Source organism: Neisseria sp. P0022.S010 (assembly GCF_051956635.1).
Genome location: NZ_JBQCXF010000005.1, coordinates 1 through 47384 on the forward strand (window position 1 = coordinate 1; position 47384 = coordinate 47384).

The window sequence follows — 47384 nt, forward strand, 5'->3', positions numbered from 1 at the left end:
TAATTAGTCTATACTAAATTTTACCAGTATTTATAATTATTGATAATAATCAAAACTAATTAAAATAGACATGTTTATTCATAATAATTACCGTAGAAAAGATATATCATGACACCTTTCGTAATGTGATATCAATAAAGGATAAGCGGTGAAACAACAATTTTTATGTAACAAAAATAAAATGTTATGCGCCATTTTGGCTGTTTTCTCAGGCCAGTCATTTGCGGAAGAGCTTCCTCAAGTAGATATACCTGAAGTCAAAGTTGTCGGCAATGCGCCTTCAAGTAACTGGCGTTTGCAGCCTGGCGCAAAAGACTATCTAACAGATGGAGAAGTTTTAACTACAAACGATTTAAAAACAAAACGCGCCGTATCGCTCGGACAGACTGTGGAACAAGTCTCCGGCGTTCAAAACAATGCTTACGGCCCCAATACCGGCGTACCGCAAATCCGCAGCTTGAGCGGCTCGCGCGTATATGTCAGTGAAAATGGTTTGGGTATTTCGGATGCTGCTTCTGTCAGCCCCGATTTACCGCTGATGGTTAATCCGTTTATGGCGGAAAAGATTACCGTTTTAAAATCATCGGCAGCAGTCTTGTATGGCGGCAATGCGATTGGCGGCGCAGTTGATGTCGATACCGGCGTGATCGCCACAGAAGTGCCTGAAAAAGATTTAAACGGCAAAGTCGAAGTCAGCGGCGGCTACAATACGCCGCGTGTCACAGCGTTCAAATTAAACGGCAAGGTCGGCAATGTAGCTTGGCATTTGTCGGGGGCGGACACTAATGCCAATGATTACCGTATTCCGGGAGATTCCAAACCTGCTGCCTGCTACGATCATGCCAATATTTATAGCTCTCGCCTGATGTGGGCATGTCAGGTTACGCCCGACATTACCGAAACCTTAAACAAAGGCTATTACCGTTATGTCACAAAAGACATTCCGGCTTTCATTGAACTATGGAAACGCTATAACGACGGCTCGGAACCTGACGAATCTGAATTGTACAAATTAAACAAACCGTTTTGGGGCGATTGGGTAGAAAATCCGCTTTATGACGGCAGTCCAAACTTTAGAAATAAAGTCATCAATGCCATGAAAGATGATATGCCTGTTGAAAAAGGCCGTCTGAAAAACAGCCATCTGAGCAATCAAAACTTTGCTTTCGGCCTAAGCCATATCGGTGAACGCAGCTATGCAGGCGTATCCGTCAGCCGCTTCTTGAGCAAATCCGGTATTGCAGGCTTTGGCTATTACAATTTTGCCGAATCAGGCCACCACCACGGCGGTACCCACAAAGCACCGGCACGCGAATACGCTTCCGTACGCGCTCAACAAACCCGTTGGCAGGCAGAAGCCATGTACCGTCCATTGACGCCATGGATTGAAAACATCAAATTCCAAGCCGCCTATACGCAAAACCCAACATCCGAATACTTGGGAGACACCAAAATGCAAACTTTGGACAGCAAAACTTTCCAAAGCCGTTTGGAGTTCAACCACAAAGCAGGTTCTTGGCTGAAAGGTACATTGGGCGCAGATTGGAAACAGCGCAGCACCGAATCTTCAGGCATCAACGGCAAACGCACCGGAAACTATGCCTACCTGCCCGATACAGACAGCAAAGAATACGGCATTTTCGCTTTGGAAAACTTTAAGTGGAAAAACTGGAATGCGTCTTTGGGTTGGCGACATGGCGAAGTCCGTCACTCGGTCGACATCGGCGATTACAAACCTGGACGCAACAGCTCGACCGTTAAAGGATTGGAAGAGAGAGGCCGTCTGAAATACAGCTTAAACCACTATCATGCAGGCTTAGGCGTAGATTTGTTTGACTTCTTAAAACTGGGCGCACGATATAGCCGTTCACAACGTGCCCCTGAAGTCAACGAGTTGTATGCAGGTGGCGATCACTATGCCCTGATGGCTTCAGAATCACACTGGGGAGTAGACGTACTGCGTCCGGAAACAGCAGGCACTTGGGAGGTAAACGGCGAAATCGGTTGGAAAGACGGCCGCTTCCGTGCAAGCTGGTATAAAACCCAATTTAAAGACTACACCTTCCTCGTAGATGCCGCACATGACGGCGGCCAACGCCTACCAACCAAATACTGGCGCTCCGGCGACACCCAGCTTCACGGCGTGGAATTGGAGGTAAACCAATGGTTTGACCTGAATAAATACGGCACATTGGAAGCCCGCCTGTTTGGCGACTTCGTACACAACCGCGCTGATTTGGACGACGAGCGCAACAGCACATTAGGCAATGGCAACCGTGTCCGCAACAACGGCTATTACATGCCCAATATGCCCGTATCCCGCTACGGCGCAGGCCTGACATGGAATAAAGGCAACTGGCAACTGGGCACCAGCCTGACACGCTACCGCCCAGCCAAACATACAGGCCACATGGCTGCCCACTACAAAGAGCCTGTTTTGGGCGGCTATACCATGTGGGATATGTACATGAGCCATACCACCAAACACGGAAAATCGACAGCCGAATGGTTCCTCGATGCACGCAACCTTGCCAACCGTACCGCAAGACCGCAAAACTCCATGCTCAAATATATCGCACCATTGCCGGGCCGCTCCGTCCGCGCTGGTGTAAGGCTGACGTTCTAAGTTGAAAATAAAACAAACCGGATTCCCAGTTGATGGAAATCCGGTTTTCTTTTTTGATTATTTGATTTTCAGACGGCCTGATTACAAGCCTTTTACCTGTTAAGAAGAAACCACAAAATCCACTGTATGCGCTTCACTGTAATCAGGGATTTCCAGCTTTTCTATCATGCGGTGCAACACATCATTCGGCACAGAATGTTCGCGGTTACGGTTTTGCGATAGTAATTGCGTGTAAGGCACTTCCAAATAAATGAGATGCACGCGTGCACCGTAATCGGCAAACATCGGCAGCCATTTGCTGCGCAGATCGCGGTTAAGATTGGTCGCATTAAAGACAAATGACGTACGGGCTCGCAGGTATTCTTTTGCCTGCTCTTTACCCAAACGCACTGCTTCGGCAGTATGTTTGGAATCTGCGGGATCAAGTTTGCGCTCACGGCGAATCTCATCCAGCGACAGCATGGGTAAATGGGCAAGATGTTGCCTGATGTAACTGTCTTTGCCGCTACCTGCTATGGCGCACATGGCGTATACATCAAAGGTCCGATCATCAAATGGCTGATAATCCGGCATTTCGCTACGGCCGTTAAGATAGAGATAGCGTCCGTAGTCGCTGGCAAAAGTACGCGCCTTGCCCCAACAAGCATTTTCTTCACAGAGTTCACGAAACAAATCAATGCGCAGCAAAATATCCTGTTGATCGCAGCATATACGGCCTAAAACATCGGCTTTAGCAAGCATGGCAAGATACGCAGTGTTAACCTGCAAACTGGCTGCTATGACGGCTCGCTCAGGATTAGGCTTGTTAATCGCCCATAAGGGCAATCCGTGCAAACGTACAAGTTTAGCGATTGCTTCTCTTACGGCAAACGGAGCGGCAAGTTCGGTATACAGTAAAGTACGGGCGGTATGCTCGCCTTTTTTTGCGTGATGCGGCGAAACGATACGCTCTTTGCCGTTTTCTATTTCACGCTTGGTCGTACTGCGTTTTTCCACATCATGCAGCATGGCGGCAGCAAACAGAATATGTTGCTCCTGTTCATCAAGCGCTTGAAACTCGGGCAGTTTCAAAAGGGCTTCGCACACCATTTTGGTATGCGTAAATACATCGCCTTCGGCATGCCACTCAGGGTCTTGCGGAACATCCTTCATATCGGCAAACCAGCTGAAACGACGTTCTAATGCTTGCCAATCAGGAAGTTGACCGGGTATGTAATATGGGAATGTCCACATAATTGTCTTTCTTATTATTGGATAATTGGACTTCAGGCCGTCTGAAACTGCCAGCTTTGCCAATGGTATTTGTCGTAATCAATAAGACGGGCAGGCTTCCAAGTTTTCGTCCAATGAACATCGGTTTTAACGTGTTTGGCTCGTACCAATTTGAAAAGGTTGTCGAATTCATTGGATTGAACAGATAGGTTGCCGTTGTTGGTGGCAAAATCAGCGGCGTTACGGATAACAAAACCTTCGCTGCATGCTGCTCCTGTATTCGGATCGTAGCCGCCAAGTTTGCCGGCAGTTTGTACGCTCTCCGTCCACGACTCTCCCAAATTAGCGGCCAGCCATTGCGCTAAAGCAATATCTTCATTGGCGTATTTTTGAGTGAAATCTGCAAGAGGCTGCATAATGGGAATTTCTGGCACAGTCGGAAAATCAAACAGCTGCGCATAAAATTTAACCTCTTCCCATGAAAGCCAATGTCCGCCACGACGGACGGCGAATAGATAAAAATAGCTTTCCAATTGAGAATAGGCAATCGAATGAATGCCGTACATATTCTCGCCAAAAAGTTCGAGATCGCCCAAATCATCTTTGATTTGCTGCCATCGTTGCAGCAAAGGTTTATCCCACGGATGCTGGGTAGGCGCAGTATGGCTACGGGCATAGAGGCCGTGTGCGGCAAAACAGTTGTTTTGTCCATCTAATTTTTCGGTTAAAACCAACTTCGGCAGCTCGGCAAAATATGAAAGAAAGCCACGCGGCATAAAACGGTCGTCAGAGGTTGTGCCGAGGCTGATGGGCGCGTGCAGGCTGCGGGCGTATTTTTGAGGTTCGGTTGTCGTCATAATATTTTTTCCTTTTTATTTATTTTTTTAATTTTCTTTTCAAGCGTTCCCAGCGACTGGTTACATTTTCCCCACCACATTTTCTTGTTTGGAAACCAAGAGTTGGTCAACTTTTAGATTCTCAGTATCGATGATTTCAAACTTATAACCGGCATAAACCAGGAAATCCGTGCGCTTCGGGATTTTGCGCAGGGAATACATCATAAAGCCGGCGATGGTTTCGTAGTTTTCCGAATCGGGAAACTCTTCGATATCCAGCGCACGCATAACATCGGCGAGCGGGGTCGCGCCGTCCACTAACCATGTATCTTCGGTACGGCGGATGATTTGCGGCTCTTCTTCGGTATTAACCAGCTCACCCATCACAATGCTCATCACATCTTTCAGCGTTACCACACCAACTACCAGCGCGTATTCGTTCACCACTACGGCAAAGTCTTCGCCGGAAGTCTTGAAGGTCTCCAATACATCATAAAGCGACAGTGTGTCGGGGATGAACAATGCTTTACGCAACACGCGTTTGTCAGTCAAGCGGACATCTTTTTCTTTTAAAAACAAGGTAAGCAGCGTATGTGATTCGATGTAGCCGATGACGCGTTCCAAATCGCCGTCGCATACGAGGAATTTGTTGTGCGGTTTGTCGGACATCATTTCCAACACGGTATCGCTGTTGTCGTTTTTATCAAAATAGACAATGTATTCGCGCGTGCTCATGGTGGAAGTAACCGTGCGCTCTTGCATATCGAAAATGTTTTCAATCAGATAGTGTTCTTGTTCTTTCAACACACCAGCCTGCGCACCGGCATCGACGACGGCGTAAATGTCTTCCGAGGTCAGTTGCTCCTGACGGACGGTGGAAATTTTGAAGAGCTTGAATATTGCGTTTGCCAATCCGTCAAAAATCAAAATAAACGGCTTTAAGATAAAAATTAAAAACATCATTGGCCGCACAATGCGTACCGCCACCGCTTCAGGGTGGGTCATCGCTACGCGCTTGGGCATCAGGTCGGCAATCAGGATAAAGCTGCCTGTTACCAACGTAAATGTCAGCAGCGACGCAGCCGTACTGCCCCAACTGCCAGCGTTTGCCAACAAGCCGTCAAAATAGGGGCGCACCGCCGCCTCTCCGACGATACCGGCAAGAATGGCGACGGCGTTCAAACCGATTTGGACGACGGTAATAAAACTGCCCGGTTGCTGCTGCATATTGAGCACATCCAGCGCGCGTGTATCGCCGCCGTCTTTAGCCATGACTTGCAATTTGATTTTGCGCGCCGAAGCCAGCGCGAGTTCGGAACAGGATACAAACGCGCTAATGACAATCAGCAGGCACAATAATAGTAAGGCTTCGAGAATATTCATAAAAAATTATGTGTGGTATAGGTTGGAAACATTCAGACATCAAAGGCCGTCTGAAAAATTTAATTTATTCCGTGATTAATGTTATGTGTATTTATCGCTTCAACCATCTAAAGCATCTTCATCCAAGGATTTCAGCCATTTCAGCTTTTCGCCAATTTTGATTTCCAATCCGCGCGGGACGGGTTGGTAGAAGTCGGGTTCGTCCAAGCCGTCGGGCATATAGCTTTCACCGGCGGCGTAGGCGTTTGGTTCGTCGTGGGCATAGCGGTATTCGCGTCCGTAACCCAATTCTTTCATCAACTTGGTCGGCGCATTGCGCAGGTGGACGGGCACTTCGTCGCTGGCGTTTTCTTTGACGAAACGGCGCATTTGGTTGTATGCCTTATAGCCTGCATTGGATTTGGCGGCGGCGGCAAGGTACAACACGGCTTGCGCCAAAGCAAGCTCTCCTTCCGGCGAGCCTAAGCGCTCATAAGTTGCGGCGGCATCATTGGCAATCGTTAAGGCACGCGGATCGGCCAAGCCGATATCTTCCCATGCCATGCGGACAATGCGGCGGGCGAGATAGCGCGGGTCGGTGCCGCCGTCGAGCATACGGCAAAACCAATACAGCGCGGCATTCGGATGCGAACCACGCACGGATTTGTGCAATGCGGAAATTTGATTGTAGAAACTCTCGCCACCCTTATCAAAACGGCGGATTTGCGCACCCAAACTATCGGCGAGGAATTCGGCGGTTAAGGTTTTCAGACGGCGTGTATCGGCAGCACGTAAAAGTTGTTCCAATAAATTCAACAATCTGCGCGCATCGCCATCTGCGGTATTCACAAGCAATTCTTGCGCATCGGCTTCAATCGTAAAATCTTGGTATTCGGGCAAGGCCAACACTTTGGCAATCAGCTTTTTTAGGTCGTCTGAAGACAAAGATTGCAAGACATAAACCTGCGCCCTGCTGAGCAATGCCGGATTGACTTCAAATGACGGGTTTTCCGTGGTAGCGCCAATAAAGGTTAATAAGCCGCTTTCGACATAAGGCAAAAATGCGTCCTGTTGCGCTTTGTTGAAGCGGTGTACCTCGTCAACAAACAAAATCGTTGCTCGCCCTTGTTGCAGGGCAATTTCAGCCTTTTCAATAGCCTCGCGTATGTCTTTCACACCTGAAAATACGGCGGAAACAGGCAGAAACTGCGCATTGAAACTCTGCGCCAAAATCCGTGCCAGCGTGGTTTTGCCTACGCCTGGTGGCCCCCACAGCAACATAGAATGCGGCTTTCCACCTTCCACCGCCACGCGCAAAGGTTTGCCCTCGCCGATTAAGTGCTGCTGCCCGATGACTTCGTCTAAAGAATGCGGGCGCAGGCGTTCAGCTAAAGGGGCTTCGGGTTGGCGTGCAAAAAGGTCGGACATAGCGGCTTTCGTGCTGATTGATTGAAAAGAAAACTCGCTAGCATTATACGGTAGTTTCGCAAACACACATATCTGGCCGCATTACGGTATAATACATGCTATTTTGAGAACTCTTCAGGCGTTTCAGACGGCCTTGTTTACAGGAAACATCATGACTTCAAAAGCTCTTTTGGCAGCTGTTACATCAGCTTTCTTATTGGGTGCATGCGCTACCGGTGGCGACTCTTTCGGCGGTTTGGGCAGCGGTACGGGTATCGGCAGCAGCGTAGTGAAAATGGCGGTAGACAGCCAATGCCGTACCGAATTGAACAAACGTAACGAATGGCGCGTCATTGCTTTGGCCATGAGCACGGAAAAACAAGCCGAATGGGAAAATAAAATCTGCGGCTGCGCCAGCGAAGAAGCGCCAAACCAATTGACTGCAACCGAAATGATGCAGGTATTGAGTCCGGCAACTCGCGAGCAGGCCATTGCTTCCGTTACCGCAAAAACGGTTACCGCCTGCTTCAAACGACTCTACAAATAATCATTCAGACGGCCTTTTTTCACATCAATGCCGTCTGAATTCGTTTTGACTTTCTATTTGAATTTTAAATACATAGAGAAGAAACCATGAAATACATCAGCACCCGCGGTGCGACCGCACGCAAGCAATTTAGCGAAGTTTTATTGATGGGTTTGGCTCCTGACGGCGGTTTGATGCTGCCTGAGCAATACCCTCAAATCGACCGTGCTACTTTAGACCAATGGCGCACACTCAACTACCCCAAGCTGGCGTTTGAAGTCATGAGCCTGTTTGCCACCGACATCCCTGCTGATGATTTACGCGACATCATCAACCGCACCTACACCGAAGAAGTATTCGGTACCAAAGCCATTACTCCGGTGCGCACACTTTCAGACGGCATCAAAATCCAAGCCCTCTCCAACGGCCCGACTTTGGCATTCAAAGACATGGCCATGCAATTCTTGGGCAATGCGTTTGAATATGTATTGAACAAAGAAGGCAAAGAACTCAATATCTTAGGCGCCACCAGCGGCGATACCGGCTCTGCCGCCGAATACGCCCTGCGCGGTAAAAAAGGCGTCAACGTCTTCATGCTGTCTCCGGAAGGCAAAATGAGCGCATTCCAACGCGCGCAAATGTTCAGCCTGCAAGATGCCAACATCCACAACATCGCCGTTGAAGGCATGTTTGACGACTGCCAAGACATCGTCAAAGCAGTACAAAACGATGCCGAATTCAAAGCCAAATACCATATCGGCACAGTCAACTCCATCAACTGGGGCCGTATCGTCGCCCAAGTCGTGTACTACTTTGCCGGTTATTTCAACGCCACGTCAAACAATGACGAAAAAGTCAGCTTCTGCGTACCAAGCGGCAACTTCGGCAATGTCTGCGCCGGCCATATCGCCCGTCAAATGGGCCTGCCCATCCACCGCTTGATTGTTGCCACCAACGAAAACGACGTATTGGACGAATTTTTCAAAACCGGCGCATACCGTCCGCGCAACAGCGAACACACCCACGTTACTTCCAGCCCGTCCATGGACATTTCCAAGGCCTCCAACTTCGAGCGTTTTGTGTTTGACCTAATGGACCGCGATGCGGACGAAATCCAAACCTTATGGGCGGAAGTAGCCTCCGGCAAAGGTTTCAATTTGGAATTTGCCTTAAACAAAGTACATCAACAATATGGCTTTGTTTCCGGCAAATCAACCCATGCCAACCGCCTTGCCACCATCAAACAGGTTTACGAGCAAGATCATGAATTGATTGATCCGCATACAGCCGATGGCGTCAAAGTTGCCCGTGAAGTCCGCGAAGCCGGCGAAACCATCATCTGCCTCGAAACCGCACTGGCCGCCAAATTTGAAGCCACCATCCATGAAGCGGTCGGCGAAGTTTCCATCCCCCGCCCTGCCGCATTGGAAGGCTTGGAAAATCTGCCGCAACGGGTCCGTGTTGTCCCTAATAATGCGACGGCAGTGAAAGACATCATTAAGGAAGCTCTGGCTTAATCGGCTGTCTTTGATGACTGAAGAGGCCGTCTGAAACTTTTTCAGACGGCCACAACTGGTATTTGAGAAGTAGGCAGCGTTATTGCCAACCCCACCGCATTACAGTCGTTATCATATAAAATCAAGGCGTTAAAACAATACCAACTCCTTTTGACTTTCAATTGCAAACATTGTAATGACAGATATTTTCGTTTAGAATTGCATGTTTGCTCTAAATTTGGATTGATATGCAGACAACACAAGCCACATCCAACTGGGAGCTATACAAGCGCTTGCTTGGATATTTGAAAAGCTATTGGAAGATGTTTATCGTCTCCGTAGTGGCCATGCTGATTGTCGCCGGTACGATGCCGGCTTTCGGTTACTTGCTCAAACCTTTGATCAATGAAGGTTTTGTCGATAAAAACATGAAAAGCATGTCATGGTTGCCGCTGGCAATTGTGGCGCTATTTTTCGTTCGCGGCCTGTTTAACTTCATCAACGAATATTGCACGACGTATCTGTCCAGCCACTTGGTGCAGCGCTTGCGCGGTGAAATGTTCAACAAAATGATGCACCTGCCGACTTCGTATTTCAGCAGCAATACCGGCGGCCGTTTGATGTCTCGTATCTTGAACGACGTCAATCAAATTACCGATGCAGGGTTTAACGTCATTACCGTGATTGCCAAAGACGGCGTGAGCGTAGTCGGCCTGTTGGGCTTGCTGACTTATCTGAACTGGCGTTTGACCCTGATTACTTTTATCATCTTGCCGGTTGTTGCTGTATGTATCCAAACAGTCAGCAAACGCCTGCGCAAACTGTCTGCCAACAACCAAATTTATCTTGGCCAGCTGATGCAGGTCTTGGGCGAAAGCATTAATGGCGAACGCGTTGTAAAAATCTACGGCGGCCAAGATTATGAAAACCGCCGCTTCGACCGTATTGCCAATGATGTTCGCCGCAACCTGCTCAAACAGGTTTCCGCCAGCTCTGCCGGTACCGGCATTACGCAATTAATGGCTTCGGTTGCACTGGCTGCGATTATTTACGCAGCCGCCCGCCAAGCAGGGCTTTCCGGCTTTAGTGCAGGCGATTTTATGTCGTTTTTGTCCAGCATGATCATGATGTTTGACCCCATCAAACGCATGACCGGCGTGATGCAATCCCTGCAGCGCGGTTTGGCGGCGGCTGAAAGCGTCTTCACCTTTTTGGACCAGCCCGAAGAAAGCAACGAAGGCAAACAAACCCTCAGCCCAAACCCTGGCGATATCGAATTTTGCGATGTTGTACACCGTTATCCCGAAGCCGAACGCAACAGTTTGAACCATATCAACCTGCTTGTCCCACAAGGCAAAGTGACTGCATTGGTCGGCGCATCGGGTTGCGGCAAAACCACCTTGGCCAATATGTTGCCGCGCTTCCTTAATCCCAATGAAGGCGAAGTTTTGATCGGCGGCATCAACATCAATGAATATACGCTCGAAAGCTTGCGCAGCCGCATGGCATTCGTCAGCCAAAACGTTGTCCTGTTTAATGGTACGATTGCTGAAAACATTGCCTATGCACAAGCTGACAAATTCAGCGAAGAAGAAATTATTAATGCCGCAAAAGCAGCCAATGCTTGGGAATTTATCCAAAAAATGCCACAAGGCCTGCACACTGAAGTTGGCGAAAACGGTTTAAAACTGTCCGGCGGCCAACGTCAACGCCTCGCCATCGCGCGTGCGCTTTTGAAAAACGCGCCGATTTTAATTTTGGACGAAGCCACCAGCGCATTGGATAATGAATCCGAACGTTTGGTACAAACCGCATTGGAAAACCTGATGCAAAACCGTACCACTTTGGTGATTGCCCACCGACTTTCTACCATCGAAAAAGCCGACAACATCGTTGTCATGCATGAAGGCAATGTCGTCGAACAAGGCACACACCAAGAATTAATCAGCGCAGGCGGACGCTATGCCGACCTGCACAGCCTCAGCGAAAAATCAGCCGTACCGGCGAGCAAGTAGCTGAAGCCGTATTCCACTCTTTTTATTAACCTCGGCCGCCCCGACTTATCCTTTTCAGACGGCCTTATCCGACAGGAAATATCAATGGCAGCATTCAATACCCAGAAAGTCTTGTCCGTACATCACTGGACCGACGCTTACTTCACTTTCACCTGCACCCGTGACGAATCTTTGCGCTTTGAAAACGGCCAATTCGTCATGGTCGGCCTGATGGTTGACGGCAAACCGCTGATGCGCGCATACAGCGTGGCTTCTGCCAACTGGGAAGAGCATCTGGAATTTTTCAGCATTAAAGTACAAGACGGCCCCTTGACCAGCCGCCTGCAACACCTTAAAGTCGGCGATGATGTCCTCATCAGTAAAAAACCGACCGGTACTCTGGTTGCCGGCGATTTGAATCCGGGCAAACACCTCTACCTCTTGAGCACCGGTACCGGCATCGCCCCTTTCTTGAGCATTACCAAAGACCCTGAAATTTACGAGCAATTCGAAAAAATCATCTTGGTTCACGGCGTGCGCTACAAAAAAGACTTGGCATACTACGACCGCTTTACCAAAGAATTGCCCGAACACGAATACCTGGGCGATTTGGTTAAAGAAAAATTGATTTACTACCCGATTGTTTCACGCGAAGACTATGTACACCATGGCCGTCTGACCGATTTGATGCGCAGCGGCAAACTCTTTGAAGACATCGGCCTGCCTAAAATCAATCCGCAAGACGACCGCGCCATGTTGTGCGGCAGCCCTGCCATGTTGAAAGACACCTGCAACGTCTTGGACGAATTCGGCCTGACCGTTTCTCCGAAAACTGGTGTCCGCGGCGACTACCTGATTGAGCGCGCATTCGTCGATCAATAACGTATCCCCGGCAACAGGCCGTCTGAAACCCTTCTTTCAGACGGCCTAAAACCTTAATAATTTATCTCACATTATGCCTACTCTACTCATTATCCGTCCGTCCAACCGTCCGCAACAAGATATCCAAACCTGCCATGCAGCCGGTTGGCAGGCTCAAGTATTGAGTCCGATTGAAATAGAGGCAGACCGTTCGGCACTAAACAAACTTCCCGAACAATTCAAGCAAGCCGATGTCGTGTTTTGGGTCAGCCCGACCGCTATTGAAACCGCAGCGCCGCACCTGAACTTTTCAGACGGCCCCAAAGCACACATTACCGTCGGCCAAACCAGTCAACATACTTTGGCGCAATTCTCCCCCTATCCCGTATTCTCCCCCGAAGACGGCAACGACAGCGAAGCCGTCTTGAGAATGCCTATTTGGAAAAACCTGCCGCCCAACGCCCGAGTTCTCATTATTCGAGGTCATGGCGGCCGCGATTATTTGGCAGACAAATTAAGCGCACTGGGTTTTCAAATCGACTTCGCCGAAATCTATTTCAGACGGCCACACGCCATCGATTGGCAGCACTTTAAAACTGAAGACATCGCCGCCGCCTACGTTACATCCGGCGAACTTGCACGCGAATTTTTCCATCAGATTCCGCCGCAATTTTCCCGATTCTTCGAATCCTTGCTATACTTTACCCACCACCCGCGCATTGCCGATGCACTTCGCATCGTCGGCGCCAAACATGTAGAAACCGTCACTTCTTTATCCGCTGCACTTTCATCCATGCCACAAAGGAGCCAAGCAGTGACCCAAGTCGAAGACAATAAAGATACCCGACAAGTTGCCAATACGGCAGCGCCGGCGCCTGAACGTTCTGAAAACACCAGGCCGTCTGAACCAATCAAACCTACCCAACCTCAGCGAGTGGAGGCGAGCATGCCCGAGTCCAACAATCTCCCACAAAACAACGCCCCTGTTATCATCAAACAATCCGGCGGCAAAGCCTTGGCCGCAGGTGCAACCGTCTTGGCACTGCTTGGCTTGGGCGCGAGCGGATTCCTGTTTGTACAGGGTCAAAATGTTTTAAAAAACCAAGAGCTCGAATTCAATCAAAAAATCGACAAAGCTGCGTTGGGCGAGTCTGAAAATGCCAGCCTTTTAAAAGACAACCTCAACCGCCAAACCGCTATTCAGGCCGAGTTAGACCGCTTGAACAACGGTCAAAAAAGCAATAGCGATCAAATTCTGCAAACGCAAAAAGCTTATCAAGAGCTGCTCAAAGGCCGTGTCAACTGGCTGGTTGACGAAGCCGAATCCATGTTGAACACAGCTTCGCAACAATTGATGCTGTCAGGCAACCTCCAAGGCGCGGTCAGCGTATTGGAACACATCGACAGCCGCCTGAGCCGTTTTGACCAGCCCGAGCTTATCCCCGTCAAACAAGCCATCAGCAATGATTTGGCCGCGCTGAAAAACCGTCCTTATGTCGATATTTCCGCTACCGCCCTGCGTATCGACCGTTTGGAAACCGCCATTTCCGGCCTGCCTTTGGTCTTGGACGGCGTATTGAAACCGGGTGCCGCGCCTGTCGAAACCGCCCATTCAGGAACTTGGTGGGAAAACACATGGGAAAAATCCCTCAATGCCCTCAAAGGCTTGGTTGAAGTCCGTCATCTGGACAGCAACGACGCCATGTTGATTTCACCCGAACAAACCTACTTCATCCGCGAAAACCTGCGCCTGCGCCTTTTGGATGCGCGCATTGCCCTGTTGCAACACAACGGCGAAGTGTATCAAAGCGATTTGAACAACGTTGAAGCAACCGTAAAACAATACTTCGACAGCAAATCCCCTGCTACCCAGTCATGGCTGAAAGAGTTGGCCGAACTCAAAGCCCTTGATGTCCGCATGATTTCAGACGACAGCCTGAAAGCCAGCTTGAGTGCCGTTCGCGCTTATCAAGAAGGTTCGCGTACACAAATGACAGCCGAAGAAACTGCACAAACCGAAGCCGCCGAGAAAACCGCTTCCGCTCCGGCGGCGGCAGCTACCGAGCAAGCCACAACTGCCGCACCGGCCGCCGCTTCTGCCCCTCAATCTCTGGAAGCACCTGCCTTGCCGTCTGAAAACAAAAAAGAACCGGCTGCCGAAGCTGCCAAACCACAAAACCAAACCAAGCCTGCTGCCAAAATTAAAGGAGAGCAAGCATGAAAACCGTCGTTTGGATTGTCATTCTGTTTGCTGCCGCCGTCGGTTTAGCGTTGGCTTCCGGCATTTATACAGGCAATGTGTATGTCGTGGTTGAGCAAACCATGCTGCGCATCAATCTGCATGCCTTTGTTTTAGGCCTGCTGTTGAGCGTATTCGTCTTGTATTTCCTGATTAAATTCGTGTTCGGCCTCTTGAACCTTCCGGCGCGTATGCAACGCTTCGGCATTGCCCGCAAAGGCCGTCAGGCTTCTGCCTCTTTGAACAGCGCAGGTCTGGCATATTTTGAAGGCCGTTTTGAAAAAGCCGAACAAGAAGCCGCCAAAGTCTTGCAAAACAAAGAAGCAGGCGATAACCGCACCCTGGCTTTGATGTTGGGCGCGCACGCGGCCGACCAAATGGAAAACTTCGAACTGCGCGACCGCTACCTGCACGAAATCGAACACCTTCCGCAAAAACAACAGCTTTCCCGTCATCTTTTGCTGGCCGAATCTGCACTGGGCCGCCGCGATTATCCGACCGCCGCACAAAATCTTGAAGCCGCAGCCAAAATCAACGGCAACTTAAGCCGCCTGGTGCGCCTGCAATTGCGTTATGCCTTTGATCACGGCGATGCTTCAGATGTCTTGGCAAAAGCGGAAAAACTGGTCAAAGCCGGCGCCATCAACGATTACGAAGCAGAACAGTATCAAAACTGGGCATATCGCCGCCTCTTGAGCGAAGTAACCGATGCAGGCCGTCTGAAAGCCTGTTTGAAACAGATTCCCGAAAACGTGAAATCTGGCGAATTGTGCGTTGCGATTGCCGAGAAATACGAGCGTTTGGGCTTGTATGCCGAAGCGGTCAAATGGGTAAAAACCCATTATCCGCAAAACCGCCAGCCCGAGCTTTTGGAAGCTTTTGTCGAATCCGTGCGTTTCTTGAGCGAACGAGAGCAACAAAAAGCCATCGACTTGGCAGACTCTTGGCTGCAGGAACAACCCGACAATGCACCGCTGTTGATGTATCTTGGCCAACTGGCTTACGGACGCAAACTTTGGGGCAAAGCCCAAGGCTACCTCGAAGCCAGCATCGCCCTGCAACCCAGCGTATCCGCACATTTGGTCCTAGCGCGCGTGTTTGATGAAACCGACCAACCGCAAAAAGCGCAAGAACAACGCAATCTGGTTTTGGAAAGCGTGGCCGAAGAAGAACATCCGGCAGCCCTTCCTCAACCAAATTGATGTGCTGATTTTGTATTAAGCGACAGTATGAAATCTACAACAGAACCAACCATTTAATCATTTCAGACGGCCTCAATACATATCTAAGGCCGTCTGAACTTTGTCCAACACACCAAATCAGAAAGCCTATTTATCATGACTGCTCTGAAAAACGACACTTTCCTCCGCGCCCTGCTCAAACAGCCTGTCGAATACACACCCATCTGGATGATGCGCCAAGCCGGACGCTATCTGCCTGAATACAAAGCCACGCGCGCATGCGCAGGCAGCTTTCTCGATTTGTGCAAAAACACCGAGCTGGCAACCGAAGTTACCATCCAGCCTTTAGAACGTTTTGATCTGGACGCAGCAATTCTGTTTTCCGATATTCTGACCGTTCCCGATGCCATGGGTTTGGGCCTGTATTTTGCCGAAGGCGAAGGCCCAAAATTTGAACGCGCTTTGCAACACGAAGCCGACATTGCAAAACTGCAGGTTCCCGACATGGAAAAACTGCAATACGTCTTTGATGCCGTAACTTCTATCCGTAAAGCACTGGACGGCCGAGTTCCGCTGATCGGCTTCTCCGGCAGCCCGTTCACACTCGCCTGCTACATGGTTGAAGGCGGCAGCAGCAAAGAATTCCGCACCATCAAAACCATGATGTATTCGCGTCCTGATTTGCTGCATAAAATCCTCGACACCAATGCTCAAGCCGTTACCGCTTATCTCAACGCCCAAATCGATGCCGGCGCACAAGCCGTACAAATTTTCGACACTTGGGGCGGCGTGTTGAGCGATGCAGCGTTTAAAGAGTTCAGCCTGAAGTACATCCGACAAATCGTTGCCGGACTCAAACGCGAAAGCGAAGGCCGCCGCGTGCCTGTTATCGTATTTGCGAAAGGCGGCGGCTTATGGCTGGAAAGCATGGCAGAAATCGGCGCAGACGCATTAGGCTTGGACTGGACCTGTAACATCGGCGAAGCCCGCCGTCGCGTCGGCGAACAAGTTGCCCTGCAAGGCAATTTTGATCCGTTCGCCCTCTTTGGCACACCGGAATCTATCCGCACCGAAGTCGCACGCATCCTTGCCGACTACGGCAATGGCAGCGGCCATGTATTCAACCTCGGGCACGGCATCAACCAACACGCCAATCCGGAACACGCCAAAATCTTGGTCGATACCGTACACGAATTGTCCCGTCAGTATCACGCTTGATTGAGCGCGTAACGTAAAAGGCCGTCTGAAACCGTATTTGTTGTTTCAGACGGCCTCTTAGCTCAAACCCTGAGAACCGCATGCGTGCGTTCCACATACATCCTACTTGTTGAGTTTAGATTTCATATGGGCTACGGATTGCTCATGATTCATGGTTATTCTCCTTTTCTAGTTTGCAACAAGTTGAGGTTATCTAAAACAAGATTTAATTCAGTCATAAGCTTCTCATGATGAATAAACATGGTTTTCTATAACTTATTCTATTAATTATGTATTCAATAAACTCAAATCATCATTTGTTGGAATGGTAAGGTGATTTTCATTATTTCTAAATTCCCCATTAACATATTCTGAGAATGCACATGTTTTGCAGCAATAAACTAATCTATTAGTCTCTATTTCCTTCCATAAATCAAAACCATAGGTGCCATGGCAAATATTACATTCCATATCTGGTTCTTGAATAATAAATAAATTCTCTAAAAAATTTTGTAGCGATTGATAAATATATGATTTATTTCTTTGCATGGAAATATCTATTTGCCGTTTAAGAGATTTTAAATCGTAAAAACTAATTAGTGATTTTTTTATTGGATAATTAGGGATATCTAAAATTTCTATATTCATAAATTTAGAAATATTTGAATGGTGATCTAAAAATTCTTTCTCTAAACTAGGATAATCATGTAACCATTTAAGAATTAAAGTTGCGAGTAAGATATGATCTACATTATTACCTATACCCTCTATTTTTTCTTTTAAAGAAAGTATTATTTTTTTTTGCATAATTACTGCCCTTTCACTGGATATGTTGTGATTAAATTTCCCATTTTGTCAGTAAATATCTTAATATATCTAGTTGGTGTTCCTCCTTCCTTCAAACTAGTTATACCAATATTCTTACCAGTATCGACTACACGGACAAACTGACCGCCAGGGATGGCTGTTACTGGAGAGGATATCGTATTTCTACTTTGTAAAATAACTTTTAATTCATTTGGAGTTATTGAAAAAATAGAACGGCTATTTTCAACTGGCCTATAAAATGGCCGTCTATTAGAGTTAGCATAGGTAGTGTCGCCGCCACTCAAGCTGATAAATAAAGGTCGTCTGAAACAGTTTCCTAGTTTTCAGCCAACCCACATTGCATAATGAGGAGAATATCTTAAATAACCAAGCATCCTCAATCATAATTTAGAGAAATTATTTTTTCAGAGTCTAATTCTGTTAATATAATTAACTTATTAATTTTATCTATTTTCCATTCTGATATTATATCGGTAGATACTAAATTCTCTCTTGTTAAGTTTTTATCTGTAATAATTGCACCCAACTCATGAATAATACAAATTTTTTGATTCTCCAATAAATAAATATCAAAAACTATTCCATCTATATTTATCATATTAACTTCTAATTTTTGTATAGAAATACAAAAAACGACTGAATCAAATCCGATAAAAATATTTTTATCACCAAATATTAATACTTTTGGGGAAATACTTATACAGGAAACAGCTAATCCAATACCTATATTGAATTCTTTGTGAAAAGAAAGAATAAAACATCGATAAATCTCCTTTCCTTCCTCTCTTAGAATAATATATTTTTGATAAGTATTTAGTAAATAGTCCTCTAACTCTCTTATGGAATTATAAGGATATTTCGTTAATTTCATTATTTGAGACCTTTACAAAATTCCCAAAAATCCCCTAAATTCCGACCCAAGACATTTAGGGGATTTCTCATGAGTACCTTCTTCCAACAAATTGCACAGGCCATGATTGCCAAACACATCGATCGTTTCCCACTATTGAAATTAGAGCAGGTCATTGATTGGCAGTTGACCAAGGCAGCAACTGCTTATTCAGTATACACGTTTCCGTTGCTATGTTAACCGTGTTGCACGAGCTGACAACCTTCGACTCTACAGCATTCTTTCCCCTCGTACTGATCGACCTGCCCACAGGTGCAGCATTGACTGTATTGTTTAGTGGTTTAACACCTCAAAACCGACGAAAAACAAGACCTAAAGGCCGTCTGAAAGCAAAAACACGATTATCGTGTAAATTTGTTTTCAGACGGTTTTTCTATATACTTAATATCTGAAGCTTATCAGCTGACACCTTCAAACTTAAAAACACATCCACTCCCGCTACCGAATATGAATTTTTTAAAAGACATCACCTGGACCGAAATTTTCATCTTCGCCCACACCTGCGCCGCACTCGTCTGTATGCTGCGCGTGTTGTACAAACAAAAAAACATCGGCTCAACCTTTGCCTGGCTGATTATCCTATTCCTTTTCCCCGTATTCGGAACCATCGCCTACATCCTTATCGGCGAGCCTCGTCTCGGCACCGCCCGCGCCAAACGTACCGGCGAAATGAACCGCTTCTACCGCAACTTTGCCGCCACCCATCTAGCCGATATCTATCTCGACATTGCCGACCAAGTCAAATCACGTTACCACGGCATCAGTAAAGTTGCCGAAAAAGGAACGGGGCTGGGTGCCACCAAAGGCAACGCCATGAGTCTGCTCTCCACCACCGATGCCATCATCGACAGCATGCTCGCAGACATACGCGCCGCAACCCACTCCTGCCTGCTGGCTTTTTACATTATCGAGCCAAAAGGCCGCATCGAAGAAATTTTAAATGAAATTCTTGCCGCCGCAGATCGAGGCGTTGACTGCGCCATTCTGGCCGATGCCGTCGGCAGCAGGAGTTTTTTTGAAAGCGATTGGGTAGAGATACTGCGCCAAGCAGGCGTTGAAGTACATACCTCATTACCTGTCGGTATTTGGCGTACATTATTCACGCGCACCGACCTGCGCAACCACCGCAAAATCCTCGTTATCGACAGCAAAATCGGTTACACCGGCAGCTTCAACCTCGTCGACCCGCGCTATTTCAAACAAAACTCCGGGGTCGGAGAATGGGTCGATGTCATGATGCGCTGTACAGGGCCTATGGTTTTGGAACTGTCTGCCGTCTTCTTCGCCGACCTCGCCGTCGAAACCGATGAAAACCTCCAAAACGTACAAACATACCTCAATCAAGCCCAAAGCCTGCTGCCCCAAATCCTTCCTGAAAAAATGCAGCAAGGCGATATTGTTGCCCAAATCATTCCATCCGCTCCCGAGCAAGGCAGCTTTGTCATCTACGAAACCATCATCAGCGCCATCTATGCCGCCACCAAACAAATCACGATTACCACTCCCTACTTTGTCCCCGACGAGCCGCTTCTCATGGCATTAACCGTTGCCGCCAAACGCGGCGTCAAAGTGACCCTGATACTGCCAGCCAAAGTCGATTCACTGATGGTACGCTACGCCTCACGCGCCTACTACCCTATGTTGCTGGAAGCCGGGGTCAAAATTGCCATGTTTGAAGGTGGGCTCTTACATGCCAAAACCATGACCATTGACGAAGACTACTCCCTCTTCGGCACGGTCAACATGGACATGCGCAGCTTCTTCCTCAACCTCGAAATCAGCCTCGCCATCTACGATCGCGATACCACCAAACAAATCTGCCACCTACAGCGCAGCTACCTTAAAAGCAGCAGCTACATTGCCATCAAATCATGGCAACAACGCTCCAAACTCCGCGGCCTTGTGGAAAATGCCGTCCGTCTAATGAGCCCTTTGTTGTAAAACATAAATATTTAGGCCGTCTGAAAAATATTTTTCAGACGGCCTTTTAAATAAAACACTGATAGATAAAATTCTTTATTGACGGATATTCAAGCTATCCTTTCTCTCCCTCTCGGAAAAAGTAAGACTCAACCCATTTCCCAACCAAAGAATCTTTACCAAATTTAACTAAAATATAAACTAATTGATTTTTATAAAAATCCTATTAATTTGAGACTGGAATAAAACAGAATATATTTATTAATATCCATTAAGAATTTGATAATCATTATTATAACAATTAGAATAAGCAGTCAATTTTTTACTTAGGAAAAATCATGAATAAGGTCTACTCTCCTGTATTCCGCCTTAGTATCATTACACTCGCATTATCAACAAGCTTCGCTCATGCCGAAAATTTGCAACCCGCAGAAACTGCCGAGCTGAATGAAATTAAGGTCACCGGTACTGCCGTACCGACTCGTGTAACCCGCAACCAGCTCGACCGCGAAACTTCGACCGATTTGAAACAAGTCATGAAAGATCAAATCGGTATGGATGTCGGCGGCGGCAACGGCGTAGCGCAGTTTTACAGCATCCGCGGCGTTGGTGAAGACAAAATTAACCTAGAAGTCGACAACACCAGCCAATCCACAAAAATCTTCCACCACCAAAGCCGCTTCCAGCTTGATCCTGCTTTGGTGAAAAGCATCAACGTCGAAAAAGGCACGGGTGCGGCGAGCGCGGGTTTGGGTGCGGTCGGCGGTACCATCCGCGTAACAACGGTTGACGCAAAAGACCTGCTGACCGACGGCAAACCTTTCGGTTTCAAACTGGGCGCAGGCTTGAGCAGCAATAAAGGCTCAACCGGCAGCGCAGCGGTTTACGGCTATCAAAACGGCTTCGATGCCCTGTTTGCAGGCAACTTCCTCAACAACCGTGACTACAAAGATGGCAACGGCAATGTCAACCTCGGCAGTCGTCTGAAACAGCACAGCTACCTCGCCAAACTCGGCTACGATTTCAACGACGACCACGGCATCCGCCTAACCTACCGTCAGGAATACCAAAAAGGCAACCGCACCGACAAAGCCGAGTTCCAAAACGTTGACAGCTACATCGGCGTGGACGGCACTTATCAAAAAGAACAAACCTACAATCTGGAATACCGCGGCCGCAATGTCGGCTTCATCGACAAAATCGATGCCAACGTCTTCCAAATCAATACCGACGACACCAAACCGCCCAAAGGCGCCCCTTCTCCAAAAGCCCAAGCTTCCGGCACTGCGCAAGGCGGCGTTCCTATCGGCAAACTTGAGTTAAGCAAAATCAAAGCGACCGGCGCTAACCTGAACCTCGCCAGCTCTTTCGGCGACGGACACATGGTGAAATACGGCGTCAACTACCGCCACGAAACCTCAGAGCCTTCCGACAAAGGCGCGTGGCTGAAGATTCTCGGCCTGTATGACCGCGACAAAGAGAAAAAAGCCGAATACGGCGTGTACGCGGAAGGCATTTGGAACCTGCACCCCGTTACCCTGACCACCGGCCTGCGTTACGACCATTTCAAATACAACGCCGCCAGCAAACAAAGCGCGTCGCACGGCCAGCTCAACCCCAGCATCAGCGCGATTTGGGACATCAACGACAACTTCTCCCTCTTGGCAAACCTCAATCAGGCAAGCCGTGCGCCCCGCCTGAACGAAGCCCTGTTGGCTAACGAACGCGCAGGTGCCGCCGCCGATTTGGACAGCAACCTCAAAGCCGAAACCGCCCGCCGCGCCGAATTGGGCTTCAAATGGCGCAACGACAACTTCAACGTCAGCGGCAGCGTGTTCCACCAACGCATCAAAGACCTCATCGTCTATCGTTGGGCAAAAATCAACAACAACACCGCCTCCATCACCGAACGCGGCAAGATTTATAACGGCGGCACGCTCAAAACCTACGGCTACGAACTTGACGCATCCTACCGCTGGGGTGGTCTGACCGCGCGCGCCGGCGTGTCCTACGTCAAACCCCGTCTGAATGGCGAAATGTACTACGGCGAAAGCCCGATTCAAGCAGAAGACCACGAAAGCTCGTTCACCTTCTGGAACACCGGCCGCCAATGGCTGACCGGTCTGTCTTATCAGTTTGAAAACCCCAAACTCGAAATCGGCTGGCGCGGCCGCTACGCCCAAAGCGTGAAATACACCGACGTCGCCCGAGGACAAGGCACGATACACGGCAAGAAAGCCGGTTACGGCGTACACGACATCTACGCCAACTGGCAGCCGCTGAAAAAAGACAACCTGAACGTCAACTTCGCCGTCAACAATATCGGTAACAAGCAATACCGTTCACACAGCCAACGCTTCCCTGACGGCAACGGACGCGTGCCCTTCTACGAACGCGGCCGCGAGTTTGCCTTGGGCGTGAACTATCGTTTCTGATAATACGAACGACGTTATAAAGAAACCAAAAGGCCGTCTGAAATTCAATTTTCAGACGGCCTTTTATAATTCGTAGACAATTTGATTTTAAAGTATCTCCTCTCCCTTGCTAGTTACACAACGGATTATCCAGTCTTCAAATCTTCTCCATTGGGCTTCTTTTCCAAATCGGTCATGATTTGATTCCTTCTGAAAACTGACTACCAATTCTTCCAATATAAATAAAATATTATATAGATCATCTCCAGTGCCGTCTGAAAATATCAGGCTGTATTTTTACATTTAACCATACCGTTGGAGATTGATTCTATTTGTGCGTTTAAAAAATACAATGCAAATATTCATTACACTTTTACTGTAAACCATTTGACAAAGTCATCTTTAAAGCTATAATATTTCTCATATATGATTTTTATTATATGTGTTTATTTATAGACAATCCATTCTTAAACAAGGAGCAATAAAATGAAACGAAACTTGGGTACTTTGGATCGCGTAATCCGTATTGTTATCGGTGTAGCACTAATCGCTGCAGCCGCTACCGGACAAATTGGCTGGTGGGGTTGGCTGGGCATCATCCCCCTGGGTACAGCACTGATTGGCAACTGCGCGCTGTACAGTTTATTGGGCATCAACACCTGCCGCATCAACAAAAAATAACGAAGGCAAAACATGAGTACGGTCGGACAACTCCCGCGAATTACGCCTTCCGAAGCAATGGCAAAAATCCGTGAGGGCGCGTTGGCAGTCGATATCCGAAGCCAAGCCGAATATCGGGGCGGACATATTGGCGGTGCATTATCCCTTCCGCCTGAACAGCAGCGAGACAAACTGCCCGATGATACGGCCCCATGCCTAATTTTTTATTGCCTGAGCGGTAAACGTACAACACGGTCAGAAACAATATTGTCAGCACTTAGCCAAGGTCGCGAATGCTATATTCTAGAAGGCGGCTTACTGGCATGGAAATCAGTAGGACTTCCTATTGTTGCCGACCAGTCGGCACCGGACATCATGCGGCAGGTGCAAACCATAGCGGGCAGTTTGATTCTGTTGGGCGTGCTGGCAGGTTGGCTGGTATCGCCTTGGTTTTATCTGATAGACGTGATGGTCGGCGCAGGCCTGTTAACGGCCGGACTAACCGGATTCTGCGGCATGGCACGCCTGCTGGCCAAAATGCCATGGAACCATTAAGCAAAGGCCGTCTGAAAGTTGCTGCTGAGGCCATTATGACTGATAATTCGACCTCCTCATTTGCCGACAAGCGTGAAAAATGACCACTGCCGACAATCAACCGCCCTACGAAGAAGCCAGCGCTTTTCTCAAACTTCTGGCAAATCCCAACCGCCTCGCCGTATTGTGCAAACTACATGAAAGGCCGCACAATGTAACCGAATTGGCTGAATCATCCGGACTGCCGCAAGCGGCAATGTCCAGCCAATTAGCCCTGTTGCGCGAAGCCGGTTTGGTATCATTTGAAGTAAACCATCGGGAACGGCAATATTACATTGCCGACCCGAGGGTAACCGAGATGATACAGTTGCTGTATTCCTTTTTCTGTGCAGAAAAATCTTGAAATGTTGCCGAAATAAAATAGTCAAAAAATCTATCCATTTATAATTTTAAAGGCCGTCTGAAAATTTTCAGACGGCCTTTTCCTAACCTCTCTACTTAACCATCACCCTATCTTTCAAAGTCTTCAATACATTCTTCACCGTATTAATCCGCACTTCGATATTTTCCATCTCTGCGGTAAATCGCAGCTTATCGGCTCCGGCAAGGCGGTATTTTTTGTCATTCTGAATCAATAGGATGATTTCAGTTGGATCGACATTGTTGTTTTTGCCAAAGGTTACCGTTACCGCTTCGCTGGTTGCATCAATAGCATCTATACCCAATTCTTTTGCCGTAAGCCGTAAGTGGTGGCTTTCGATGAGGGTTTTGACGGGTTGTTCGGGCAGGCCGAAGCGGTCGACCAGTTCTTCGTGTATGGCGTTGATTTGCTGTACGGTTTCGCAGACGGCGAGGCGTTTGTAGAGGACGAGGCGCTCGTGAATGTCGGGGCAGTAGTCTTCAGGCAGTAATGCCGGGCTGTGCAGTTTGATTTCGGTGGTGATGCCCAGCGGTGCGTCGAGGTCGGGCTGGCGGCCTTTTTTGAGGTCGCGCACAGCTTGTTTGAGCATTTCGGTGTAGAGCGTGAAGCCGACCTGTATCATTTCGCCGGATTGTCCTTCGCCAAGGATTTCGCCTGCGCCACGGATTTCCAAATCCTGCATGGCTAGGGTGAAACCTGCACCGAGTTCGTCTGCCGCCGCGATGGCGTCGAGGCGTTTTTCTGCGTCTTTGGTGATGTATTCGGGCGTGAGCAGGTAGGCGTAGGCTTGGTGGTGGCTGCGGCCGACACGCCCGCGAAGCTGGTGCAGTTGCGCCAGTCCGAATTTGTCGGCGCGGTTGATGATGATGGTATTGGCGTTGGGGATGTCGATGCCGGTTTCAATGATGGTGGAACAGAGCAACACGTTGAATCTTTGCTGCAAAAAGTCGCGCATCACTTGCTCCAACTCGCGCTCGCGCAGTTGCCCGTGCGCCACGCCGATGCGGGCTTCGGGCAGCAGGGTTTCCAGCCGCTCGCGCATGTTTTCGATGGTATCCACTTCATTGTGCAGGAAAAACACTTGTCCACCGCGTTTGAGTTCGCGCAATACGGCTTCGCGCACGCTGCCTTCGCTGAAGGGTTTGACAAAGGTTTTGACGGCGAGGCGGCGGCTCGGTGCAGTGGTAATCAGTGAAAAGTCACGCAGGCCTTCGAGCGCCATGCTGAGGGTGCGCGGAATCGGCGTGGCAGTCATGGTAAGGATGTCGACATTGGCGCGCAGGCGTTTGAGCTGCTCTTTTTGGCGCACGCCGAAGCGGTGTTCTTCATCGATAATCACTAAGCCTAAGTTTTTGAATTTTATATCGTCCTGCACCAGTTTGTGCGTACCGATAACGATATCGACCGTGCCGTCCGCCATACCTTCCAGCGCGGCTTTGGTGGCTTTGCTGTTGTTGAAACGCGAAAGGCTGGCGACTTTCACGGGGAAATCGGCGAAGCGGTCGGCGAAATTTTGTGCGTGCTGCTCGACCAAAAGCGTGGTCGGGGCGAGTACAGCGACCTGTTTGCCGCCCATCACCGCCACAAACGCGGCGCGCAGGGCGACTTCGGTTTTGCCGAAGCCGACATCGCCGCACACAAGACGGTCCATCGGTTTCGCCTGCGTCAAGTCTTTAATCACGGCGGCTATGGCGGCGGCCTGGTCTTCGGTTTCTTCGTAGCCGAAGCCGTCGGCAAACGCCTGATAGTCCAACTCGTTGATTTCAAACTTGTGTCCTGATTGGGCGGCGCGTTGGGCGTAGAGGTTGAGCAACTCGGCGGCGGTGTCGCGCGCTTTTTCGGCGGCTTTACGCTTCGCCTTGTTCCACGCGCCGCTGCCGAGCTTGTGCAGAGCGACGTTTTCATACGCCTGACCGGAGTAGCGGCTGATTAAATGAAGCTGCGAAACAGGCACATAAAGCTGCGCTTCGCCTGCGTATTCAAGCAACATCATTTCGTTGGTTTCATCGCCCAAGTCCATTGTGACCAAGCCCATATATCGGCCGATGCCGTGTTCCTCGTGCACGACGGGGTCGCCGATGTTGATTTCGGCAAGGTCGCGCAACAGGCCGTCTGAAACGGCGGCGTGTTTCTTGCGATGATGTTTGCGCGAACGGGCAACGTATTGATAAAGATCGGATTCGGTAATGACCGCGATGTTTTGATCTTCTAATTTAAACCCGTAAGCCAACGGCGCAACCGTAATCATCAGCGGCTCGTGCGCCAATAAAAAGCCCTGCCAGTCGGACACGCTTTTGGCTTTCAAACCGTTTTGCTGCAAGAAACCGAGCATGGTTTCGCGTCGCCCCAAACTTTCGGCACACAGCAAAATCCGTCCTTCAAAGGTCGTCTGAAAATCCTTCAATGCCTGCAAAGGCTCGTCGGATTGGCGGTTCACGGCAAGATCGGGCAAGGTGTGTTCTTTTCCGGAAACATCGGGCAGCACTTGTCCGTAGTTTTTCAGACGGCCTGCGAACACATCGGCAGAGAGATACAAATGCTGTGGAAGCAAAGGCGGATAGGTTTCATCGCCCTGCGCCATGGCGTAACGCGATTTGACGTCGCTCCAAAAGCGGTTTGCCTCGGCGTGAACGTCGCCCAAAGAGACAAACAGCGCATCCTCGCCGATATAGTCAAACAGCGTTTCCAGCTCGTTTTCAAAAAACAGCGGCAGATAATATTCCACGCCCGCGCCGAAATGGCCGTTGCTGACGGCTTTGTACACAGCGGCATCGTTCGGATTGCCATCGACTTCCTCGCGGAAGCGGCTGCGGAAAATCTTTTGCGCCTCGCTGTCGGTGGGAAATTCGTGCGCCGGCAGCAGTCGGATTTCGGAAACGGGGGAGATGGTGCGCTGCGTGTCGGTGTCAAAGGTTTTGATGCTGTCGATTTCATCGTCGAACAAATCGATGCGGTAAGGCATTTCGCTGCCCATCGGAAACAAATCGACAATCCCGCCGCGCACGGCAAACTCGCCCGCAGCGACAACATGGGAAACATGGTTGTAGCCCGCATCCACCAAATCGGTTTTCAGACGGCCTATATCCAAAGTCTGCCCCGTTTTCAGCCAAAACGTGCGCCCCGCCAAAAACGGCACGGGCGGCAGTTTCTGCATTGCCGTGGCAACCGGCACGAACAACACGTCCGCCGCGCCGCTCTTAATCCGCCACAATGCCGACAAGCGCTCCGACACCAAATCCTGATGCGGAGAAAAACGCTCGTAAGGCAGCGTTTCCCAGTCCGGCAGGAACACCGCCGTATCGTGCGGACGGAAAAACAGCCAGGCCGTCTGAAGGCGTAGCGCCTGTTCCGCATCCTGGGTCAAGACAACCTTGAGCTGTTTATGCGGCAGATAACGCGCCAAAGCCAAGGGCAGCGAGCCTTGCGAAAGATTGAGCCAACGGGATTTTTCACGGGGTTTAGGAATCGGATAGGTCATGACAAAACAGTGTGCAATAAGTCAATACAAGCACCGCAGGCCGTCTGAAAAATTTTCAGACGGCCTTTAGCAATCAAATAGATTTTCAATTTTACTGGATACAGGTTTAAAAGAATACAAGGCCTTACATTCAAACCGCCACACCGGCCAATTTTCCAATAAACCCGGTTATCGCCAAAGCCGCCACGCCCCACAGGCACACGCGTATAACCGCAGGAACAACAGGTGCGCCGCCCAGTTTGGCGGAAACATAGCCCAGTAATGCCAGTCCGCACAAAGTGGAGACGGCCAATGCAGGGACAATGGCACCAGAAGCTGTCAATGCAACCAGTAAAGGCAAAATTGCGCCGGCACAAAATGAAGCGGCAGAAGCCAGCGCGGCCTGCATGGGACGGGCTGCCGAGGTTTCGGTGATGCCGATTTCGTCGCGCGCGTGGGCGGCAAGTGCATCGTGTTCCATCAAGGCTTGAGCGACTTCGGCAGCAAGCGCGCCGGACAAACCGCGGCGGCGGTAAATTTCAGTCAGCTCCTCCAACTCTGCATCAGGATTGTTTGCCAATTCGTAGCATTCTTTGTGCAAATCGGCTTTTTCCGTATCCGATTGGCTGGATACGGAAACGTACTCCCCCGCCGCCATCGATACTGCGCCCCCGATCAGCGCCGAAACACCGGTCAACAGCAGGGTTTGGAAATCGGGCGCGGCGGCGGCTACGCCTGTCAATAGCGAGGCAGTGGAAATCAACCCGTCATTGGCCCCCAATACGCTTGCCCGAAGCCAGTTGTTACGGTCGCTGAAATGGCGTTCGCTGTGGTGTGAATACATATATGCTCCAATAAATTGGCAGTGTCCAGATGATGATAACATTGTATTGTTTTTTGAAATCCATGTCAGTTCAACCCTAAAACCCAAACATTCACAAATCTTACGGCCATCATTCCAAACCATAAAAACCAACACTCCTCTTTGGATTTTTTCAGACGGCCTTAACGCTTTTACAAGCAAATTTATTGTTCCAAGTCATGGCATTATCACAAGGCAGTTTTGTGCTGCTTGGTTTATTCGTTTAAAGATGCTATCTTTATAAATCTTTCCACTCCTCAATCCATTGAAAGGATGTATCATGGCCGAAGAAAACAAAATCAAAGTAAACGATTTGCCTGAAGATAAAAAAGAGCAAACCGAAGAAACCGAGCTGCCCGTTATCAACAACGAAGAAAAACGCGGCGGTCACAGCGAAGGCGGTTGCTGCGGCGCATGCGGCGGCTAATCTTCCCGATAAAGCCTCAAGGCCGTCTGAAAAGTCTTACTTTTCAGACGGCCTTTTCCTTTCTAAACACTTACAGGTAAATCAATGAAAGGATGCGGGAGAAGAATTTAAACCCAACCGCGTTTGTGCTACATTCACATCTTTACAAACCACAACAATCTGCCCCCGCAGACACACAAGGAAGAAAAAAATGTTTTGGTATATCGTCAGCTTTTTCGCCATTATCGTTTCCCTACTCGCCCTCTGGGTCAACGCCAGCGCGTTCGGTATGCAGGACGACGGCACGCCGCAATCCGAATATGAAAAAATGTTGGGACTGGGTGCGAAATTGAAAGATAAAGAGACAGCCGCGAAAGAGCGCGAAGCGGCACGTTTTCACCCTGACGATTAAGCCTTACCGACTGGACAATCTTGCCGAACTGGGCTAATGTTCCAAACGCATAACGCACACCAACACAACTATACGAGAAGGTAAGAGAAATGACTGTACGAATCGAACACGATTTATTGGGCGACCGCGAAATCCCCGCTGATGTTTATTGGGGTGTCCACACGCTGCGCGCCATTGAAAACTTTAAAATTTCCACGCAAAAAATTTCCGACGTACCGCAATTTGTCCGCAGCATGGTGATGGTTAAAAAAGCCACCGCGCAAGCCAACGGCGCATTGGGTGCCATCAAGCCGGAAATTGCGGCCGCCATTGAAAAAGCCTGCGACGAAGTATTGGTCAAAGGCCACTGCCTCGACCAATTCCCGTCCGATGTTTATCAAGGCGGCGCCGGTACTTCGGTCAACATGAACACCAACGAAGTCATTGCCAACCTTGCGCTGGAAGTGTTGGGATACGAAAAAGGCCGCTACGACATCGTCAATCCGATGGACCATGTCAATGCCAGCCAATCCACCAACGACGCCTATCCTACCGGCTTCCGCCTTGCCGTGTATTACAGCATCGGCGAATTGCTCGACAAACTGGCCATCCTGAAAAACGCCTTTGCCGCCAAAGCCGAAGAGTTTAAAGACGTTTTGAAAATGGGCCGCACCCAGCTTCAAGACGCCGTACCGATGACGGCCGGACAAGAATTCCAATCTTTCCAAGTGTTGCTGGAAGAAGAAATCCTCAACCTCGACCGCACCCGATCCCTGCTGCTTGAAGTCAATCTCGGCGCCACCGCCATCGGTACAGGCGTGAATACGCCTAAAGGCTATGCGGCTTTGGTTGTTGAGAAACTTTCCGAAGTCAGCGGCCTGCCTTGCAAACTGACTGAAAACCTGATCGAAGCAACCTCCGACTGCGGCGCATATGTGATGGTACACGGCGCATTGAAACGCACAGCCGTCAAACTGTCCAAAATCTGTAACGACTTGCGCCTGCTCTCTTCCGGCCCGCGCGCCGGTTTGAAAGAAATCAACCTGCCTGAATTGCAGGCCGGTTCTTCCATCATGCCGGCCAAAGTCAATCCGGTAATTCCTGAAGTCGTCAACCAAGTGTGCTTCAAAGTCATCGGCAACGACACCACCATCACTTTCGCAGCCGAAGCAGGTCAATTGCAGCTGAACGTCATGGAGCCGGTCATCGCCCAATGTATGTTTGAAACCATTTCCCTCTTGGGCAACGCCGCGGTCAACCTGTCCGAAAAATGCGTCAAAGGCATTACGGTCAACCGCGAAATCTGCGAACGCTACGTTTTCAACTCCATCGGTTTGGTCACTTATCTGAATCCGTATATCGGCCACCACAACGGCGATTTGGTCGGCAAGATCTGCGCCCAAACCGGCAAAGGCGTGCGCGAAGTCGTACTGGAGCGCGGCCTGTTGAGCGAAGAAGAGCTCAACCGCATCCTCTCACCAGAAAACCTGATGAATCCGCATCTGTAATCAGGATTTGAAATCAAAGGCCGTCTGAAACTTCACTTTTAAAATTTCAGACGGCCTTTTCATATTCATATTGATACTTAATCGATTTTTTCTGCGAAATTCAAAATTAAAAGATAGCCTAACCGCAGGGTTTGATTTAACATGGTGCTGCCCTATCCTGTTTCCTTCTCCAATTCACGCAAACCGGATTCGGCAAAACGGTCAAAATAACATCTTCATTTATTAGGAAAAACCAATGAGTAAAATTACACGCGAACAAATGCTGCAAGTATTCGAAAATCGCTGCTCCACCCGTTATTACGATCCCGAAAAAAAAAATCAGCCAAGAAGATTTTGCAGCGATTTTAGAATTTGCCCGCCTTTCTCCCAGCTCCGTCGGCTCCGAGCCATGGAAATTTTTGGTTATCCAAAACAAAGCCTTGAGAGAAAAGCTCAAACCTTTCAGCTGGGGTATGCAATCGCAACTGGACGACTGCAGCCATCTGGTTATTATCCTTGCCAAGAAAAATGCCCGTTACGATACCCCGTTCTTCCGCAGTGTTGCCGAACGTAGAGGCCTGCAAGGCGAACAGCTGGAAAAAGCGTTGGCAAGATACAAAAGCTTCCAAGAAACCGACATTAAAATTGCCGATGACCAACGCGCACTCTTTGACTGGAGCGGCAAGCAAACCTATATCGCTTTGGCCAATATGCTCACAGGCGCAGCCGCCATCGGCATCGATTCCTGCCCAATCGAAGGCTTCAACTACGACAAAATGAACGAAGTATTGGCAGCAGAAGGCCTGTTTGATGCCAACGAATGGGGCGTATCCGTAGCGGCAACATTCGGCTATCGCGCCAAAGAAATTACCAAAAAAGCACGCAAACCGATTGAAGAAATGGTAACTTGGGTTGAATAAGCGGTTTGGATTTTCAGGGCGGCCCATGCCGCCCTTTTATTTTTTTCTAAAAGAGAAGCAAATTCCGTAACAACAAAGACTGCTAAAAATCCAAATAAAAAGGCCATCTCAAACCCTGTGTCAGAAATCCTAGATTTCATTTCACAACGTTTCAGACGGCCTTGTTTAATACGCTACTGCTTAGAACGATACTTTCAAACTGCCGTAGAAAGCACGGCCATGTTCGTTGTATGTTTGTGCGCCGGCAGTTGTGCGGTACAGTTTTTTATTGAACAGGTTGCTGACACCGCCACGAACGGCCACGCGTTTGTTCCAGTTGTAGCCGGCATTGATGCCCCAAATGCCGTAAGAGCCGACTTGCGTTTGGTTATGTTCGGAAGTCAAAGGAGTAACCCCTGCACGAGGATTACCGTCTCGTTCCAGTCTATTAATCGCTACGCCGCGCGGTTTAGTACGGCCATAGTGGGTAAAGGTCAGGTTGGCATCAAAATGTTCGTTTGGTGTCCAAGACAACGTGCTGTTGAGGGTATGCTTCGGTACCAGAGACAATGGATTACCTTGATAATCTTCAGATTTGTGCATATAAGTGAAATTGTTGCTCCACTTGAGTGTGTCATGCAACGGAATCACCAAGTTGCCTTCGATACCCGAAATAGTCGCTTTCGGCGTATTTTCCCATTGCAAAAGCCAGTTGCGGATATTGCTGGTGGCAATGATATTTTCACCAATCACGATTTTATTGCGGTACGCATTATGGAAATAAGTCGCGGATGCCTGCCAGCCGTTTTTATTGAACTCAAGGCCAATCTCTTTATTGATACTGGTTTCAGGTTTCAAATTGCCATTGCCCATGTAGTAACAGCGGACACTGTTCGGCGCATCAATCGGACAACCTTGACCGCGCGTGTACAGGATAAAGTCAGGATTGGTTTGATACAGATTTGGCGCTTTATACGCACGGGCAATCCCGCCTTTGACCAACCAGTTTTCGCCGATTTGATGCGAGAAGTTCAACGCCGGACTCCAGTTGCTGCCGCTGTCACTGTTGTGGTCGAAACGGATGGCCGAAATCAGATGGGTTTTGTCGGTCAACGAAATATTGTCTTCAACGTAAACTGCCCAGTTGCGTTGCGATGCCTTACCGCCGCGTACTGCTGAAATACCATCAAACACGTCAGTCTTACCTTGGTCTTTAAATCCCTGACTATTGGAAGCAGGATCATCCAGCTTACTGTCAGTAAATTCTGCGCCGACCGTCAATACATTATCAACACCGAGTTTAAACGGAATATTGGCTTCGCTGCTGAAACGCAGGTTTTTCAGACGGCTTTGAACAAAATCCAAGCCTGTATAGCTGCCTTCGGGACCGCCGGCCAAACCTTCAGGCAAGTGGCTGTTGACTGTACGCTCATAACTGATCACGTTTTTGGTATCGCCCCATTCCCATGCGCCGTCATGCGTTAAAGAATAAGCGGAACGATATAAACGGGCAGTTTCGGCTTTGCCGTCAGCTAAAGAATTAACTAAAGCGGAACGTGGATTGCTGTTTTGCGTATCGCCGTTGTAGATATTGCCCTGACGGCTGTAGCTGCTGTCTAAAATCAATGTTTGCGCAGGGCTGATTTTCCATTGCAGACGGCCTGCAATGTCTTTATTGCGTACGCCTTCGACACCGGCCGCGCTGTCGTTGCCGTGTCCGGCATTGATATCGGCTGCATCTGCATCCGTTTTATTCAGGTTGCCGTAAATGCGGAAGCCCAAAGTATCTTGAATAATCGGACCGCTCAAATTGAAGCCGATACGGCGAGTTGCGCCTTCTTTGCTGTCTTGCGGCTGATTGGCGTAAAGATTGACTTGGCCTTTTAATTCTTTAGACACTTTTTTGGTAACAATATTGACCACGCCGCCCATCGCGCCGGAGCCGTAACGTGTTGCCGCCGGACCGCGCAAAACGGTGATGGATTCAATTTCTTCAACCGGCACCCAGTTGCTGTCGCCGCGCGTATTGCGTTCACCGCGCATACTGATACGCTCGGATTGGCGCGAGTTTACAGGCTTGCCGTCAATCAGAATCAATGTGTTTTCAGGGCCCATACCGCGCAGGTCGATTTGGCGTTTGTTGCCGCGCTGACCCGTCGCTGTATTGCCGGTCAGGTTGACGCCCGGCATGGTGCGGACAAATTCGGAAATATCGTTGACGGCAGGACGCTTGTCGATGTCGTCTTTTGAAATACGCGACACGCCCAGCGACTGTTGCAGTTGCTTCTCGGCAGTAACGTAAACGGTATCGACTTCAGCCTGTTCGGCAGCTTTCTCTTCAGCAGCGTGAGAGAATGCGCTGATTAATGCCAAAGGCAAAATGGCGAGTGTGAATGTTTTCATTGCATCGTTTCTCTTTAACTTTGTTTGTTAAAATCAAAATAAAAATTATTCGGGATTTTAAATAAACTTAACAGAGTTTTCAATGCAATTAAGAGTGATTTACAATTATTCGTTAAATTAAGCCAATAAAAATAACCAAATGCCTAATAATTAAAAAGGCCGTCTGAACCGGCATGAAAGGGAATCTGAGATTCCTATCATACCGTTCAGACGGCCTTATTCAAATTTTAATTATTTGCCTGCTGCTTTTTGCAAAAGGGCATACAATTCGTCTTTGAGTTTGAGTTTGGCTTTTTTCAGCTCCTCGATTTCTTCGGAGCCGCTGGTTACCACGTTATTCACCAAACCGGTAATTTTATCGTCCAGCTCGTTGTGTTCCTCAAACAAACGGGCAAAGTGTGCATCCTCTTGTTTCAGTTTAGAAATCAGATCGCGATATTCTGGAAACATTTTGTTTTCCTCTCTTGTTAATTAAATAAAAAAGTACTGCTGCCAAAAACTAGGACGAATTAATCTTTAGCTTCATTATAACAAACACGGGCGTTTTATCCAGTCTTTTTTAAGCCGAAACTGCTTTATGTCAAAATTAATAATATCAACATTAGCCATCGTCCCAATGGAAAGAAACGGGTTTATAGACGGTTTGCCGACTTGGGCATACAATCGGGCTTATGCGTTTACACAATGGTCGAACCACCCTATTCCGTCATATCAACGGCATGGACGGACAATTTATCCTGCTTGAAAACCATCCTTCATGGATGCCGGTCAATGATGCCGACTTCAACCATGCCGCGCCCCTGCCCGACGGTTTGGCCGTGCACGAAGAATCATTTTATCCATTTGAAAAAATAGATGCCGCCGAATCGGCAGACAATATCAAAATCTTCAGCGAAGAAGCCCTACGGCTGGAGAAAGAGCGTTTAAATGCAGCGGCCATGGCCGAGCTGGCAAAAAATCTTCAAGCCGCCCAAGCCGAAGCCGATTTGGCCGCGCTTTTGGAAAAAATGGATTTTCATTTAAAACAAGACGATATTTTCAAATGAATCCTTCAGCTCCAGGCCGTCTGAAACCAAACACCCGACACAATTGTTGACAATGCAAGAAAAATAGTTCATCTTGAACCAATCCGCAGTACTCCATCCCTTATTTTCAGCCCAACACAAAGGAACCGAGAACATGTTTTCAAAAAGCGTTACCCTCGCACAATATGACCCCGATCTGGCAGCCGCCATCGCCCAAGAAGACCAACGCCAGCAAGACCATGTCGAGCTGATTGCTTCAGAAAACTACGTCAGCTGCGCCGTAATGGAAGCCCAAGGTTCGCAATTGACCAACAAATACGCCGAAGGCTATCCGGGCAAACGCTACTACGGCGGCTGCGAATACGTTGATATTGTCGAACAATTGGCGATTGACCGCGCTAAAGAGTTGTTTGGCGCAGAATATGTCAACGTCCAACCACACTCCGGCTCCCAAGCCAACCAAGCCGTATATGCTTCTGTTTTGAAACCGGGCGACACCATTTTGGGCATGTCTCTGGCACACGGCGGCCACCTGACCCACGGTGCCAGCGTCAATATTTCCGGCAAACTCTACAACGCCATTACTTATGGTTTGGATGAAAACGAAGTTCTCGACTATGCCGAAGTCGAACGCTTGGCGCTTGAACACAAACCCAAAATGATTGTGGCCGGCGCATCTGCCTACGCGCTGCAAATCGACTGGGCAAAATTCCGCGAAATCGCCGATAAAGTCGGTGCCTACCTCTTTGTCGATATGGCGCACTATGCCGGCCTGATTGCCGGCGGCGAATATCCCAACCCCGTGCCATTCTGCAACTTCGTCACCACCACCACCCACAAAACCCTGCGCGGCCCTCGCGGCGGTGTGATTCTGTGCCGTGACAATACCCACGAAAAAGCGTTGAATTCCGCCATCTTCCCAAGCCTGCAAGGCGGCCCGTTGATGCACGTTATCGCCGCCAAAGCTGTGGCGTTTAAAGAAGCGTTGCAACCTGAGTTCAAACAATACGCAAAACAAGTGAAAATCAATGCTGCAGCAATGGCGGAAGAGTTGGTTAAACGCGGTTTGCGCATCGTTTCGGGTCGTACCGAAAGCCACGTTTTCCTCGTTGACCTGCAACCGATGAAAATCACCGGCAAAGCCGCCGAAGCCGCTTTGGGCAAAGCACACATTACCGTCAACAAAAACGCCATCCCGAATGATCCGGAAAAACCGTTCGTTACCTCTGGCATCCGCATCGGCTCCGCTGCCATGACCACACGCGGCTTTAACGAAGCCGACGCGCGCGTATTGGCGAACTTGGTTGCCGACGTATTGGCCAACCCTGAAGACGAAGCCAACCTCGCCAAAGTCCGCGAACAAGTGACTGCTTTGTGCAATAAATATCCGGTTTACGGCGCATAAGCATTTCGCCTTGGATAAAATAACAGGCCGTCTGAAACTTCAGACGGCCTTTTTTATTGCAACTTTCTTTTAAATTTCAAAACTGTTTGTTTCGCTGACTTTGCGTATCATGCCTGCCGCGACAGTATGGTTGGTGGCTTCGTCAATCAAAATAAACGCGCCTTGAGCATGGTTGTCTTCGTATGCGGCAGCGGCAAGCGGCTGCTGGGTTTTGAAGCTGACGCTGCCGATGTCGTTGAGCTTGAGCGTTTCGGCGGATTCGACCCGGCTGAGGGTGTTGACGTCCCAAACGTAGGCAATTTCGCTGATTTTTACGGGCGTGGTTTGAGTCGTGTGTTTCAGCAAATATTTGCGGCGCAGATTGAGCGGAATATCGTCAAACCAGCAAAGCGCGGCTTGGAATTGTTGTTCGGGGACAATGGCGCTGTCGGCTGAAACAATGCTGTTGCCGCGCGAAATATCGATATCGGTATCCAAAACAACGGTCAACACTTCCCCTGCTTCGGCAGATTCGGTTTTACCGTTGGCATTGTAGATTTCGGCAACTTTGGCAACATGGCCGCTGGGCAGGATTTTGATTTCATCGCCCACTTTCAGACGGCCCGCTTCCAATCTGCCTTGATAGCCGCGGAAGTCGTCGCTGCTGCTGCCGTCTTGGCGCGCCACGCGTTGTACGGGAAAATGCGCGGCTTGGTCGGCGGCGTTTTGACGGTTGACGGGCAGGCTTTCAAGCAAAGGCAGAAGCGGCAAACCTTGATACCAAGGGGTTTGGCTGCTGGCATTGACGATGTTGTCGCCTTTTAAGGCGCTGATGGGCAGGAAGTGGATTTGGGCTTGGAGGCCGATTTGCTCCGCCAGTTTGCGGTAGGCTTCGGTAATGGCTTGATATTTGGCTTCGTCAAAGTCGAGCAGGTCGAGTTTGTTGACGGCGACGATGATGTTGGGACAGCCCAGAAGTTTCAGAATCGCGCTGTGGCGTTTGGTTTGGGGCAGGAGGACAGGCTCGCTGCCTGAAAAATCGACGCGTGTAGCATCGACTAAAATAATGGCGGCATCGGCAGTCGATGCGCCGGTAACCATATTACGCGTGTATTGTTCATGTCCCGGCGTATCGGCAATGATGAATTTGCGTTTGGGCGTGGCGAAATAACGGTAGGCGACGTCGATGGTGATGCCTTGTTCGCGCTCAGCGGCAAGGCCGTCTGTCAGGCTGGCAAAATCAGGCGTTTCGCCGTTTTCGGCGGCGCGGTTGAGTTTGTCGAGCTGGTCAGTCAGCAGGGTTTTGCTGTCGTAGAGCAGGCGGCCGATGAGTGTGGATTTGCCGTCATCGACGCTACCGGCGGTGATGAAGCGCAAAAGCGGGGCGGTGGTTGCGGTCATGGTTCTTTCCTATTTCTCGTGATTTCTCAAACTGGTCTCTACTTTAAACAGGCCGTCTGAAAATGGGAAAGAATGTTTGGTTGTTAAAAAAGATATTTTTGTTATATCGATTTTCGGCGCGTCGCCAACCAGCAAACAACCGAACCTGCGCACACCATCCCTGCCCCCTGCCAAAACTGTACAGACAACGGCGCACTGATGACAAACGAAGACACCAGCGCGGAAAACACAGGGATAAAATAAGATGCGCCCGCCAATACCGTCATGTTCCCGCGCGAAATACCGATGTTCCAAACCGCATAGCCCAAACCCATGCAAGACGCGGCGGCCAAGGCATAGCCGACGGACTCCGCATCAAAATTCAGACTGTGTGTCCCGCCGATAAAATATTCCGCCCACAAAAGCAGCGACACCAGCATAAAGAAAAAGCCCACGCTGCTTCCTTCTGCCTTCACGCGCGCCGTTAGCGTGCAATATGCCGCCCAAAAAAGTGCATCGGCCAATGCCATCAGATAACCGGCAGGATTGGTGCGGACATTGTGATAAATCCCCGAAAGCGACAATCCGCCGTCGCCGCCCAATACCGTGGCAATCCCGAAAAACGACAATACAAAGCCTATGCCTATCCACCATTTTGCCGGCTGCCCGTTGAAACAGACCGCGCCTAAAATAGTAAACGTCGGCCACAAATAATTGACCATACCGATCTCAACCGTCTGTCGGGCATTTTGAGCAAAACCGACCGACAACGACAAACACAGTTCGCAACCGACAAAAAAAATGCTCGCCCAAAGCAAATAGCCGCGGTTGTAATTACGCAAATGCGGCCTGCCGAAAATCAACCAAATCAACACAGTGGACAGGGTGTACATCATTGCTGCGCCGCCCACTGCCCCCATATGCAGGCTCAAAGAGCGTATCAGAGAAATGACAAAGCTCCACAAAGCAACGGCAAGCAGCCCGATGGCAGTGGCTTGTTTAGAGGAGATGTTTTGAGATAAGAAATGAATCATGGCGTATGTGCTGAAGATGGTTTTATTAGGTTTATCGTAGTTTGAATATATCGTTTCTACATTAATTATTTTAACGGTTTCAAGGCCGTCTGAAAATGATTGTTTCAGACGGCCTTCTATTTGCAATTAGTCCTAAACATGACTATAATCCGCATCCAATTAGTCAATATTGAGACCAATTTATGAATCAGCTCGATCAACTCGGTATGCGCATCAGTCATATAGACAGCGCATTTGACCAATGGATTAAACAGCAAAACACCAACTACAACACCTTCGCCGTTCTCTACACCTTGGCCACCGAAGGCAGCCGCACTCAAAAATACATAGGCGAAGAATGGAGCCTGCCCAAGCAAACCGTTTCCGGCACATGCAAAACGCTGGCGGAACAAGGCTTGCTGACATTTCACGAAAGCGAACAAGACAAACGCGAACGCTTATTGTCGCTGACCGAGCAAGGTAAAGAATCCGCTGCACCATTGGTGCAAAACATGCAGGAATTCAGCAAACGAATTTTTACCGCCTTCGGTGAAAAACGTGCAGCCCGACTGTTTACCGATTTGGACGCGTTGGCCGAATTAATGGCGCAAACCCTCAATACTAAATAAGGAGGGCAACCATGTGGAAAATGTTGAAACACATCGGTCAAACACACCGCCGCAAACTCATCTCAACCTTCTCTCTCGTCGGCTTGGATAATCTGCTCTTGCTGGTATATCCCGTGTTTGGAGGCTGGGCGATTAATGCCGTTATGGAAGGCAAAGTCTGGCAGGCAATGTCGTATGGTGTGGTGGTTTTATTAATGTGGATAATCGGTGCCGCCCGCAGGATAGCCGATACGCGCACATTTACCCAGATCTATACTGAGATAGCCGTCCCTGTCGTTTTGGAACAGCGCAAGCGAGAAGTACCGCATTCCGCCATTACTGCACGCGTCGCCCTATCGCGTGAGTTTGTCAGTTTCTTTGAAGAACACCTGCCCATCGCTGCTACTTCGCTGGTCTCCATCTTCGGTGCATGTATGATGTTGCTGATATTGGAATTTTGGGTGGGCGTATTGGCTGTCGCGATACTTGCCCTGTTTTTATGGTTGCTGCCGCGTTTTGCCGCCATCAGCGAAAACCTATATTTCCGTTTGAACAACCGGCTTGAACGCGACAACCACCTTATCCGCGACGGCAACGAGCATCAGCTCTACCGCCACTACGGCTGGGTTGCCAAACTACGCGTGCTGATTTCCAACCGCGAAGCCTTAGGCTATCTCAGTATCGGCATGGCGATGAGCGTATTGTTTGGCTTCGCCTTTATACACATGACGCTTAAAGGCTACGGCAGCGCCGGCCATATCTATTCCGTCAGCACTTATTTATGGATGTTTGCAATGAGCTTGGACGATGTACCGCGCTTGGTCGAACAATACTCCAATCTAAAAGACATCGGACAACGCGTTGAACTCTCGGAAGAAAACAATCTTTCCAAGGCCGTCTGAAACCTTAACACACTATCAGGACATATTATGAGTTGGTTTTATTTAATCTTAGCCGGAATACTGGAAATCGGCTGGCCCTTGGGGCTGAAATTGGCACAACAAGAAGGCTACCGTTGGCAGGGTATTGCTGCCGCCTTGGCCTGCATTGTCGGCAGCGGATTTTTTCTATTCCTCGCCCAAAAAAACATACCGATGGGGACTGCCTATGCCGTTTGGACAGGCATAGGCGCGGCAGGCGCATTTTTAGTAGGCGTAGCCTTTTTCAACGATGCCGCCAACTTCGGCCGCTGGCTCGGCGCATTCTTAATTATTTCAGGCGTAATCGTCATGAAACTTTCCAGCCATTAAAAAACCGCAAAGGCCGTCTGAAACCAAGACGGCCTTCTTATATTCCGAATATAACGAAATCATCTTAAATTAAAACCAAGCATTCTTTCCTTTTTTCAGACGGCCTGTTTAAAGTAGCGACTGTTCATTATTCAAACAATCGGCTATAGCCGTCCCAACAAAGGAAACAAAATGAGCCAAGCCAATCCACTGCCTGCCGAACTCTCCGCCCAACTCTCCGCCCTATCCCCCACCCAACTTGCCTGGCTCTCCGGCTATTGCTGGGCGCAAAGCCAAGGCGTATCCGGCGCAGCGGCCGAACCGACCATCCTGCAAGCAGCTGCCCCGACAGTCAGCCGCCGCGTGTTAGTCCTTTCCGCCTCCCAAACCGGCAACGCACGCAGCGTTGCCGAATCCTTACACGCCAAACTTCAAGCCGCCGGCGTAGAAGCCCGCCTCAGCAGCGCAGGCGATTTCAAAAGCAAAACCCTGCCCGACGAAGACATCGTCCTTTTGGTTACCTCCACCCAAGGCGAAGGCGAACCGCCCGAAGAAGCCCTGCCCCTATACAAATTCATCTACGGCAAAAAGAAACCCGACCTCAGCAAACTCACCTTTGCCGTCTTAGGCCTTGGCGACTCCTCCTATCCAAACTTCTGTCAAGCAGGCAAAGACTTTGATGCCAAATTTGCCGAACTGGGCGCAGGCCGTCTGAACAACTTGGGCATCTGCGACTTAGAGTTCCAAGCAAATGCCGACGCATGGGTAGCCGCCGTCGTACCCAAAGTAGCCGAATTGACCGTCCAAGCAGCAAGCCCAAGCACAACCACCGCAGCACACAGCCCAGCCACCCCAAGCAGCGGCACCGCATACACCAAAGAAAACCCCTACACAGCCACCCTCTCCGTGCGCCAAAAAATCACCTCACGCACCGCAGAAAAAGACGTCGAACACATCGAAATTGACCTCAGCGGCTCAGGTTTGCATTATCAGGTAGGCGACGCGCTCGGCGTATGGCCGCTGAATGCCGCCGACCTCGTTCAAGAAATCCTCGACCTCAACCAACTAACCGGCAGCGAAACCGTCCAGCTTTCAGACGGCCGCGAAACCGACATCCGCACCGCCCTGACCGAATCCGCAGACATCACCCAAAACACACCGGCATTCGTCCAACAATACGCCGAATTAACAAACAACGAAGAACTCAAAACCATAGCCGCAGATAAAGCCCAACTGGATGCCTACCTCGCCGCCACACCGCCCGTAGGCGTATTCGCAGCCTATCCGCACCCACTGGACGCACAAACCCTATACAGCCTCTTCCGCCCACAAACCCCGCGCCTCTATTCCATCGCCTCCGCACAAGACGAAGTCGGCGAAGAAGTCCACCTCACCATCGGCGTCGTCCGTTTCGACCACCACGACCACACCTACACCGGCGCAGCCTCCGGCTACTTGGGCGAACGCCTCGAAGAAGGCAGCGAAGTCCGTGTCTTTGTCGAACCCAACCCCAACTTCCGCCTGCCACAAAACGGCGACACCCCCATCATCATGATCGGCGCAGGCACAGGCGTCGCCCCCTTCCGCTCCTTCATGCAACAACGTGCCGCCAATGGCGACAGCGGCAAAAACTGGCTCTTCTTCGGCAACCAACGCCTGGCCGACGACTTCCTCTACCAACTCGAATGGAGCGAATGGCGCAAAGACGGCCTCCTCACCCGCGCCGACCTCGCATGGAGCCGCCAAGGCGAACACAAAGTCTATGTCCAACACAAAATCACCGAACGCGCCGCCGAAGTTTGGAACTGGCTGCAACAAGGCGCACACATCTACGTCTGCGGCGACGCCACACGCATGGCACGCGATGTCGAAAACGCCCTGATCGAAGTTATCGAAACCCAAGGCAAACTCAGCCGTGACGAAGCCGAAGACTACCTCAACGACCTGCGCGAAGACAAACGCTACCAACGCGACGTTTATTGATTGGACAAGCCAAAATAAAGGCCGTCTGAAAGCTGAATTTCAGACGGCCTTTTTAAGGAACTTGCTCGGATTGTTATCAATTTATCTTGTCTTGCATTATAATTATGCAAATTTGACTCACTTGAAAGAAAATAAATTGGAAGGATTACAACAACTTGTAGATTTATTGGTGGGTTTTGTCGATTGGATATTGAAATTACTGGCATTCTTGTTTTAAACTACGCTTTATTCTTTTATACATTAAAGACGTATTTTCATCATGCAAACCGCGCAATGCTCCGCTACTTTCTTCTATTGGTACCACACAAACGTGCGGTACTTTTTTGCGCTTGTCTGAAACAGACCAAATTGAAAATACGCAAATCAGAGCCGCCTCATTTGAGCGGCTTTTTTTATACCCACCATGGCCGCTTAAATCCACCCATTTTTAAGAAATAAGGAATACAGCCATGACCGCTTCAACTAAAATCCACAGCCAAACTCAAATGTTACACACCTGCCGCATGGTCGTTGACAGCAACAGCCACCACAGCATGCCCAACACGCTCACTTTGCCTGATACGCCCGACAACCTCATCAGCGAAGCCTTAATTCCGCAAGTACGCACCATCGCGACTTTGATTGCCGCAGAACGTCACGATTTCAATCAAAGCAGCCCGAATGTTTTTACTGATGAAGCGGATTTCTTCGCGGCGCGTATTTTAGTTTTGGGCGTACGCCGTTTCCATTTGGACATTACCCTGCTGCCCATGCTCAAAACCGCCAACAAACGCGCCGAAGCCTTTGCCAAACGCCATCACATGCCCTTCTCTCCCGCTGAAATGCAAATGTCCCTGCACACCCGCCGCCCTGCCAACCTGCTGATTATCGAAACCGAACACGAGATGCCTGCACTGGGCAATCTGGCCGCCAACAGCCGTGCATTTGCAGCGCAACTTTCCAATATTATTTTGTAAAACCACTTGAAAAACAGGGAAATGGTTTAATATTAGGCAAACACACTCCGCCGAAATCTCGGCAAAGACAAACTTCTCTCAGGAAAAACAATGAAAAAACTGATTGCCTTAGCCGCCCTTTCCACTTTCGCCCTTGCTGCCTGCAAAGACAATACCCAGGCACAGCTTGAGCAGCAACAAAAACAAATCGAAGCATTGCAACAACAGTTAGCACAACAAAACGGCCAACAAGAAGACAATACGGTTTACCAGCTCACGCCTGAAGCCGTGAAAGATACCATTCCTGCCGAGGCACAAGCCAACGGCAACAACGGCCAACCGGTAACCGGTACAGACGGCCAACAATACATCTACGACCAATCTACCGGCAGCTGGCTGCTGCAAAGCTTGGTGGGTACGGCAGCCGGTGCATTTATCGGCAACGCATTGGCCAATAAATTCACACAGGCGCGCAATCAAAACAGCCCGATTGCCCGTCAAGCCCGTGCCAACTATTATCAAAGCGCACGTCCAAACGGACGCACCAGCCAACAGCTGAATACACGCACCCTGCGTGCCCAGCAACAAAACGCCCAGCAGCAACAACGATACCGCGAAACTACGCGTCAGCCTTCCAACTACCGTCGCCCCAGCATGGGCCGAGGCTTTGGCCGCCGCCGCTGATTCGATTTATATCCTATCTTTCATATAAACATCCCTAATATAAAAGGCCGTCTGAAAACCAGTTATCCTGATTTTTCAGACGGCCTTTAGTCCTTCTCTATTTTCTTATTGCAGACTTGTGGGTCTGTTTATGTGCGTTATGCCCAGAAATCGCGAGGTGCGTCCAATACGGGTTTGACGATACCGGTGCGGACGGCAAAATCGCCGAAGCCTTCATCATCGAGTCGGTTTTGAGCCCAATCGGCCACCCAGCCTTCGACAATTTCAAGGATTTCAGGTTCGGTAATATTTTCTTTAAACAGGCGCGGGATGCGGGTGCCTTCGCGGTTGCCGCCTGCGTAAAGGTTGTAGCGGCCGACCGCTTTACCGACCAAACCGATTTCCGCCAGCATGGCGCGGCCGCAACCGTTGGGGCAACCGGTTACGCGCAAAACGATATATTCGTCTTCCAAGCCGTATTTGGCGAACATTTCATCGATTTTATCGGAGAATGTCGGTAGGAAGCGTTCGGCCTCAGCCATCGCCAGCGGGCAAGTCGGCAAGGCAACGCAAGCCATGGAGTTTTCACGCTGGATGGTAATCGATTTGCTGATAAGGCCATGATCTTTGGCGATTTTATCAATCGTGTCTTTCAATTCGGGCGGTACATTGGCAACCACCAGATTTTGGTTGGCCGTCAGACGGAAGTCGCCAGGATGGATTTGGGCAATTTCACGTACGCCGGTTTTCAAAGGTCTGCCGGGATAATCGAGCAGGCGGCCGTTTTCAATAAACAAAGTCAAATGCCAGTTGCCTTCATGTCCTTGTACCCAGCCGATATGGTCGCCGCGGTGGGTGAATTCGTAAGGGCGGATGGGTTCAAATTTAATGCCCATGCGCCTTTCGACTTCTTCTTTGAACACATCTACGCCGACGCGTTGCAGCGTATAGCGTGTACGCGCTGCTTTGCGGTCGCTGCGGTTACCCCAGTCGCGCTGGGTGCTGACGACGGCTTCTGCGGCGTTGAGGGTGTATTCCAGCGGAACGAAACCGAATTCATAGGAAATATTGGGATAAGTTTTGGTATTGCCGTGTTCGCTGGATAAACCGCCGCCGACCAATACATTGAAACCCACCAACTTGCCGTTTTCTGCAATCGCCACAAAACCTAAGTCGTTGGAATGAATGTCCACATCGTTATCAGGCGGAATCACAACGGCGGTTTTGAATTTGCGCGGCAAATAGGTTTTACCCAAAATCGGCTCTACGTCGTCGGCAATTTCTTTATTGCGCGGCTCGGTCGGCTCGGTCGTGAACACTTTTTCACCGTCCAGCCATACATCGGCATATGCCATGGTGCGCGGCAGGAGGTGCATACTGATGCGCGCCGCCCATTCATAGGCTTCTTGGTGCAAAGTGCTTTGTACAGGATTGCTGGTGCACAACACATTACGGTTGACATCGCTGGCTGTGGCAATGGAATCCAGACCCAGTTTGTGCAATGCCTGATGTGCCTGTTTTAAATCGGTTTTCAGAATGCCGTGGTATTGGAAGGTTTGGCGGTTGGTCAGGCGGATGGAGCCGTAAATCGTATTTTCACCGGCAAATTTATCGATACCCAGCCACTGTTTCGGCGTAATGATGCCGCCGGGCAAACGGCAACGCAACATCATGTTTTTTAAAGGCTCAAGCTTTTGTTCGGTACGCTCGGCACGGATATCGCGGTTGTCCTGTTCGTACATGCCGTGGAAGCGGATAAGTTGAAAGTTGTCGGCGGTAAAGCCGCCGGTAAAGTCGTCTTTCAACTCTTCTTTAATGGTGCCGTGCAGATAATCGCTGCGTTCTTTCAAGGCTTCGTTGCCGGAAAGCGGTGTATCAGGCAGCTTGGCGCGCGGGTCGGTCGTAGTAGCAGTCATTGAAGTACTCCTTATTTTTGGTATAGGCGTTACTTTAATGAGGCCGTCTGAAAATGGGAAAGAATGGTTTGTTTGTTTTAAAGACGATTTTGTTATATTGGTTGGAAACATAAAAAGGCCGTCTGAACTTTGCTTTCAGACGGCCTTGATATTGTACGGGACAAACTGATTAGGCTTGTTTGTTCCAACGTTCGATAGATTCTTTGATGACTTGTTTCGCTTCTTCCACATCGCCCCAAGATTCAACTTTAGTGGTACCTGCTTTTTTCAGGTCTTTGTAGTGGTTGAAGTGGAATTCGATTTGTTTGATCAGTTGTTGCGGCAAGTCGGCCAAAGTTTTGTAGGCGTTGCCATTGTTGCGGTCATCGGCCGGAACGCAGACGATTTTGTCGTCCACTTCGCCGTCGTCAACGAATTTCATCACGCCGATAACGCGTGCTTCCAGGAAAATACCGGTTGCCAAAGGCTGCTCGGTAACCAGCAATACGTCCAATTCGTCGCCGTCTTCGTCCAACGTTTGCGGAATAAAGCCGTAGTTGGTCGGTTTGGCGAAAATTGCCGGTTCAACGCGGTCGAGTTGGAAGGCGGCCAGTTTGCGGTTCCATTCGATTTTGTGGTTGCTGCCCGCAGGGATTTCGTTGACAACGTTGATGATGCCGCCGTCCACGTCGCCCGGGGTCAGGATTTTGTTGAAGTCTGCCATGATGGTTTCCTTTGAT

General features: G+C 49.4%; 40 protein-coding genes and 2 pseudogenes. 27 read left to right on the forward strand and 15 right to left on the reverse strand.

What is annotated here, in order from left to right; translation table 11 throughout:
• Window positions 1–181 precede the first annotated feature (181 nt).
• On the forward strand, window positions 182–2626 hold the full coding sequence (locus tag ACTHUT_RS01295) for a TonB-dependent receptor (protein ID WP_440385787.1): 2445 nt from the start codon (window positions 182–184) through the stop codon (window positions 2624–2626).
• Between the two features lie 99 nt (window positions 2627–2725).
• Here the strand turns inward: ACTHUT_RS01295 and ACTHUT_RS01300 are convergent, their stop codons facing one another.
• From ACTHUT_RS01300 to ACTHUT_RS01315, 4 genes are all read right to left on the reverse strand, one after another.
• On the reverse strand, window positions 2726–3859 hold the full coding sequence (locus tag ACTHUT_RS01300; protein WP_440385786.1) for an AAA family ATPase: 1134 nt from the start codon (window positions 3857–3859) through the stop codon (window positions 2726–2728).
• 32 nt (window positions 3860–3891) lie between these two features.
• On the reverse strand, window positions 3892–4695 hold the full coding sequence (locus tag ACTHUT_RS01305) for an RNA ligase family protein (protein WP_070461720.1): 804 nt from the start codon (window positions 4693–4695) through the stop codon (window positions 3892–3894).
• Between the two features lie 60 nt (window positions 4696–4755).
• Window positions 4756–6057, reverse strand: coding sequence for a hemolysin family protein (locus ACTHUT_RS01310; protein WP_440385785.1), 1302 nt, complete (start codon window positions 6055–6057; stop codon window positions 4756–4758).
• 99 nt (window positions 6058–6156) lie between these two features.
• The gene (locus tag ACTHUT_RS01315; RefSeq protein WP_440385784.1) at window positions 6157–7464 is read right to left on the reverse strand and encodes a replication-associated recombination protein A; all 1308 of its coding nucleotides are present in this window, start codon (window positions 7462–7464) and stop codon (window positions 6157–6159) included.
• Window positions 7465–7615: 151 nt separating this feature from the next.
• Here ACTHUT_RS01315 and ACTHUT_RS01320 point away from each other — a divergent pair, with 151 nt between their 5' ends.
• The 8 genes and pseudogenes from ACTHUT_RS01320 to hemE all read left to right on the forward strand — a co-directional run bounded on the left by ACTHUT_RS01320 (window position 7616) and on the right by hemE (window position 16958).
• Window positions 7616–7990 (forward strand): hypothetical protein, encoded by a 375-nt coding sequence (locus ACTHUT_RS01320; RefSeq protein ID WP_440385783.1) that lies wholly within the window; start codon window positions 7616–7618, stop codon window positions 7988–7990.
• An 86-nt stretch (window positions 7991–8076) separates the two neighbouring features.
• Window positions 8077–9486 (forward strand): threonine synthase, encoded by a 1410-nt coding sequence (gene thrC / locus ACTHUT_RS01325; protein WP_440385782.1) that lies wholly within the window; start codon window positions 8077–8079, stop codon window positions 9484–9486.
• A gap of 227 nt (window positions 9487–9713) precedes the next feature.
• Complete coding sequence (gene msbA / locus ACTHUT_RS01330; protein ID WP_036491179.1) at window positions 9714–11480, forward strand: lipid A export permease/ATP-binding protein MsbA; 1767 nt, start codon at window positions 9714–9716, stop codon at window positions 11478–11480.
• 84 nt (window positions 11481–11564) lie between these two features.
• Entirely contained in the window at window positions 11565–12341 is a 777-nt protein-coding gene (locus ACTHUT_RS01335; RefSeq protein ID WP_003746329.1) for a ferredoxin--NADP reductase, read from the forward strand.
• A gap of 73 nt (window positions 12342–12414) precedes the next feature.
• A pseudogene (locus ACTHUT_RS01340) lies at window positions 12415–13110 on the forward strand (uroporphyrinogen-III synthase); the annotation flags it as partial.
• Window positions 13111–13266: 156 nt separating this feature from the next.
• Window positions 13267–14541 carry a uroporphyrinogen-III C-methyltransferase gene (locus ACTHUT_RS01345; RefSeq protein ID WP_440385857.1) on the forward strand — a complete coding sequence of 425 codons (1275 nt, stop codon included), beginning with the start codon at window positions 13267–13269 and terminating at the stop codon, window positions 14539–14541.
• Window positions 14538–15761 (forward strand): heme biosynthesis protein HemY, encoded by a 1224-nt coding sequence (locus ACTHUT_RS01350; RefSeq protein WP_440385781.1) that lies wholly within the window; start codon window positions 14538–14540, stop codon window positions 15759–15761. The genes ACTHUT_RS01345 and ACTHUT_RS01350 overlap by 4 nt, the downstream gene beginning before the upstream one ends.
• Before the next feature lie 135 nt (window positions 15762–15896).
• A complete protein-coding gene (gene hemE / locus ACTHUT_RS01355) occupies window positions 15897–16958 on the forward strand; it encodes a uroporphyrinogen decarboxylase (RefSeq protein WP_070646024.1) in 1062 nt (353 codons plus the stop codon).
• A gap of 267 nt (window positions 16959–17225) precedes the next feature.
• Here hemE and ACTHUT_RS01360 read toward each other — a convergent pair whose 3' ends face one another.
• The 3 genes from ACTHUT_RS01360 to ACTHUT_RS01370 all read right to left on the reverse strand — a co-directional run bounded on the left by ACTHUT_RS01360 (window position 17226) and on the right by ACTHUT_RS01370 (window position 18636).
• The gene (locus ACTHUT_RS01360; RefSeq protein WP_440385780.1) at window positions 17226–17744 is read right to left on the reverse strand and encodes a hypothetical protein; all 519 of its coding nucleotides are present in this window, start codon (window positions 17742–17744) and stop codon (window positions 17226–17228) included.
• 2 nt (window positions 17745–17746) lie between these two features.
• Window positions 17747–18049: a hypothetical protein gene (locus tag ACTHUT_RS01365; protein WP_440418663.1), complete on the reverse strand. Its 303-nt coding sequence runs from the start codon at window positions 18047–18049 to the stop codon at window positions 17747–17749.
• A 92-nt stretch (window positions 18050–18141) separates the two neighbouring features.
• A complete protein-coding gene (locus tag ACTHUT_RS01370) occupies window positions 18142–18636 on the reverse strand; it encodes a hypothetical protein (protein WP_440385779.1) in 495 nt (164 codons plus the stop codon).
• Between the two features lie 69 nt (window positions 18637–18705).
• On the opposite strand from ACTHUT_RS01370, the gene ACTHUT_RS01375 reads away from it, so the two are divergent.
• The 6 genes from ACTHUT_RS01375 (at window position 18706) to ACTHUT_RS01400 (ending at window position 24606) form a co-directional block, all read left to right on the forward strand.
• On the forward strand, window positions 18706–18855 hold the full coding sequence (locus ACTHUT_RS01375; RefSeq protein ID WP_349267146.1) for a hypothetical protein: 150 nt from the start codon (window positions 18706–18708) through the stop codon (window positions 18853–18855).
• Between the two features lie 267 nt (window positions 18856–19122).
• On the forward strand, window positions 19123–20616 hold the full coding sequence (gene cls / locus ACTHUT_RS01380) for a cardiolipin synthase (protein WP_293207900.1): 1494 nt from the start codon (window positions 19123–19125) through the stop codon (window positions 20614–20616).
• A gap of 317 nt (window positions 20617–20933) precedes the next feature.
• On the forward strand, window positions 20934–23030 hold the full coding sequence (locus tag ACTHUT_RS01385) for a TonB-dependent receptor plug domain-containing protein (RefSeq protein ID WP_440385778.1): 2097 nt from the start codon (window positions 20934–20936) through the stop codon (window positions 23028–23030).
• A gap of 465 nt (window positions 23031–23495) precedes the next feature.
• A complete protein-coding gene (locus ACTHUT_RS01390; RefSeq protein WP_003685761.1) occupies window positions 23496–23690 on the forward strand; it encodes a YgaP family membrane protein in 195 nt (64 codons plus the stop codon).
• A gap of 12 nt (window positions 23691–23702) precedes the next feature.
• Entirely contained in the window at window positions 23703–24224 is a 522-nt protein-coding gene (locus ACTHUT_RS01395) for a rhodanese-like domain-containing protein (protein WP_440385777.1), read from the forward strand.
• A 79-nt stretch (window positions 24225–24303) separates the two neighbouring features.
• The gene (locus tag ACTHUT_RS01400) at window positions 24304–24606 is read left to right on the forward strand and encodes an ArsR/SmtB family transcription factor (protein ID WP_070625688.1); all 303 of its coding nucleotides are present in this window, start codon (window positions 24304–24306) and stop codon (window positions 24604–24606) included.
• Window positions 24607–24697: 91 nt separating this feature from the next.
• On the opposite strand, the gene mfd is transcribed toward ACTHUT_RS01400, so the two are convergent.
• Together mfd and ACTHUT_RS01410 are read right to left on the reverse strand one after the other, a co-directional pair.
• Window positions 24698–28102, reverse strand: coding sequence for a transcription-repair coupling factor (mfd, locus tag ACTHUT_RS01405; protein WP_440385776.1), 3405 nt, complete (start codon window positions 28100–28102; stop codon window positions 24698–24700).
• 130 nt (window positions 28103–28232) lie between these two features.
• Window positions 28233–28925 carry a VIT1/CCC1 transporter family protein gene (locus ACTHUT_RS01410; protein ID WP_440385775.1) on the reverse strand — a complete coding sequence of 231 codons (693 nt, stop codon included), beginning with the start codon at window positions 28923–28925 and terminating at the stop codon, window positions 28233–28235.
• Between the two features lie 298 nt (window positions 28926–29223).
• Here ACTHUT_RS01410 and ACTHUT_RS01415 point away from each other — a divergent pair, with 298 nt between their 5' ends.
• The 4 genes and pseudogenes from ACTHUT_RS01415 to ACTHUT_RS01430 all read left to right on the forward strand — a co-directional run bounded on the left by ACTHUT_RS01415 (window position 29224) and on the right by ACTHUT_RS01430 (window position 32147).
• A complete protein-coding gene (locus tag ACTHUT_RS01415; RefSeq protein WP_003685706.1) occupies window positions 29224–29370 on the forward strand; it encodes a hypothetical protein in 147 nt (48 codons plus the stop codon).
• A gap of 190 nt (window positions 29371–29560) precedes the next feature.
• Window positions 29561–29761: a hypothetical protein gene (locus ACTHUT_RS01420; protein ID WP_063068698.1), complete on the forward strand. Its 201-nt coding sequence runs from the start codon at window positions 29561–29563 to the stop codon at window positions 29759–29761.
• Window positions 29762–29850: 89 nt separating this feature from the next.
• Window positions 29851–31248 carry an aspartate ammonia-lyase gene (aspA, locus tag ACTHUT_RS01425; protein WP_440385774.1) on the forward strand — a complete coding sequence of 466 codons (1398 nt, stop codon included), beginning with the start codon at window positions 29851–29853 and terminating at the stop codon, window positions 31246–31248.
• Between the two features lie 235 nt (window positions 31249–31483).
• A pseudogene (locus ACTHUT_RS01430) lies at window positions 31484–32147 on the forward strand (NAD(P)H-dependent oxidoreductase).
• A gap of 180 nt (window positions 32148–32327) precedes the next feature.
• Here the strand turns inward: ACTHUT_RS01430 and ACTHUT_RS01435 are convergent.
• Entirely contained in the window at window positions 32328–34529 is a 2202-nt protein-coding gene (locus tag ACTHUT_RS01435; protein WP_440385773.1) for a FepA family TonB-dependent siderophore receptor, read from the reverse strand.
• Between the two features lie 231 nt (window positions 34530–34760).
• The gene (locus ACTHUT_RS01440) at window positions 34761–34979 is read right to left on the reverse strand and encodes a YdcH family protein (RefSeq protein WP_036491484.1); all 219 of its coding nucleotides are present in this window, start codon (window positions 34977–34979) and stop codon (window positions 34761–34763) included.
• Window positions 34980–35200: 221 nt separating this feature from the next.
• Between ACTHUT_RS01440 and ACTHUT_RS01445 the strand changes: the two genes are divergently transcribed.
• On the forward strand, window positions 35201–35575 hold the full coding sequence (locus tag ACTHUT_RS01445; RefSeq protein WP_049322337.1) for a hypothetical protein: 375 nt from the start codon (window positions 35201–35203) through the stop codon (window positions 35573–35575).
• A 133-nt stretch (window positions 35576–35708) separates the two neighbouring features.
• Entirely contained in the window at window positions 35709–36959 is a 1251-nt protein-coding gene (gene glyA, locus ACTHUT_RS01450; RefSeq protein WP_440385772.1) for a serine hydroxymethyltransferase, read from the forward strand.
• 69 nt (window positions 36960–37028) lie between these two features.
• Here the strand turns inward: glyA and ACTHUT_RS01455 are convergent, their stop codons facing one another.
• Window positions 37029–38339, reverse strand: a complete 1311-nt coding sequence (locus ACTHUT_RS01455; RefSeq protein WP_440385771.1) for a sulfate adenylyltransferase subunit 1 — start codon at window positions 38337–38339, stop codon at window positions 37029–37031.
• Between the two features lie 101 nt (window positions 38340–38440).
• Window positions 38441–39352 (reverse strand): aromatic amino acid DMT transporter YddG, encoded by a 912-nt coding sequence (gene yddG, locus ACTHUT_RS01460; RefSeq protein ID WP_049348216.1) that lies wholly within the window; start codon window positions 39350–39352, stop codon window positions 38441–38443.
• A gap of 182 nt (window positions 39353–39534) precedes the next feature.
• Here yddG and ACTHUT_RS01465 point away from each other — a divergent pair, with 182 nt between their 5' ends.
• From ACTHUT_RS01465 to ACTHUT_RS01490, 6 genes are all read left to right on the forward strand, one after another.
• Entirely contained in the window at window positions 39535–39960 is a 426-nt protein-coding gene (locus ACTHUT_RS01465; RefSeq protein WP_070814529.1) for a MarR family winged helix-turn-helix transcriptional regulator, read from the forward strand.
• 11 nt (window positions 39961–39971) lie between these two features.
• Complete coding sequence (locus tag ACTHUT_RS01470) at window positions 39972–40841, forward strand: ABC transporter six-transmembrane domain-containing protein (RefSeq protein WP_204788917.1); 870 nt, start codon at window positions 39972–39974, stop codon at window positions 40839–40841.
• Between the two features lie 27 nt (window positions 40842–40868).
• The gene (locus ACTHUT_RS01475; RefSeq protein ID WP_003746275.1) at window positions 40869–41189 is read left to right on the forward strand and encodes a DMT family transporter; all 321 of its coding nucleotides are present in this window, start codon (window positions 40869–40871) and stop codon (window positions 41187–41189) included.
• Window positions 41190–41360: 171 nt separating this feature from the next.
• Window positions 41361–43151, forward strand: a complete 1791-nt coding sequence (locus ACTHUT_RS01480; protein WP_440385769.1) for an assimilatory sulfite reductase (NADPH) flavoprotein subunit — start codon at window positions 41361–41363, stop codon at window positions 43149–43151.
• A gap of 449 nt (window positions 43152–43600) precedes the next feature.
• Window positions 43601–44107: a hypothetical protein gene (locus ACTHUT_RS01485; protein WP_070849760.1), complete on the forward strand. Its 507-nt coding sequence runs from the start codon at window positions 43601–43603 to the stop codon at window positions 44105–44107.
• A 90-nt stretch (window positions 44108–44197) separates the two neighbouring features.
• Window positions 44198–44770, forward strand: a complete 573-nt coding sequence (locus ACTHUT_RS01490; protein WP_188209781.1) for a hypothetical protein — start codon at window positions 44198–44200, stop codon at window positions 44768–44770.
• 137 nt (window positions 44771–44907) lie between these two features.
• Here ACTHUT_RS01490 and cysI read toward each other — a convergent pair whose 3' ends face one another.
• Entirely contained in the window at window positions 44908–46665 is a 1758-nt protein-coding gene (gene cysI / locus ACTHUT_RS01495) for an assimilatory sulfite reductase (NADPH) hemoprotein subunit (protein WP_440385768.1), read from the reverse strand.
• A gap of 169 nt (window positions 46666–46834) precedes the next feature.
• Window positions 46835–47368: an inorganic diphosphatase gene (locus ACTHUT_RS01500; RefSeq protein WP_003678634.1), complete on the reverse strand. Its 534-nt coding sequence runs from the start codon at window positions 47366–47368 to the stop codon at window positions 46835–46837.
• Window positions 47369–47384 lie beyond the last annotated feature (16 nt).

Bases quoted from the DNA above. Each gene is read 5' to 3' on its own strand.
- hemE (WP_070646024.1), top strand. From the start codon at position 15,897: ATGACTGCTCTGAAAAACGACACTTTCCTCCGCGCCCTGCTCAAACAG.
- ACTHUT_RS01335 (WP_003746329.1), top strand. From the start codon at position 11,565: ATGGCAGCATTCAATACCCAGAAAGTCTTGTCCGTACATCACTGGACC.
- glyA (WP_440385772.1), top strand. From the start codon at position 35,709: ATGTTTTCAAAAAGCGTTACCCTCGCACAATATGACCCCGATCTGGCA.
- ACTHUT_RS01310 (WP_440385785.1), bottom strand. From the start codon at position 6,057: ATGAATATTCTCGAAGCCTTACTATTATTGTGCCTGCTGATTGTCATT.
- ACTHUT_RS01480 (WP_440385769.1), top strand. From the start codon at position 41,361: ATGAGCCAAGCCAATCCACTGCCTGCCGAACTCTCCGCCCAACTCTCC.
- ACTHUT_RS01475 (WP_003746275.1), top strand. From the start codon at position 40,869: ATGAGTTGGTTTTATTTAATCTTAGCCGGAATACTGGAAATCGGCTGG.
- ACTHUT_RS01465 (WP_070814529.1), top strand. From the start codon at position 39,535: ATGAATCAGCTCGATCAACTCGGTATGCGCATCAGTCATATAGACAGC.
- ACTHUT_RS01385 (WP_440385778.1), top strand. From the start codon at position 20,934: ATGAATAAGGTCTACTCTCCTGTATTCCGCCTTAGTATCATTACACTC.
- ACTHUT_RS01395 (WP_440385777.1), top strand. From the start codon at position 23,703: ATGAGTACGGTCGGACAACTCCCGCGAATTACGCCTTCCGAAGCAATG.
- ACTHUT_RS01300 (WP_440385786.1), bottom strand. From the start codon at position 3,859: ATGTGGACATTCCCATATTACATACCCGGTCAACTTCCTGATTGGCAA.
- ACTHUT_RS01420 (WP_063068698.1), top strand. From the start codon at position 29,561: ATGTTTTGGTATATCGTCAGCTTTTTCGCCATTATCGTTTCCCTACTC.
- ACTHUT_RS01410 (WP_440385775.1), bottom strand. From the start codon at position 28,925: ATGTATTCACACCACAGCGAACGCCATTTCAGCGACCGTAACAACTGG.
- yddG (WP_049348216.1), bottom strand. From the start codon at position 39,352: ATGATTCATTTCTTATCTCAAAACATCTCCTCTAAACAAGCCACTGCC.
- ACTHUT_RS01435 (WP_440385773.1), bottom strand. From the start codon at position 34,529: ATGAAAACATTCACACTCGCCATTTTGCCTTTGGCATTAATCAGCGCA.
- ACTHUT_RS01375 (WP_349267146.1), top strand. From the start codon at position 18,706: ATGAGTACCTTCTTCCAACAAATTGCACAGGCCATGATTGCCAAACAC.
- cysI (WP_440385768.1), bottom strand. From the start codon at position 46,665: ATGACTGCTACTACGACCGACCCGCGCGCCAAGCTGCCTGATACACCG.
- ACTHUT_RS01390 (WP_003685761.1), top strand. From the start codon at position 23,496: ATGAAACGAAACTTGGGTACTTTGGATCGCGTAATCCGTATTGTTATC.
- ACTHUT_RS01400 (WP_070625688.1), top strand. From the start codon at position 24,304: ATGACCACTGCCGACAATCAACCGCCCTACGAAGAAGCCAGCGCTTTT.
- ACTHUT_RS01470 (WP_204788917.1), top strand. From the start codon at position 39,972: ATGTGGAAAATGTTGAAACACATCGGTCAAACACACCGCCGCAAACTC.
- ACTHUT_RS01305 (WP_070461720.1), bottom strand. From the start codon at position 4,695: ATGACGACAACCGAACCTCAAAAATACGCCCGCAGCCTGCACGCGCCC.
- ACTHUT_RS01415 (WP_003685706.1), top strand. From the start codon at position 29,224: ATGGCCGAAGAAAACAAAATCAAAGTAAACGATTTGCCTGAAGATAAA.
- ACTHUT_RS01345 (WP_440385857.1), top strand. From the start codon at position 13,267: ATGCCCGAGTCCAACAATCTCCCACAAAACAACGCCCCTGTTATCATC.
- thrC (WP_440385782.1), top strand. From the start codon at position 8,077: ATGAAATACATCAGCACCCGCGGTGCGACCGCACGCAAGCAATTTAGC.
- ACTHUT_RS01445 (WP_049322337.1), top strand. From the start codon at position 35,201: ATGCGTTTACACAATGGTCGAACCACCCTATTCCGTCATATCAACGGC.
- aspA (WP_440385774.1), top strand. From the start codon at position 29,851: ATGACTGTACGAATCGAACACGATTTATTGGGCGACCGCGAAATCCCC.
- mfd (WP_440385776.1), bottom strand. From the start codon at position 28,102: ATGACCTATCCGATTCCTAAACCCCGTGAAAAATCCCGTTGGCTCAAT.
- ACTHUT_RS01295 (WP_440385787.1), top strand. From the start codon at position 182: ATGTTATGCGCCATTTTGGCTGTTTTCTCAGGCCAGTCATTTGCGGAA.
- msbA (WP_036491179.1), top strand. From the start codon at position 9,714: ATGCAGACAACACAAGCCACATCCAACTGGGAGCTATACAAGCGCTTG.
- ACTHUT_RS01320 (WP_440385783.1), top strand. From the start codon at position 7,616: ATGACTTCAAAAGCTCTTTTGGCAGCTGTTACATCAGCTTTCTTATTG.
- ACTHUT_RS01350 (WP_440385781.1), top strand. From the start codon at position 14,538: ATGAAAACCGTCGTTTGGATTGTCATTCTGTTTGCTGCCGCCGTCGGT.
- ACTHUT_RS01490 (WP_188209781.1), top strand. From the start codon at position 44,198: ATGAAAAAACTGATTGCCTTAGCCGCCCTTTCCACTTTCGCCCTTGCT.
- ACTHUT_RS01315 (WP_440385784.1), bottom strand. From the start codon at position 7,464: ATGTCCGACCTTTTTGCACGCCAACCCGAAGCCCCTTTAGCTGAACGC.
- cls (WP_293207900.1), top strand. From the start codon at position 19,123: ATGAATTTTTTAAAAGACATCACCTGGACCGAAATTTTCATCTTCGCC.
- ACTHUT_RS01440 (WP_036491484.1), bottom strand. From the start codon at position 34,979: ATGTTTCCAGAATATCGCGATCTGATTTCTAAACTGAAACAAGAGGAT.
- ACTHUT_RS01485 (WP_070849760.1), top strand. From the start codon at position 43,601: ATGACCGCTTCAACTAAAATCCACAGCCAAACTCAAATGTTACACACC.
- ACTHUT_RS01455 (WP_440385771.1), bottom strand. From the start codon at position 38,339: ATGACCGCAACCACCGCCCCGCTTTTGCGCTTCATCACCGCCGGTAGC.
- ACTHUT_RS01500 (WP_003678634.1), bottom strand. From the start codon at position 47,368: ATGGCAGACTTCAACAAAATCCTGACCCCGGGCGACGTGGACGGCGGC.
- ACTHUT_RS01370 (WP_440385779.1), bottom strand. From the start codon at position 18,636: ATGAAATTAACGAAATATCCTTATAATTCCATAAGAGAGTTAGAGGAC.
- ACTHUT_RS01360 (WP_440385780.1), bottom strand. From the start codon at position 17,744: ATGCAAAAAAAAATAATACTTTCTTTAAAAGAAAAAATAGAGGGTATA.